Raw genomic sequence first — 57,671 nt, 5'->3', positions numbered from 1 at the left:
AAGGGGAACGGTTTCTATGTGACTTGGGCGATCAGTGGTTGAATCCGATATTAATAGATACGAAGAGTCCCGATTATACCAACGAAAAAGTAGATGGTTTCTTTCCTGCTGCAAGGATCCAGGTTCAGTCTCATCCATCAGGTACCGAAATCCACTATCATCGACCGAATGGAAAAGTATCGAAACAGGTTTTTCAGACGGAACGAATAGAAATGGATACTTTTCTTAAGGCAGCGGAGCATTCTCAACATTTGATAAAGAACCATCCATTACTGGAGTGCAGGATCCCGTACAAATCTGAAATTGCTCATTGGGAATTTTATAACTGGGAGAGTTTTCTGAGTACGACAGAAGGTCTTATGAAGGATTCAAAGCTTGAGACGGTGGAAGAATGGGCTGAAAGAATCCATGGGAAAACGGGATACAACAAAGCGATTCTAATTGACATATTAGAGTATTACAGAAGCATTCATGGATGATGCAGAAGGTCGATACTAGGTTGCGGATGAGTATTCTCAGGGAGGAGTTTTTCAATGAAAGCGAATCATCATAAGTTTAATGTGTTTATTGAAGTTGCACGGAAGTTAAATGGTATTGGCATTACTCCACTGCTGATGGGCTCGGTCGGATTGGAAGTGGTCACCGACAGAAGTTGGGACGCACAGGACCTCGACATACATGTGCCCGGTGATAAGAGGGGATGGGAAGTGCCGGCTGAAACATCCATACATAACTGGAATGAGATTGTAGAGATCATGAATTCAATGGGCTATACCCTCATAGATTTGCATGAACATGAATTCTCGAAAGATGGGTTGTCAGTTGAGTTTGGCATCATTGACACGTTACCGGCATTCGCAGGTATAAAAATAGAAGACCTGAAAATGCATCAAAATGGAGATGTGCGCTACTATTTGCTGAATCCTCAACAATATTTGCACGTTTATGAGGCGTCCTCTAAGGACAGCTATCGGGCAGATCAGAATAATCATAAGGATTTGAGCAAGATGGAATATTTGAATGATTTGGTATCGGCGGCAAATATCAAAAGAAAGTGAGAGATTAAATATCTGCGTCAGACCCCTGCTTAACATGAAAGGAGTTTATATGAGCAAATACAAAATCATTCTATTCGATTTAGATGGAACACTTTCTGACCCAAAAGAAGGGATTACTAAATCGGTTCAATACGCAATGGAGAATTTAGGCGTAGAGGTTCCTGAGATTCATGAGCTCGAATGTTTTATTGGGCCGCCACTACAAGTGTCATTTGCTGAACATTACGATTTTGACGAGCTTAAAACACAAAGAGCCATTGATTTTTACAGAGAGCGGTTCAAGGAGAAGGGAATGTTTGAAAACAAGCTCTATCCAAATATTCCATCACTATTGAAAACGTTAAAAGAAAATGGATTTACGTTGGTGGTTGCAACATCAAAGCCTACTGTGTTTGCTGAACAGATCCTAAAGTATTTTACTATTGACCAATTTTTTGACCTTATTGCAGGAAGCAACCTCGATGGAACAAGAACGTCAAAAGCTGAAATCATTCAATACATCCTAGATGTTTATCATGAATATGAAGCTGGCAACTTTATTATGATAGGAGACCGGAAGCACGATATGATTGGGGCACATCATACCGGCATTGACTCTATCGGGGTGACGTATGGATATGGTTCATTTGAAGAAATAAGTCAGTCTAAACCTACTTATATGGTCAGTAATGTCGACGAAATAAAAGATGTCTTAGTGGGATGTCGGGTGAAGCTGTAGATCAGGTAGCTGATCTACAGCTTTTTTATGATGCTCATTATTTCAATTATATTGAATCTTTGTTGATTATCTAAATTAAGTGAAGGTATACACATCTTCAGAAACGATACCTGTTTTTGGCATGTGTAAAGAGCTGAAGATAGAAAATAATAGGCCCTATTGCCCCTTTTTGTTTCATTCTTCTAAATTAACAAAAAATATACATTCCATTAATATTTTCCCATTATGATAGGCATGTCAGTTATCGATGAATTTTATCGAAATGTGGAAAACGATTATGGGGGGCTTAATGATGAGGAAATGCTTAAAGAGGGTACTACCTGTTGTACTGTCCATTGCAGTCGCGGGTACCATGTTTTCACCAAACTTTGCAGAAGCACTGGGTGATTTTGATTTGGAGTCTCCAGTGGTTCAGACACCGATCAATGAATACCGTGCAGACCTTGCACCAGGTGTGATGGAGAAGCATTACAGCTTTGAAGGCAGTGATGGGAAGAAGATTGAGAGTTTTGTAGTGGATGTGGATGTTCAGAACCCCAGCGTGTCTATTGAAGCGGGAACACCGAATGACGGGGAGGAGTTCGGACTTCAACCTGTCAGGCAGCAGGCAAGTGCCGCAGATGGAGAAAACCATAAAGTGGTGGCTGCTGTGAACGCAGACTTTTATAATATGGCGACAGGAGAACCGACAGGGATTGTGTTCAAGGATGGAATCGGGATCAAAGATCAACTTCGGCAAGGGTGGGGTTTCTTTGGAATGAAAAAGTCCGGGGAAGCAGTGATCGGAAGTACGGCCGAGTATGATGGAGTCAAGGATGAATTGCAAGAAGCCCTTGGCGGGAATGCGATTCTCGTAAAGAACAGCCAAATCTATCAAACTCCCCAAACCGGAGCGGATAAAGAGCCTCGAACGGCTGTCGGGATAAAAGCTGATGGAGATGTGTTTTTTGCAGTGATAGACGGCAGGCAGGAGCCTTATTCAAGCGGAATCTCCATGCCTGATTTAGCTCAGTTGATGATCGATTTAGGGGCTGTGACGGCACTCAATCTGGATGGTGGCGGATCCTCTACGTATACAACCCGCACACTTGGAGGGGATGTTCTCGAGGTCGATAATATGCCTTCCGACCGTGGAGAGAGAAGCGTGGCCAACTCATGGCTTGTTGTATCAAAAGAGCCTTCAGATCATGCCTTTCACTCTGCATATGTCTATCCTTATGATCAGTCCTTCACACCGGGGTCTACTATTACCTTCAGTGCAAAAGGCAGGGATAAGGCCATGGCTTCGGCACCTCTTCCAGACTCTGGACTGACATGGGAATTATCCGATTCGTCATTCGGTACGATTAATGAAAATGGAGTGTTTCAATCCAATGGTAAAACAGGTCTATTTCACGTGGTGTTGAACCATCAAGGTGAAGAAGTCGGCAAAAGTATCATTGAGGTCGCTACACCTGACAAGATTGCCTTTTCTTCACCGGAGCTGACTGTTGCCAGAAACAGTGAGATTCCATTGGGACTTATCACAACGTTTGAAAAGCGGGTTGTCGATTGGAAGCTCGATGACGTAGAGTTTGAAATTCCCGAAGGACTTGGCACGATTGATGACGAAGGTGTCCTTCATACAAATGACCAAAGTGTGAACGGCATAATCAAGGCAAAGCTTAAAAATACGGATCTTACAGCACAGTTAAAAATTTCTGTCGGCACGCTTCCAAAAGTGTTATTTGACTTCGAAGACGACTTAGGCACTTGGAAGACAGCTACAGCGAATCGCGGAGAAGTAGGGACTCTGAGTCTGTCAAACTATCCGGATCCGGTTCGATTTGGGGATCAGTCATTAAAGCTTGATTTTGATTTCACAAATGCACAAACTGGAACGACCCTTGGAGTATATGCAGGGCCGGGAGTGAATACGGAGATTGAAGGGGATCCACAGAGCATCGGAATGTGGGTATATGGAACACCTGAAGCACAAGGGTACTGGCTAAGAATGTTGATTGTGGATGGGAACAATAAGAATCAATCGATCAATCTGACCGGTGAGAAGCCGGGGGTTGACTGGATCGGCTGGAAATACATCGAAGCCGATATTCCCTCCACTTTTACAGGACCATTTAAAGTATCCGGGACACAGGCTTTCAGGATGATGTCGACGAAATCGGGCATCACAGGCCCCATGACAAAAGGATCTCTTTATATTGATAATATCCGTGCGGTTTACGGAGAAAAAGTGGATGACTTATATCCACCTGTCATTGAATCCGTTAATGCAGAAGAGAAAGAATATACAACCAGCTCAGTGAATCTGAAAGCAGACGTGCATGAGTACGAAGACGATCCATTCAAGACAGGAATTGATTGGGAAAAGATCAAATGGTTCGTGGATGGAGAGGAGTATTCCAAGCGTGCGGGACATTTCTCTTATGATATGGATGGCTCAGTTTCCCTGAGCGGATTACAGTGGGCGGATGGTACACATGAATTCACCTTGATGGTCCCTGATAAATTTGGGAACCAGGCCGTTAAAACAGGCTATTTTACAGTGAATACAGGATCTGCAAAGATCGAAATCATCCCAAAACAGGAGAAGGCATTCTTAGGGGATCAATTTGAACTCCCTGTTAAAGTGTCCAATCCAGCTGAAATCTCTGAATCTACTATGAAACTACAAGTGGGTAAAACGTTTCAATTTGAGGATGTTACATTCTCTCCCGGCTTTACCGGAAGTACATCAAATTATGACAGTGAAACGGGAATCCTTGCTTTACATCTAGTGAATAGTGGTGAAGAAGGTCCAACAGCAGAAGCTGCGAACATTCTATTAAGGATTCCTGAATCGACAGATGAGGGAAGCAAACTGAATGTTGAGATGATCAAGGGAGAAGTAACGTATGCTCAACCTCAAGAAGAAACATTCATCTCAACCTATTCCATGAAACCTTTGAGTGTTGAAGTAGAGGCAGTGCTAAACGTCGAAGCAGATCCCATTTTAATAGGGAAGCCTGCAGCACTTAAGGTGATGGATCAAGAAGGTCAGCCTGTCAGTGGTGCGGAGGTTTTCGCGTCCATAGATGGAAACGAGGAGCCTTTTTCACTTGGGAAAACAGATGGTGAGGGTTCACTCGTTGTGAATTCCATTACAGATGACATCAAGAAAATCACACTATACTCGGTGAAAGACGGGAGATATTCCTTCAAGGTTGACACACAAACGTATCCAGCTTTAGTGGAAGCAGAAGAAATGAAGAATGTTATTTCTCCAACCACGAATGATCCTTATAAGTCTAAAACGTTTACCTGGATGTCCAGTCCACTAGGAAAAGATAAAACGCCTATCATTCAATATGCAAGAAAGAAGGATTATGACAAGAAAGGCGATAAGAGCCTTCTAATCGCAAAGGGATCATGGAGTAATGAGGTCTTCACTGGAGAGTTGGATATTACCAAAAATGGTATCGTTCGAGTCAATCAGGTTACAGTGGAGAAGCTAAAGCAGGACACGACGTATGTATACCGAATTGGAAATGGCGAGACTTGGAGTGAAATGAAGGAATTCACTACTTTGAAGAGAAGCGATCAATTCGAGTTTGCGGTATTGGGTGACACGCAATCACCATCTGACTTGAGCCTGTTCGATCAGATCCTTTCTGATCTAAATGATCAGGAGCCTGCATTTATGATTCATGTCGGAGACCTCATCGATGAATCATCTAAATTCAATCAATGGGATGATGTTTTGGGAGTAATGAGTCAGTATGATCAGATCCGCACGACCAATCTTGTTGCGGCTCTGGGGAACCATGAATACATGGGAGACACTGATGCCAGTATAGCAAAAGCGATTCTTGGCTCACCTGAAAATGGTCCGGATGCAGACAAAGGCGGTACGTATTCCGTTGATTATCACAACATGCATATCAGTGTGCTGGGCTTTACAAGTGACAGCAAAGTGCTTGATCAACAATTGGAATGGCTGAAACAAGATATGGAGAGCTCGGATAAACCTTGGAAAATTCTTGTGACTCATAAGCCTCCATACTATACGAATCCGTTTGGAGGCAATGAAATCATGAAGGAGAAGCTGCCTCCGGTTGCCGATGAACTTGGAATCGACATTGTCTTCTCCGGTCACGATCATGCTTATGGCAGGACGAAGAAGCTGAAAGAAGGCAAAGAGGATGAAAATGGAACGGTTTACATAGTAGCCGGCACCACTGGTAAAAAACACTATGATGCAGTGGCAGATGAGAAATTCGAATACGTCAATATGGAAAACATCGCCGTGTATATGAGTGCGAAGGTGGATAAGGATACGATCACGTTTACTACCCGTACATCCGATGGTGATGTGATTGATGAATTTTCGGTTGTGAATGAGGAGTACTAATCGTTAGAAAGCAGGAGACGAGGCGTCAAGCATCCTAAAACAGGGTGCTTGACGCCTTTGTGTTGCATTTTGATGTACATGGAACAATGAATGGCGGGTACCATTAAAGAGTATATACATCCAAAAAAATAGCTTACCAGTCAGACTGGTAAGCCGCTACAAATAAGGAATTTTTCAAATTACTTCAGGGGTCCTGCTTAAACCACTATCTTCAAGATGAAGAATATATGCTTAGTATACTATTGAATTCACTTGAGTAAAGGGGATATGCCTAGATGAATATTTTTTTCTCTTACTATGTAGAAACGCCATTACGTCCCCCAAAAGAATAAGGTATGCTTAGGTTGGAAATGATCACGAACACCCATTTAATCTTTCAGTGGAGGCAGGAAATGATGATCAGAAAACGGAAGACAGATGAAGAACTTCCAATGGAATTGCTCCTCTTGGCAGATCCTTCAGAGGAGATTGTAAAGGAATACGTTTCAAGGGGGGAATGCTTTGTAGCAGAGCTTGAACAAAAGATTGTTGGAGTATACGTATTACTTCCAACAAGGCCCGAAACCATTGAACTAGTGAATGTGGCGGTTGCGGAAGAGATGAATGGCAGAGGGATTGGAAAACAGCTGGTGATGGATGCTGTAAAGATTGCCCAAGAGAAAGGCTACAAAACCATCGATGTTGGGACAGGGAACTCAAGCGTTGGCCAGTTGGCCCTCTATCAAAAGTGTGGATTCAGGGTTGTCGGGGTGGATGTGGACTTCTTTGTCCGGCACTATCCTGAACCCATTTTTGAGAATGGGATTCAGTGCAGGGATATGATCCGGTTGTCGCAGGATTTGTCGTGATACCAAGAGCCCCGCTTCCTATATAGGAAGCGGGGCTCTGTTAGCTCATTTAGCCAAAAAACGTTCTACACCCTTCACTGCATAATCGTGATCTAGCTCCGGAGTTAATCCGGCTACCGTCACGCTTCCAATGACACCTGCACCTTCAAGGCGAATGGGGAGGGAGCCACCGATCGCTTGATATTCCGAAGGGGACAGTAATGAGTGCTCGTCGTGTTGAAGCCCGCTTTCCTCAAAGCGTGCAGCGATGAATTGAGTACTGTGATTATAGTGATCTACTACTCTCTTTTTCCTATGAAGCCAGTACACATTTTCTTCTGAAGTCCCGTCCATTAGATGGGTGAATAATGGGACACGGTTCCGCTCTAAGTGTACGGCGATGTTGACCCCATTTTCTTTAGCCAGGTTGACAAGCTCAATACCGAGCTGAAGGGCATCTTCATTTGAAAAAGAAGTAAACGTCAAAGAATCCTCTACTTGAAGTAATTGTCGTGTGTTCATTATGCATTCTCCTTTAAAATAGTTTTTGTTTTACATCCAGGCGGTAATTGATGACGGATAGTATCAGGGCTACGACGACCATGAGACCGCCGATCCAGGCCGTATCCAGGTAATCCAGGTAGTCGATGGCGAATCCCCCTAAGGCAGATCCTCCCGCAATCCCGATATTGAATCCTGAAATATTCAGTGCCGAGGCGAGATCTTTTGCACTCGGGACAAGCTTTTCAGCCAGTGAGACGATATAGGATTGGACGCCCGGTGACATCATGAAGGCGAACAGTCCGAGCAGTACAACGGAAAGATAGCTCAACATCGTATTTGGAAGCAGGACGATCTGCAATTGTAAAGCGATGAGTTGAAACAGAAACACCCACCTGAGTGCCTTGACAGGATGCTGGTTCGTGATTTTTCCACCGATGATATTACCCACTGCCGTGGCTGCCCCGTAAAGAAGCAGCATCCAAAAGATGTGGTCAGGGGAAATGCTGCTCACCTTTTCCAAAATCGGTGCTAAATAGGTGAACAAGGCGAACGTTCCGCCAAACCCAAAGGATGTCATGAGAAGAGCCAGAATGATTCTCGGATTGCCGATCAGTCTGCCGATATCTCGTACGGTCAGTTTTTCTTCTTTTCTTTCCGGCTTGTCGATGGACAGCCCATTTGCGATTAACGCAATGATCCCTAAGACGGCTACGGCAAGGAATGTCGCTCGCCAGCCAAGGTTCTGACCGATCAATGTGCCGAATGGAACACCCAGGATCGTCGCAACGGTCAAGCCCGTGAACATGAACGAAATCGCCTGGGCCTGCTTGTCTTTCGGGACGATTTCCGCTGCGACGGTGGCCGCGATGGCAAAGAAGACCCCGTGTGCAACCGCCGTAATGATGCGTGAAAGGAGCAGCAGGCTGTACGTATCGGCAAAAGCCGATAATGCGTTTCCTGCAATAAAGATGACTAACAGGCTCAGAAGCAAACCCTTCTTCGGCAGCCTGTTGGTCAATGCCGTGACAATCGGTGTCCCGATGGCAATGGCAGCCGCATAACCAGAGACGAGGGTTCCAGCTTTAGTGACCGATATGGAAAGATCCGAAGCCACCGTCTGAAGCAACCCGACAATGACAAATTCAGTCGTACCGATGGCAAATGCACTGATTGCCAATGCTATTAGGGCAATCATGCTTTTGGGTGTGATTGATTTCATGATGATAACCTCCTTAATTCTTTTCCAGCTGTTCCGTGATCCTTCTGCTGCATTCCTTCAAATCCCTGCTGATGGTTTTGTCCAATTTCTTGGACAACCGGGAGACAGGTCCCGAGATGGCTACGCTTGCCATGACACGTCCATTTACATAGATGGGCGCTGCAATGCACCGTACGCCGATTTCCGTTTCTTCATCATCGACGGCATAGCCCTGTTCCTTGATGGCTTTCAAGTGATACAGGAACAGCTGCCGGTCATCGAAGGTATGGATCGTTGTCTTGGCATATTGAAGATATCTTAAGAATGACTCCTGGGTATCGGGCTCCATAAAGGCAAGAATCGCTTTCCCTAGGGCGCTTCCGTGGGCTGGATCCCGGTCTCCTATTGTAGAATGGATCCTCATCGAGTGAGTCCCGTCCACAATCTGCGTTGTCACCACATCCGTCCCGTCTATGATCCCGATATACATCGTTTCCCCGAGCTTCTTACTCAGTTCATACATGGCCGGCACCGATACCCAGTCGACGACCGGATCATGTGCTTGTTTTGGTTTGGACGATTTCTCGGTAAGCGAGTAACCATGAATCCCCTTTTGGATATAATCCATCTTCTCCAGCGTGTACAGCAGACGGAATGTCGTTGTTTTATTCCACTCAAAATGCTCCATGACGTCTGTAAGGGTCATTTCTCCCTTCGTCATCAGAACATCGATAATCTGTAATCCCTTCTTTAAGGTTGAAACTTCGTATTGGCTCATATGCAGGTCTCCTTTGCACAATGTATATAGTAATAGTGTGGGACGTTTGCTTCAAATTATGAAGGGGAGTTTCTATATTTGAAACAATTGTATCTAAAAGTATTAATCAATTAGTTCATTGAAGTGATTTTCACATAGTAGACCAAGTTCGGTCTGGTTTCAATTTAATAATTTTTAGTATAGTGTATAATTAATTTATATAAGTCTGAGAGAGGTTAGGAATAAATTATGAGTAATGGGATCAATGCAAAAGATGTTGCCAAACTTGCAGGTGTATCACAATCATCCGTCTCGAGGGTCTTTTTCGGAGGGGCTTCTGTTTCGGAGAAAACGCGTAAGAAAGTGTTGGCGGCAGCCGAGGAGTTAGGGTATATTCCCAATGAGTTTGCACGGAGTTTGATTACGAATAAAACCAGAATTATCGGCTTGGTCATGAAGGGGGTCAATAACCCATTCTATCCACAGGTCTTAAAGGAGTTCACTACTCACTTTAAAGGATTAGGCTACAGCATTTTATTCGTTCATACCAATAACGATGAAATCCAAAAAGAAGATGTGGATATGCTGTTGCATTATAACGTGGCAGGTGTCATTATTACGGATGCGACTCTTTCCCTTAAAGTGACAGAGGATTTTAAAAAGAATCACATTCCCCTTGTATTGTTTAACCGTAAAGCGGATCAACAGAAGTTCTTTTCAATTAGTACAAATAATTTGGATGCGAGCCGCCGAATTGCCGAATACTTGATTCAGAAGGAATGTAGGGACATGGCATATATCTCTGGATCACGAAATACTTCAACAAGTATAGAAAGGGAAAAAGGATTTACAGAAGTGTTGGAAAAACATCACATACGTTTTAGAAGGTTTGAGTCTGACTATTCCTATGAAGGTGGCTATGAAACGGCAAAAGAGATGATTGGAAACGGATCCATCCCGTCTGCTTTTTTTGTCGCAAACGATATTATGGCCTTAGGTGTGTTAGATGCGCTAAGGGAGAATGGAATTGCAGTCCCGACCGTAACCAAGGTTGTAGGCTTTGATAATATAAACATGGCAGCATGGCCAATCTACAATCTAACGACTTGGGAGCAGCCTGTCTCTCAAATGGTCCAAGAGACGGTGAATTATGTTATTTCTGAAATCAATGAATATACCGGCCGTAGCGGTAACATCGAGATTGAAGGGAAATTAATTGAAAGAAAAACAACATGAGGGGTCTTGACAAGAGCTTTTTTTTAGAATATTCTTTACTTATTATTTTTTGCATACGTATTCATTTTTGGATGCGTTTTGTTTTTGAATGAATTTGCATACGTATGCAGAGTATTTTGAAAGCGTATACACATTATAAAGGAGGATTTTATCATGGTATTGGTCATTAAAGAGGGTAAATCAAAAGAGGAAGTTTCAAAGAACGATTCAGAAGTGTCAAAAATTGTAGGTGACGCCATTAAAGATATCGAAGTCCGCGGTGACGATGCAGTGCGTGAGTATTCTGAGAAGTTTGACAAGTGGTCTCCAGAGTCATTCCGTTTAACGGAGGAGCAGATTAAGGAGATTGTTGCCAAGGTTCCTGAACATACAATTGAAGATATAAAATTTGCTCAAAAGAATATAAAGGAGTTTGCTGAGGTGCAATTAAGTTCACTTCATGATGTGGAAGTAGAAAATATTCCAGGTGTCACGTTAGGTCATAAGAATATCCCGGTCAGCAGTGTAGGATGTTATATCCCGGGTGGACGCTATCCGATGGTGGCATCTGCTCATATGAGTGTCTTAACCGCTAAGGTCGCTGGTGTGAAACGGGTTATTGCCTGTACGCCTCCAATAAATGGGGAAGTGCCGAATGCTACAGTAGCTGCAATGTATTTAGCGGGGGCAGATGAAATCTACTTACTCGGAGGTATCCAAGCAATGGCAGCCATGGCAATCGGTACTGAGACCATTCAACCGGTTGATATGATCGTTGGACCAGGAAACGCCTTTGTTGCTGAAGCAAAACGCCAATTATTTGGACGCGTAGGTATTGATCTATTTGCAGGTCCAACCGAAACATTGGTAGTGGCAGACGAAACGGCAGATGCAGAAATGATAGCAACAGATCTTCTGGGTCAAGGTGAGCACGGTCCTACATCACCTGGTGCACTGATTTCTACTTCTGAAAAACTTGCCCATGAAACGATTGAGGAGATAGAAAGGCAACTCAAAGTACTGCCGACTGCTGACGTAGCCAGGGTTTCCTGGGAGGACTACGGAAGGATAATCGTAGTTGACAGCCTTGAGGAGGCAGTGGTGGAAGCAGATAAATTGGCATTTGAACATGTGGAAATCCTGACGGAAAATCCTGATTACTTTTTAGAGAATATGACGAATTATGGGTGTCTCTTCTTAGGACCGGAAACAAATGTGGCATATGGCGATAAAGTGATTGGAACGAATCACACTCTCCCGACGAAGGGTGCAGCACGTTATACAGGCGGTCTATGGGTAGGGAAGTTCATTAAAACCGTTACCTATCAAAAGGTCACTCCTGAAGCGACTGCTCATATTGGGGAATATGCAGCTCGCTTATGTCAGTTGGAAAACTTTGCGGGACATGCCGAACAAGCATTGCTGCGTGTCCGTCGTTACGGAAACAAATAGTCATTCAAATACGAGGGGGGACCTGATGCCATGGTCTTAGGGTTTATTGGTCTGTTAGGTGGATTGGGTCTATTAATCTATCTGACTATGAGGGGTATGAATTTACTGATCGTAGCACCGATATCTGCATTGTTTGTCACCTTATTAAATGGCTTGCCGCTATTTCCGCAGCTTGCGGATGAGGGTGCTGCGAACTTTTTAACAAACTACATGTCTGGATTTTCTGGCTTTATTGCTTCATGGTATTTAATGTTCTTGACGGGTGCCATTTTCGGTAAGGTGATGGAAGACAGTGGGGCAGCCGAGAGTATTTCCAAATGGATTGTCGGTAAGATCGGGATGAAACGTGCTGCATTAGCCATTGTGATCGCTTGTGCGGTATTGACGTATGGGGGAGTAAGTTTGTTTGTCGTAGCTTTTTCCGTTTATCCGATGGCAGTCAGCTTATTTAAAGAAGCGAATCTCCCCAGACGCTTCATTCCGGCAGCACTTGCATTTGGATCGACCACGTTCACAATGACATCTGCAGGCTCACCGGAAATTCAGAACTGGATACCGATCGAGTTCTTGGGTACTAATGCCTATGCAGGCTGGGAAGTCAGCTTGATTGTGGCAATATTTATGATGGTCTTCGGTTATTGGTGGTTAAAGAAAGCCATCCAAAATGCAGTCAATAATGGGGAAGAATTTATTCAAAGGGACTCAGACCATTTCGAAGTCCGTTCACACTTGCCAAATCCATTGGTAAGCATGATTCCCTTACTAGTGGTTTTAGGTGTATCGTTTATTTTCCATGACTCTTTGAAACAGTCAGCATTGATCATTGCCTTAACAGGGGGTATCATCGCTACTTACTTGATTAACCGCAAATATTTTTCAAATGTTGGAAAAGCGATTTCGGAAGGGACAATTGGAGCTATTATAGCCATTGCAAATACTTCAGCCGTTGTCGGTTTTGGGGGTGTAGTAAAAGCTACACCAGCTTTTCAAGAAGCGGTTTCCTTTATGACGGATATTCCCGGCAGCCCATTGATTGGTGGGGTGTTGGCTGTTGCGGTAATTGCAGGGTTAACTGGTTCAGCTTCTGGCGGACAGGCCATTGCATTACCGTTATTGGCACCCCATTACCTGGACTTAGGGGTTGATCCCGAAGCATTACACAGGGTTGTTTCGATTGCTTCAGGATCGCTGGATTCACTTCCATCCGGTGGATACGTTGTTACGACCATCCGTTCCATTGCCGGTGAAACTCATAAAGATGCCTATCCAATGTTCGGGGCATTAACCGTGATCGTACCTACGATTGGAACGATCTTAGCTGTTATTCTATTTTCAATAGGCTTATAGATGTATGCTTGTCACCACCCAACATGCGTTTCGTTTGTTGGGTGTTTTTTATACTATTCTATTAGAGGTGAGTAAAATGGAGAAATTATCTATTATCGGCTGTGGTACTATGGGGCACTCTATCGCTTTATCGGCTGCATGGGCAGGGATGGAAGTGAATGAAACGGGTACCGATGAGGGAGAGTTAGAACGAGCTGATAGAGAGTTGGGAAATAAAATACAGGTGATGAGGGAAAATGGATTGATTGATAAGAAAGAAGCTGGGGAAATTCGTTCACGGATTGAACTCATGACCTCTTTGCATGAGGCTACAGAGTCCTCGACTTTTATCATAGAGGCGATTCCGGAAGTGATTGGAATGAAGCAAACATTATATGCAGAGCTTGAGCAGGTAATTGGGGATGATGTGGTCATTGCCAGTAATACCTCTGGTTTTACCCCGACATTATTAGCTGAAAAAGCCCTTCATCCCGAACGTTTTATTGTCACCCACTTCTGGAATCCCGCGCATTTGATTCCGCTGGTTGAAGTGGTGAAGGGACAAAAAACAAGTCTGGAAACGATCGAACGCTCGATGACTCTTTTGAAAAGGATGAAGAAACAACCCATTCTGCTTCAAAAAGAAATCCCGGGATTTATAGGGAATCGTCTTCAGTATGCTTTGTTTCGTGAAGCGCAGTCCTTACTGGATGAAGGTGTGGCGACCAAGGAGGATATCGATGCTTCCGTCACTTATAGTATTGGGAGGCGGCTTCCGATTACCGGACCGTTAATGACGGCCGATATGGGGGGACTTGATGTTTTTTCATCCATCTCCAATTATTTATTTGAAGATTTGAGCACGAAACATAAATCTGGGAGGGTACTGGAGAGTCTGGTTCAGGAAGGGAAATTGGGAGATAAGAGTGGAGAAGGATTCTATGCCTGGGATGAAGAAACGTCCCGAAGATTGAATAAAGAACGGGAACAGACATTGATTCACTTCATGAAACTTGACCGGGAAAGGAGAAAATAATATGACATACTTTTCTGAAATGAAACATAAGACCGTTATGGTGACGGGTGGAAGCAAAGGGATCGGTAAAGATATCGCGCTTTCCTTCGCGAAACTTGGGGCTAACGTCATCATTATTGGACGGGGGAAACAAGCTTTAGAAATGGTACTTGAGGAACTTAAGGAGTTTGGAGGAAACAATGAAGCAATTTCCGCTGACGTGAATGATAGTAAGAGAGTACGGGAGATTGTTAATGGAGTTGTGCGTAAGTTTGGCACAGTGGATATATTAGTGAACAATGCCGGTACCAACATACCAAAGCCTGCCATTGACGTAACAGAAGAGGATTGGGACCGAACGCTCGATACAAATTTAAAGTCAGCTTTTTTCTTAAGCCAGGCAGTCGGCAAACAGCTGATTGAACATGGGAAAAAGGGAAGGATCATTAACATTGCCTCTCAGATGGCGTTTGTCGGCTATCTGGATAGAGCGGCCTATTGTGCCAGTAAAGGGGGATTGGTTCAATTAACGAAGGCCTTGGCTGTAGAATGGGCAAAGTATGGGATTAATGTAAATGCAGTAGCCCCTACGTTTGTAGAAACAGATTTTACCTCCAGCATGTTTGAAGACATAGACTTCAAAAAAGACGTGGAAAGTCGGATCCTTTTAGGGAAACTTCCAAAACCAACCGATATTTCTGGAGCCGTCCTATATTTAGCATCGGAGCTCTCTAACTTTGTTACAGGTGAGACGATTAAGGTAGATGGTGGCTGGACTGCGATTTGAATTCAGTTCCAACACTGCTTCATAACGTTAAAAGTAGCTTAATTCCTTTAGTAATAAGGGATTAAGCTACTTTTTTCATTTAGATATATTAAAGATAATTAGTATGATAAAATAGTATCTGATGCCCTTGATCTAAGGAATCAATAAAATTTTGCCAGTACTCTTTCGACTCTCCAAATATGCATGAGCCTTTGCACCTTCGCTTAAAGAGAAGACTGTGGGTTCAGAAATTTTCAATTTTCCTTCCTGAATCCATCCAAACAACTCATGTGAACGGGTCACCCGTTCTTCGTGAGTCGTCAAGACATTCCACAGGTCTCCGCCAGTCAGGGTTTTGGATGTATCCATCAGCATCCGGGGATCAACCGAAACAGGGTCGCCTCCCGCCATACCAAAGAATACGACCGTCCCTCCGATGCGAGTTGATTCGAAACTGTCCATTAACGTCGAACCGACTGATTCGTATACGACGTCTACGCCTTTACCATCCGTCACATCCTGCACATTCTGCTTCCAGTCTTCACTATATAAAAACATATGGTCGGCTCCAACCGAAAACGCCGCCTGCCTCTTTTCTTCGGAAGACGTTAACCCAATGACGGTGCCTCCCAGTATCTTGATGAGTTGAACAAGCAGCTGACCGACTCCGCCTGCTGCAGCATGGACTAAAACAGTATCCCCGTTTTTAATGCAATAGCTGTCTTTCGTTAAGTAATGGGCAGTCAAGCCTTGTAATAGAAGGGAGGCAGCTGTCTCAAACGAAATATCGTCTGGTAGTGGTATAGCTTTCTCTTTAGGCACGGCCACAAGTTCAGCGTTTGCATACGGTACATCGGCAAAAGCGATGCGGTCGCCAACGTCTATGCCTTTCACATTGGTTCCTACTCTTTTGACGATACCTGCCCCTTCATATCCGCATATGTAAGGAGGGTTTCCCGCTAAGTGATAATTTCCTTTTCTTCTATATACATCGGCAAAATTCAGGCCGATTGCCTTCATTTCAACTAAAACGTCATCCGGTCCGAGTTCCGGCGCATCGATTTCTTGGTAATGCAGGACATCGGGGCCCCCGAACTTTTCAAACACAAGTGCTTTCATCATCTACTCTCCTCTATAACATCATTCCTTTTTTAGTGTACCCACTTCCCAGCCGTTTGACTAGGAAAGAGCTTACCGTTCATAGGTACTTCCTGGTGCCTATGCCACTTCAAAGTGCGTTCTTCCCAAAAAGTTAGCCATCCCTCATAATTCAGTTTAGCTTTTCAAACAGTACCTGCCGGATTCAGCGGAAGGGGTTTGAAAAGTATATAGGCACTTGGAGGTCCCTAGGTTACAAAAAAGTACCTACATGACTTTAAAGTGCGTACTTCTCAATAATCATTGTACCCATTATCATGATGTGTACAGGGAAACGAAAGGCGCCTTCGTTTCTTCATTCATTAACATGATACAACCAATTAAGGAGGAAGTTTCGTTATGAGTACAACTTCAGCTACTATAAATCAGTCAAAAACGAAAGGCGGCACGCCGGCGTTACTTGCCCTTGCCATCAGTGCCTTTGGAATAGGGACGACAGAGTTTGTTCCCGTTGGATTATTATCATCGATTGCCGATGATTTATCGATATCGATCACACTCGCAGGATTATTGATTTCAGGTTACGCCATTGGAGTGGCCATCGGAGCACCGGTGTTGACGGCATTGACCAGTAAGATGAGCAGAAAATCTCTGCTTATGTCCTTGATGCTCGTATTCATTGTAGGAAACTCGGTTGCGGCGATGTCCACAAGCTTTGGACTATTGTTAGTTGCACGTTTTATCACAGCATTTTCACACGGGATATTCTTCTCGATCGGATCAACGATTGCGGCCGATCTAGTGCCTGCACATAAGCGGGCCAGTGCGATTGCCTTTATGTTCACTGGATTGACAGTTGCGACAGTTACAGGAGTACCACTTGGAACATTCATCGGACAGGCATTCGGATGGAGAGCCACATTCTGGGGAGTTGCTCTTCTTGGTATTGTAGGAATCATTGCCAGCTCCATCCTTGTACCGAAAAACTTGAAAGAAGCACCACCTGCCAAGTTCAGTGAACAATTGAAGATTCTAACAAACGGCAAATTAGTATTAGCCTTTGCCATTACAGCCCTTGGGTATGGCGGAACGTTCGTCGCGTTCACGTATTTAACACCATTATTAGAAGACGTAACAGGATTCAGTGCGAAATGGGTAAGTATCATCCTTCTCGTATACGGAATTGCCGTTGCCATCGGAAATGTCGTCGGTGGGAAAGCATCAAATAACAATCCGTTAAAAGCGTTATTCTGGATGTTTGTTTTGCAAGCCATCATTCTGGTAGCTCTTACCTTCGCAGCACCATTTAAAGTGGCAGGTCTGATCGCAATCTTCCTAATGGGATTATTCGCTTTCATGAACGTGCCAGGGCTGCAGGTCCTTGTTGTGAACCTGGCTGAAAAATATGTTCCTTCAGCGGTCAATGTGGCATCAGCCTTGAATATCGCGGCATTTAATGTCGGGATTGCCATCGGTTCCTTTGTCGGAGGAATGATTGTGGATGGAATCGGTTTGATCCATACACCTTGGATCGGTGCCATCATGGTGGCAGGAGCGGTTCTGTTAACGGCTTGGCTACGAGGCATCGAAAGAAAGTCAGCCTAGAATGGTTGAAATATGGAAGGAACGAGTGGCTCAACGGCAGAAACGCTTTGCAATTGAAAAGGGAATTGTCATAACCATCATGACTGGGGCGGCACTTTTCGCCGCCTCCCGTCAGATGAAGAAAGGGAGAGGGAAAGATGAATCCATTTGCACATCACAAAGCTTATAACCGCATGTACAAAGAGGGAGAATTGACGCTGGGCCTTCACATCCCCCTTGAAAATTATCAGTTCGACACCCCGACGATGGAGAAGCAGGTGGAACTTGCCCAATTGTCAGAGAAACTTGGTTTCACGAGCCTGTGGTTAAGAGATGTTCTCCTCGAGGATCCGAACTTCGGAGATCCTGCCGTCGGCCAGATCTATGATATGATGATTTACTTGACCTACCTTGCCGGACAGACCAAGGATATTGCCCTTGGAACGGCTGCTGCGGTACTGCCGCTTCGTCATCCGCTTCGGCTGGCAAAGGAGATCGCCACGATTGATCAGCTGTTCCCGGGCAGGGTGCTTCTTGGAGTATCATCCGGCGATCGCCGGGCAGACTTTTCCGCACTCGGAGCTTCCCACCCGGAGCGGGGAGAGTCGTTCGTGGAAGCTTATCATTATCTGCAGGAAGCTCTGTACAAGGAGTTCCCTCATATAGAGTCGTCCAGAGGAAACATCCGTGGTGCTAACCTTGTACCAAAACCGACAACGCGCATACCGACCTTCATCACAGGGTATGCCCAACAGGACATGAAATGGTTTGCCGAACATGGAGATGGCTGGATGTACTATCCACGCAGTCCCCACGATCAGGAAGTGACGATACAGCGCTGGAGAAGCCTGGTAGAAGAGTACCATCCCGGAGTCTTCAAGCCGTTCAGCCAGCCGATGCATCTGGATCTTGCAGAGGATCCGAATGAAATCCCAAGTCCGATCAGACTTGGATTCCGAATCGGCCGGAACTATCTGATTGAATTATTGAATATCTACAAACAGGCCGGAGTGAATCATCTCTTCTTTGCCTTGTTTGACAGTCAGAGACCGGCTGATGAAGTGATCCAGGAGCTGGGGGAAGAAGTGGTTCCTTATTTTCCGGCGGTTCAGGAATAAAAAACTTAAAGCACTTGGGCATTTGAATTTGCCTGAGTGCTTTTTTTTGTAGAGGGGAGATTGAAGGTTATCCGACAGTGGCTTGTAAATTTTGAACCGGGCTCATAAATAGTGACTCAAGATGAAAAAAGAAAATAGCGGAACAGATATTATTAACACGGATCATCCATTGATATCCCAGGAACGTCTCTTCTATTCGGAAGAGAATGTGTGGGTACTTTTAAAAGAAATATCAATGATATGAGACGTATAGAAAGTAAAGAAGAGTCGAATTCAAGGGACGTTTTAAAAATACGAAATATTCCTTTTTTAATGCTATAATATATTTGGATAAAAAAGGGGGTTACTGTGATGGGGGAAACTTACGATTTAATTGTTTATGGTCTAAAGGGGGAGGATTTTGATGGTAACTCAAAAATGGGTGTGGATACTTGCCGTTATTCTCATCATTCTCACCGGATGCGGGGTATCAGATCAGGCTGCACAGCCTACTGATGGAGCGGATTCTGAACTGAATGCTGATGTGGTGGATATGCACGGTGGAATCACAGGGCTGGATAATATGGAAAACTATTTTCAGCAGGTAGAAAAGGGTGAAAAAGGAGATTTAAGAGTCATCCACTATACGATAGAAGGGGATCCCATTGTAACGGATTTATCTTACGACGGGAACCATATTGAGGTGAAAAATGACTTTACGAGAGATCAATATGGAAATGGCGGAGTGGATACCTTTCAATGCCGAAAAATGAACCGGGAAGAGAATCCTACTAATCTATCTTATTATCTTACAGATTGTGATGGAGTACAGGGGAAAGTGTGGGATATTCTCACTGCTTCGTATGATGTACAACGCCAGGATGTTTTTGAAGTGGACTTAAGGTACGGTAAAGAAGGAGAAAAACAAACAATCAAACTGAAGGATGAGGATAAGCAAGAGGTATATAAGCAGTTGGTGTTGGCGAATTATTTAAACGCTAAGCCTACGAGTGATGAATGCCCTAAAGGAAAACAGGCGGACAATTACTTCATGCAAGTGAAGATCAATGGAGGCAATCAAACCCTTAACTGGAATGCTTGCGGTTCTCATGAAAGTTCCAAGCCGTTCACTGTTATTGCAGAGTACATCATCCATGCATCCAAACATCCTTCAAAAAACAATGAAAATGTCATTTATGGTTATGTCATGGAAGTTGAAGAGAATCAGTTATTGATTGGAGAGGATTTGACTGCCACCGACTACGAGTCGTTGAAGAATGTAAAACGGGAAGAATTAGCGAATTTTGTTATGACCTTCTTATATGTAGAAACTGAAAATGCCCCAGATTTTTCTGAGGGAGATAAAATTGTCGTTGAAGTGGACGAAGTGTTAGAAGAAGGCTCTCTTGGAAGAGTGAGCGCTAGTGATATTAAAAAGATAAATGAATAGGAAAAGTCCCATATGGTTGACAGGCAGGGCTTGTCCCGGATTGTGGGAGACCTTTTTAAAAGTATATAAAGAGGGGTGTAGGGATGAAGAAATGGGAAAGGAAATTACTGCATACAATTCGTGGAGTATTTGAAGTTTTTATCAAAGGACAGGGAGATCCCCTATGTGTCACACACCATTATTCCGAGTTCAATCATACTGGCGACTATTTCGCGGAGGCGTTCACAGGAACCAACCAGGTCTTTCTAGTCAACTTGCGGGAAGCAGGGGGCTCTGACAAAGCGAATGAATCGTATCAGCTGAGTATGCTGGAAACCATCTTTGATCTGGAGGCGGTACGGGAAGGGTTAGGATTTCGTCAATGGGGATTTGCCGGTCATTCTACTGGAGGGATGTTGGGGGTCCTCTACGGAATTCACTTCTCAAAAAGTCTGGACTTCAATGTGATTGTCGGGGCGGCTGCGAGAGAGTATATGACCTTTTCGGAAGACTGCATCTACAACAAAGCGCACCCTGATTTTGACAGGATGCAGGAGCTGATTGAAGCGTTGAAGCAACCGGATTTATCCCTTGAAAAGCGGAAAGAGCTTTCAGTTGAAAGAACAAAATTGTCATTACATAAACCCGAGAAATATCATGAGCTTTTTAACCTTGATATACATAAAGGGATGTCTGCTGCACGCATGAACTTTTTTATACGTGAACTACAAGTGTATGATATCACAAGAAAATTGGAGTTTATTTCAGTCCCCGCGTTAGTCATGTGTGGGAGGCATGATGTCCAATGTCCATTAAAGTACTCGATTGAAATGGCTGAAGGTATACCGGATTCCAGACTGATCATCTTTGAGAAGAGTAACCACTACCCGTTCCTTGAAGAGGCAGAGCGGTTTACGGAGGAGTACGAGTTGTTTTTGAGGAATATGAAATAGAGGAGATAGATATATAATATCCATCCATGAAAAGAGAATAAGAGAAATTAACCCTGAGCAAGAATATCCCCTATTAAAGTCGTTCAACTTCAATAGGGGAAGGGGAATTTATTTTTCTAAATCAATGATAATAGGTTGGAGTTCCATTTTAGTATGGCCTTTCCCGGACCCTAGACTGGCAATTTCCACGGGTTTGATGATGAGTTTAGTTGCACCTTCTTGAATGGTACCGAATGCTGTCGTGCCTTCCAGTGTTTTTCCATTATCCGATGAAAAGCCTCCGCCCCCCGTTCCATCCAGGTAGACATGGCCCAGGTCGTCCGTCACTTTGAATACTGGGGATACTTCCTGCCACTCTTCGAGAAGTGTGTCTGATACTTCCTGGTCATAGGCGATCACCGTAGAAACATCAGTAAGCTCGACGGATTTTAACGTAAAGGTAATATCGTTCGTCTTAACAGTTTCGTTTACAAGCCTGACATTTCCCTCCAGTCTTTTCAACGAAAAGGCGAAGGACCAATCTCCATCGACCTTTACATCATTAGAAGTACTGTATAGTGTCTTTGGTTCCCATGTGATTTCCACCTTATCAGGATACCCGCCGCCTTTGAAACTCGGGGTAATCGTCGACAAACCAACATATCGGTTATCGCTGATCTTCGTGATTTCACTGCTTCCGCCGCTTCCGTTCGAACCTGCGATGTCGAACCAATGCCCTCCGCTGTGAATGTCTTCCCCAAAGTCTTTATCCGTTTCAATCGCATAGGAGACCGTTATATTCGTTCCGTCATACACGGCATTATCGATCATGACGGTCACCCCGTTACTCGTCTCAACCAGACCGATATCAGTGGAGAACTCACCAAACTCTTTGTAGGTCTCATTACTGAAATACTGAATGACATTGTCCATAAAAGGGATCTGTGTTGCGAACGAAGGGTATGCATAGCCTGCAGCAGTGGAAATTCCGATCAGCATAACGGATGCCACCGCGATATTCCTCCATACGTGCTTTTTTTTGCGTTTCTGCAGTACATACTGTTTGACACGCTTTTTTTCCAACTCTGTCACTTCTTCGAACTCAAGAGAATCGATATCTAATTCCATCCAGTCCTTCATGCTCATACGAGTCGCTCCTTTAATTTCACATTAGTCGCTAATTTTTTCTTTCCGCGGTATAAACGGTTATCCACCGCCGCTTTCGAAAGGTTTAATTGATCTGCAATTTCCATATTGGTTAACTCCAGAAAGTACTTCATCATGAAGATGTCCCGGTCCAGCTCCTCTAGCTGGCTGATTGCCGCTAATAATTCGTTTTTTTCTTCCACGCGTAATATGGATATATCGGTACCAGGAGTGCTTGATTTTGCAAGGAGGGATTCGTCCTGCTGTTCACGGGCATTCCGTTTTTCAGCCTGGCGGTAACGGTCGATAGCCTTGTATTTAGCGATCATCCCAATCCATTTTTTGAAATCTTCTTTCCCGCCTTTAAATTGAGGGGCATTCTGCCAGACTGTGAGGAATACGTCATTGATGCATTCATCCACATCAAGTCTGTTGCTGTTGTGCAAAATCTTTTTGGCAATGGTTTTCACGAGTGGCATGTAGTCATCGATAATGTACTCTAATGCGTCCTCTTTTTTCTTTTTTAACCTGATGATGAAATTGGTCGGTGAACTTTTCATTTACTTCGCTCCTTATATGGTTGAAAGGCCTATTCATTATGTACAACGAATGGATGGAGGAGTTATTCTCATGAAAGAGGGGATTTTTTTTGTGATGGATAGTACCAGTATACAATTAAAGTTGGTGAGCGAGATGAATTTGTGGCGGGTTTGTATAATTATGGGAATTAACGCGATTATTAATGAAAATGGCGCAATCAAGGCCTCTTTTGACGCAATTATTAAAAATAATGACGCAATAAATTGAATCTAGACGCAATTATAGTGAGAAATGACGCGATCACGACAAGATGGGGATAAAATGCCCCCTAAAATACTTAACAAAAGGATATTGATAAAAAACGGCCGCTCCAGCTGTCGATTTCACTTTAAAAGTGCATGAATTCCACAAAAAAGAACCTGCCATCCGACAGGTTCACAACAAAGCTCATTATTCCTCATACCTCAACTCCAACGTAATCTGCGTCGTCGTATAAAAGTACATTTCCTTCACTTTCAACTGAAAGTCCTTATCATTCAGCTTAACCGTTTTATTTTCAATGATCTTTTTGATAAGCTCCTTATTACCGTAGACCGTTTCGAGATCCTTGGTCAACAGGCTCCGCAAATCCTCGCTCAAACGGTCCTCTGTTTCGTGTATACTGAGTAATTCCACTTTTGTTTTCGTATTGTTGATGATCTTCACTTTGACTTCCTGGATGGTGAGTCCTTCTTCGTTTTCGTTGTTTAATTGTTTGTATTCTTCTTGAAGATAGGATAGGGTGTTTTTCAGTTTGCTAATGTCATGTTTCTGTTCTTCTATCTTCTGTGCTTGCTTCTCATGCATGGTTCCGAACATGAATAAGAAGATCATCCAGCTGAGGATTCCTCCTACAACCATTCCTGCAAAGAAACGCTGCCAGGAAGGGAGCCGGTAAAACGGTGGGATTCTCATGATGGCATATGCTCCTGTGTGAGCCATGAAATGATCATGGCAGCGGTATTGGCTCCTCCTAAAGCGGAAAGAATCAATAGGAATTGTTTGAAGAGTTCTTTCGTTTCTCCATTCAGAAAGCCTTTTTCAAAGCTGTATACCGTATCGAAAGTGCCGCCGATCGCTGCGATGATGGCCCAGATGCGCAGGAAATCGGAAAGTCGTCTCATTTCAATGAATAAAGGCTGCCCCATGGCGAAAGAGGCAAGCCCGCCTAGAAGGGAGCCCCCCAGCAGTACCCCCATAGCAATAAAGAAGCTTTTGAATAATTCCGGAAAGAAAGCTTCTGCCATTTCATCATCTCCATCTATTACGTGTCTTTACGATAACTATATGGGATTCGGGGACAAGATATGAGGGAGAACATATTTTCTTTTTTTCGGTTTCTTTCCTATAATAAAAGTATATTGAGAAAAAGGTTGTGCATAACATGTCATTTGTTCATTTACAAGTAGCGAGTGCCTATAGTCTCTTGTCTAGCACGATATCGATAAATGGACTTGTACATAAAGCGAAGGAATCGGGGTATAGAGCGCTAGCTTTAACCGATAAAAATATGATGTATGCCGCCATCCCTTTTTATAAGGCGTGTTTAAAAGAAGGTATCAAGCCGATCATCGGGCTTACCGCAGATATTGCCTCAGAGGAAGGTTCCTATCCTTTGGTCCTCCTTGTGAAAAATCAAATGGGCTATCAGAATCTATTGAAAATCTCGAGTGCCATCGGAGCGAAGTCGAAGGACGGGCTTCCGTTGAAGTGGCTCGCATCTTATAGTGAGGGTCTGATTGCCATTACTCCGGGGGTCTTGGGGGAGATTGAAACCTGCCTATTGAATGATGAAAGGGAAAAAGCGAAAGAAAGCATCCGGACCTATCAACAAATGTTCGGGAGGGACTCCTTTTATTTAAGCATTCAAAAGCACGGGATCCCGTCTGAGGATACTCTTATCCCTCTCCTTGAGCAGGTAGCTGTAGAGACGGGGACAGAAATGGTCGCCACCAATGATGTGCAGTACCTCGATCAGGAAGATCATTTCGCCCACGAGTGCATGGAAGCGATCCGTGACGGAGTGAAGCTCTCTGACGATGACCGGTACGTATTGGGTTCACAGGAGTATTACTTCAAGTCCAAAGAGCAGATGGTGGATCTATTTTCTGATCATGTCACGGAACTCGAGAATACGATGAAGATTGCGGATCAGTGCCATCTGACCATCCCCTTCCATCAACAGCTCCTCCCAAAATACCCTCTGCCTGAAGGGGTGTCCGCCCTGCAGGAATTGACCCATCTATGTGAAAAGGGATTAAGTGAGAGGGTAGATACGGTTTCGGATGAGTACATAGAGCGATTGGATTATGAGCTTGAAGTCATCGGCAGGATGGGATTCAGCGATTACTTCCTGATTGTCTGGGATTTTATGAAGTTTGCTAAAGAAAGAAATATCCTGACAGGACCTGGGAGGGGATCGGCAGCCGGTTCCTTGGTATCTTACGCATTGAGGATTACAGATGTGGATCCGATCGAGCATCATTTGCTGTTTGAACGATTTTTAAATCCTGAGCGGGTGTCCATGCCGGATATTGATATCGATTTTCCCGATCACCGACGTGACGAAGTGATCGAATATGTGGAAGGGAAGTATGGAAGCCTACACGTTGCCCAGATCATTACGTTCGGGACCTTTGCAGCGAAGGCAGCACTGCGTGATACAGGTCGTGTATTCGGCTTGAATATGAAGGAGCAGGAGCAAGTATCCAAGCTAGTCCCGAATCAGTTGGGGATCACGCTGCAGGAAGCTTATGAAAAGTCCAAGGGATTCCGCGAATTTGTGACGGGGTCTGATCATTATAAGAAATTATTTCAGACGGCTCTTAAACTTGAAGGACTTCCAAGACATACGTCGACCCATGCGGCGGGAGTCGTGATGAGTGAAGCTCCGTTAGTACAGTGGGTACCGATCCAGGGCAGTGCATCCGGCATCCATCTGACTCAATTCTCTATGGACATACTGGAAGAAATCGGGTTGCTGAAAATGGATTTCCTTGGACTCCGTAATCTGAGTATATTAGAAAGAATTGTGAAGAACGTCCAAATGGGAACCAATAAGTCATTTTCCATTGAGTCTATACCCATGAATGATCCTAAAACCTTTGAATTATTAAGTAAAGGGCTGACCAATGGGATTTTTCAGCTTGAATCAGAAGGAATGCGAAATGTTTTAAAAAGACTGAAGCCTAATTCATTTGAGGATATTGTGGCCGTTAACGCGTTGTACCGTCCGGGGCCGATGGAAAACATCCCGACGTATATCAAACGGAAGCACGGCGTGGAAAAGGTGGAATATCCTTTGCCCGACTTAAAGCCGATTCTTGAAATGACTTATGGCGTCATTGTATATCAGGAACAAATCATGCAAATTGCTTCTAAAATGGCCGGTTTCTCACTAGGGGAAGCAGATTTGCTCAGAAGAGCGGTTTCGAAGAAGAAAAAGGATGTACTCGATCAGGAGCGGGAGCATTTTGTTTCCGGGTCGATCCGGAAAGGCTATACAGAAGAAGTGGCACATACGATCTATGACCTGATCGTGAGATTCGCAGATTATGGTTTCAACCGGTCACATGCCGTTGCGTATAGCATGATCGCCTATCAACTGGCGTATTTAAAAGCGCATTATCCAGCTTTTTTCATCTCTTCCCTCTTAACGTCTGTAGTAGGGAATGAGACGAAGGTGGCTCAATATATTAGGGAAGCAAAGCTTTATGAACTTGAGATTTTACCCCCGTCCATTAATACGAGTCAGTTTGTTTTCACAGTAGAAGGTAAGAATCGTATCCGTTATAGTCTGGGGGCCATTAAGGGAATAGGGGCAGCAGCCCTGAAGGAAATCATTCGTGCAAGAAAAGAAAAGCCATTTCAGGATCTGTTTGATTTTTGCATGAGGGTTTCTTCCAAAACGATTAACCGTAAAATCCTTGAAAACCTGGTATTGGCAGGGGCGTTCGATGAATTTGAAGTGGATCGGGCCACTCTCCTTGCGAGCCTGGATGTAGCGGCTCAGCATGCAGAGCTTGTCAATCCCGAAAATGATCTTGATTTATTTCATGAAGAAGAAGCATTCCTCTTGAAACCGAAATACGTGGAAGTGGAGGATATGACGATTGATACCATGCTTCAATTCGAGAAGCAGGTACTGGGGCTCTACTTATCCAATCATCCCGTTTCTTCCCATCGTCCCCTGTTTGACCAGCTTGGCTTGCAGCAGATAGCCGATCTTCAGAAGGCTTCGAAAATCACAATCGGCGGTTATATTATGGGAGTGAAATCCATCCGGACGAAAAAAGGGGAAGTAATGGCATTCCTTGAAATCGGTGATGAAAGTGGCGAGATCGAGGCTGTGGTGTTCCCAAATGTTTATCGTCATAATATGACGCTTTTGAAAGAAGGGAACATCCTTCTGTTTGGAGGTAACGTGGAAGATCGCAACGATAAGCTTCAGTTCATTGTGAATCACCTTGAAACTACGGAAGAGGCAGAAAGAAAAGTGAACGAAAGGGATCAGAAGCTTTATTTGAAAATTGCCAAGGGTCAGGATGAAGACGCGTGTATGCACCACATTCACCAAACCATTAATCGCTTTAAAGGGAAGAACCCGGTGATCGTTTATTATGAACGGGATAAAAAGAGCATTCAGCTTCCAGACAATTTACGCGTGATCCCGTCTGAAGAGGCCATAAGTGAATTGCATCAAATTCTCGGTAAAGCAAATGTGATATTGCAATAACATACTTTACTAAACACAATATTTATATTATTGTTTAATAGAAAAAGGTGGTCTGACCACCTCTGAACTTATCATTTTTACTATATATATTTACATTTAGAAGATTCGTGTAAGCATGGATCGATCCATAGCATGTAAAGAATCAGAAGGAGTGAGTCAATTTGTCATTACGTGAAGAAGCGCTGCATATGCATCGAGTGAATAAAGGGAAATTAGAATCAAAGTCCAAGGTGGAAGTCCGAAATGCGGATGACCTGAGCCTGGCTTACTCACCTGGGGTAGCCGAACCTTGTAAGGTTATTTATGACAAGCCTGAAACGGTTTACGATTATACGATGAAAGGGAATATGGTGGCCGTTGTTTCAGATGGTACAGCTGTTTTAGGGCTGGGTAATATCGGACCGGAAGCTGCCCTGCCCGTTATGGAAGGAAAAGCGGTTCTATTCAAAAGCTTTGCGGGTGTAGATGCGTTCCCTATCTGTTTGAACACGACGGATGTGGACAAGATTGTAGAAACGGTGAAACTTCTTGAGCCTACATTTGGCGGAGTGAATTTAGAGGACATTGCGGCTCCTAATTGCTTTGAAATCGAAGAACGTTTGAAGAAAGAAACAAATATTCCAGTGTTTCACGATGATCAGCATGGTACGGCCATTGTAACCGTGGCAGGCCTTGTGAACGCTCTTAAGATTGTCGGGAAGAAGATGTCAGAAATCAGAGTAGTGGCAAATGGGGCCGGTGCTGCCGGCATGGCGATCATTAAGCTTCTTTATCGCTATGGAGTGAGAGATATCATCATGTGTGATTCCAAGGGAGCGATTTACGAAGGTCGTCCTGAAGGAATGAACGCCATTAAGGACGAAGTGGCCAAGTTTACCAATAAGGACCACATCAAAGGCGGACTGTCGGAAGTATTAAAAGATGCAGACGTATTTATCGGTGTATCTGTTGCAGGGGCGTTAACGGAAGAAATGGTTTCTTCCATGAAGAAGGATCCAATCATTTTTGCCATGGCCAATCCTGTTCCGGAAATTATGCCTGCCCTTGCAAAAGCGGCTGGAGCAAAAGTGGTGGGTACCGGTCGATCCGATTTTCCTAACCAAGTGAATAATGTTCTGGCATTCCCGGGAATTTTCCGCGGGGCTCTGGATGTACGCGCCACTCACATCAATGAAAAAATGAAGCAGGCCGCTGTTGAAGCGATTGCATCTTTAATCAGTGAAGATGAATTGAATGAAGACTATGTCATTCCTGCTCCGTTCGATAAGCGTGTAGCACCTGCCGTTGCGGCTGCGGTCGCAAAGGCAGCCATGGAGACGGGAGTAGCCCGTCTGAAGGTGGATCCTGAAGAAATTCGTAAAAAGACGGAAGATCTAGCGGTTATCGGGAAGAGTGAATGATGACGGAAGTGAACTCTCTCCATACTCACGCAAAGGTATATATTGGAATTGTTCACCAACTACGGGAAATGATATCGAAGGATGGCCTACAGCCAGGAGATAAAATCCCTTCTGAAAGAGAACTGTCGGAACGATTGAACGTTGGGCGTTCTTCAGTAAGGGAAGCATTAAGAGCCTTGGAATTGTTGGGGCTGATTGAAACGAAAAGGGGCGAAGGCACCTTTTTAAGGGACTTTCGGGATCATCATCTGATCGATCTTCTGGGCATGTTCATCCTGCAGGATCACAAGGCTCAGGAGGATATACTCTATACGAAGATGATGATTGAAAAAGAAGCGCTGAAAGGTTTATTTCTAGAAGAAAAGCAGATGGCTGCACTTCTGGAAACTGCTTCAAGGGCTGAAAACCTGGATGATGTGTTCAGGGACATCGTAATGATGAGCGCCAATCATTTGGCTCAGCGGATCTGGAATATCTTAAATGACTTTGAATCATTGATTTGTGGAGATATCAAGATAACGGATCAAATGAGGGAAGAGATTACCTCAATGCTTCACGGAATAGAAAGACAAGATAAAGAGACTGTGCAAGAGACGTATAAAAGGGTCAGGGAAATTGTCGATAAAGATGCGACAATTTCCAACATCTTTTTTTAAACCTTTCCATTAAACTGATAGTCAAGCAGTTTTATATCGTGCATTTACTACTAGAAACGAAAGCGGCAGCCGGTTCTGGGAAAATGATTTTCAGCATTTGTTATCTTCATTTTCCCTTCAGAAGAAAGACAAGCTACTGTAATTAGTTAAGGAGGTTTCACCTTGCTTAAGGAACTTTTTAATAAATCCAAAAAGAAAAAATATGCAACGATCCCTTCCGAAGCGGCTAAACAAGACGTTCCGGAAGGCATCATGACCAAATGTCCTGATTGCAAAAAAATCATGTACACGAAAGAACTTCAAAAAAACCTAAAGGTTTGCATTCATTGCGGATATCATCATGGGATGAGCTCTCCAGAGAGAGTCGATAGTTTTATAGATGAAGGTACGTTCAAAGAGTTAGATCATGAACTTACTTCCGGTAATCCTTTGAACTTTCCTGATTATGAGGGGAAAGTGGAAAAAGACCGAAAGAAGACAGGTATGAATGAAGCGGTTTTAACTGGTTCAGGTAAGGTGAACGGGATCGAAGTGGTCACGGCCATTATGGATTCACGTTTCAGAATGGGGAGTATGGGCTCTGTGGTCGGTGAGAAAATTACTAGGGCCATTGAAGAAGCCGACAAACGAAAAGTCCCATTCATTATCTTTACGGCATCCGGGGGCGCTAGGATGCAGGAAGGTGTCCTTTCCCTGATGCAGATGGCCAAGACCAGTGTGGCCCTTAATCGTTTGAGTGAAAACGGGGGACTCTTCATCTCGATTATGACTCACCCAACGACAGGCGGGGTATCCGCAAGTTTCGCGTCCGTAGGGGACTATAACTTTGCTGAGCCCGGAGCACTTATCGGCTTCGCAGGCAGAAGGATCATTGAACAGACAATCAGGGAGGACTTACCGGAAGACTTCCAAACATCGGAATTTTTATTGAAGCATGGTCAACTTGACGGAGTCATCTCGAGACTTGAGTTAAAAGAGAAAATCGGGACAGTACTTGATATACATCAGTGGGACGGTGATCTGCCATGGTAAATGAGATGGAATTTGAAAAGCCTGTAGTTGAGCTCAAGAAAAAAATAGCGGAGCTTAAGGAATTCACTCAGAATTCGGACGTCGATTTATCCAAGGAAATCGAGAAACTGGAGAGTAGGCTCACGAAGCTTGAAAACGATATCTACGAAAACATGAAGCCGTGGGAAAGAGTGCAAGTTGCCCGTCATCCTAATCGTCCAACCACTCTGGATTATATAAAGTATTTATTCACGGACTTTATCGAAATGCACGGTGACCGCCTGTATGGGGATGATGAAGCCATTGTCTCAGGCGTAGGGAAATTTCATGATGTCCCTGTGACCATCATCGGCCACCAAAGAGGGAAAGATACGAAAGAAAATATCCGCCGGAACTTTGGGATGCCCCATCCGGAAGGGTACCGAAAAGCCTTGCGATTGATGAAGCAAGCGGACAAGTTCAATCGTCCGATCATTTGCTTCATTGACACTAAGGGTGCCTATCCCGGTAAAGCGGCAGAGGAAAGAGGCCAAAGTGAAGCCATTGCAAGGAACCTTGTGGAAATGGCAGGCTTGACCGTTCCCGTGATCTGTATGGTCATCGGGGAAGGTGGAAGTGGGGGTGCCCTGGCACTGGGAGTCGGTAACCATATTCACATGCTTGAAAACTCCACTTATTCCGTGATTTCACCTGAAGGGGCTGCAGCCATTCTGTGGAAGGATTCCACACAAGCGAAACGTGCAGCTGAATCCATGAAAATCACGGCACCGGATCTGAAGGAGCTTGGAATCATTGATGAAATCGTCACGGAAGTTAAAGGCGGTGCTCATAAAGATGTCGAAGAGCAAGCACAATATATCAATGAAGTATTAAAGGCATCCTTGAAAGAACTAATCCCAATGAAGAAAGAAGAATTGATCCAGCATCGCTATGAAAAATTTAAAGCGATGGGTGAATATTCAGTTTTAAATGATTTAATTGGGGTAAAATCATAATGAACTATGGACTGACAAATAGGAATAACCTTTTGTCAGTCTTTTTCATTAATTTTCCTTTGATATAAAGATTTGTGACGATATTTTGAAGGTTTTAACAATTAAAACGCTTCCATTTAATAGATTATTTCGTCTTTTGCATTTCGATAGCGTAACTTGTTGAGAACCTTGAATCTTCATGTTATTTTAGAAATAATCCATAGTCTATTGGTCCATAATAATGTAATGAATGCAAGAGGATAGATTGTACCATTTTCCTTTCTCAGATATATGTGAAACCATTAACAAGTTGTACCATTCATTTACATATAAAGGCATATTTCTTAATGAGGTGATCGTAATGAAAAAGATTGGCGTGTTAACAAGTGGTGGGGATTCACCAGGTATGAATGCAGCCGTTCGTGCGGTTGTACGTAAAGCCATTTTCCTTGATATAGAAGTGTACGGAATTTATCAGGGTTATAATGGATTGATTAACGGGAACATCAAGAAGCTTGAACTTGGTTCGGTTGGTGACATTATTCATCGTGGCGGTACCATGCTCTATACAGCCCGCTGTGAAGAATTCAAAACAAAAGAAGGTCAGCAAAAAGGCATACAGCAATTAGAGAAGCATGGAATTGAAGGCCTCGTTGTCATTGGTGGAGATGGATCTTACCAGGGAGCAAAAGCCTTAACGGAATGGGGATATCCATGTGTCGGTGTACCGGGGACGATCGATAACGATATTCCGGGAACCGAATATACAATCGGATTCGATACAGCCCTTAATACGGTCATTGATGCGATTGATAAGATTCGCGATACGGCAACCTCACATGAAAGAACATTCATCATCGAAGTCATGGGTCGCAATGCAGGAGATCTTGCTTTGTGGTCAGGTCTTGCAGGCGGGGCTGAAACCATCCTGATCCCTGAAGAAAAATTCGATCTTGATGATGTAGTGACCCGCTTGAAAAAAGGCCAGGAGCGCGGGAAGAAGCACAGTGTGATCATCGTGGCAGAAGGTGTCATGTCTGCAAATGAATTTGCTAATCGTTTCACTGAAGCAACAGGAATGGATACCCGGGTCTCTGTATTGGGTCATATTCAACGTGGCGGAACACCAACTGCATCAGACCGTGTGCTTGCAAGCCGTCTAGGTGCACGAGCAGTCGAGCTGTTGATCGAAGGAAAAGGCGGAAGAGCAGTAGGGATTGAGAAGAATCAACTAGTTGATTACGATATTATTGAAGCACTTGCAAAGCCGCATCAAATCGATTTGGACATGTACAGACTTTCCAAAGAGCTTTCAATCTAAATTGTTGTAAGATTTCAGGAGGTAAAGAAAATGAGAAAAACGAAAATAGTATGTACCATTGGTCCTGCAAGTGAGAGTGTAGAAAAGTTATCTCAACTAATCGAAGCCGGAATGAACGTTTCCCGCTTAAACTTTTCACACGGTGACCACGATGAGCATGGACAGCGTATTAAAAACATCAGAGCAGCTGCTGAAAAAGCAGGTAAGACAGTCGGAATCCTTCTGGACACAAAAGGCCCGGAAATCCGCACAAATAATATGGAAGACGGTGCCATCGAATTAATGCAAGGTTCAAACGTTATCGTTTCCATGAAAGAAGTACTGGGAACAACTGAGAAATTCTCCGTTACATACGAAGGATTGATCGATGATGTGCATGTTGGTTCTAAAATCCTTCTTGACGACGGTTTGATCGGTTTGGAAGTAACGGAAATCGATAAAGCCAACGGCGAAATTCACACATATGTTGCCAACAGTGGGACACTTAAGAACAAAAAAGGTGTAAACGTACCCGGTGTATCGGTGAACTTACCGGGGATTACCGAAAAAGACGCAAGTGATATCGTATTCGGTATCGGTCAAGGCGTTGACTTCATTGCGGCATCATTTGTCCGTCGTGCTTCTGACGTATTGGAAATCCGTCAATTATTGGAAGAACACAACGCTTCTCATATTCAAATCATCCCTAAGATCGAGAATCAAGAGGGTGTAGATAATATCAATGAAATCCTTGAAGTCTCAGACGGTTTGATGGTGGCCCGTGGAGATCTTGGTGTGGAAATCCCTGCTGAAGAAGTACCATTGGTTCAGAAGATGTTGATCAAGAAATGTAACTCACTTGGTAAGCCTGTCATCACGGCAACTCAAATGCTTGATTCCATGCAGCGCAACCCAAGACCTACAAGAGCGGAAGCAAGTGACGTTGCCAATGCAATCTTCGATGGTACAGATGCAATCATGCTTTCAGGTGAAACAGCTGCAGGTACCTATCCTGTAGAAGCTGTTCAAACGATGCATAACATTGCTTCAAGAGCAGAAACGGCACTGGATTTCAATGAGATCCTATCGGCACGCAGCAAAGACAGTGAGCATAATATGACGGATGCCATCGGTCAATCTGTAGCTCACACGGCCCTTAACCTTGATGTAAATGCTATCGTGGCTCCAACAGAAAGCGGACATACAGCACGCATGATTTCTAAGTACCGTCCTAAAGCTCCAATCGTGGCAGTAACGGGGACAGATTCCGTATCACGCCGATTGGCACTTGTCTGGGGTGTTTACCCAACAGTCGGACGTAAAGTGACGACTACGGACGAAATGCTTGATATGGCAGTAGAAGAAAGCGTCAATTCAGGTATGACGAAGCATGGAGATCGTATTATCATCACAGCAGGTGTTCCGATCGGTGAATCAGGAACAACAAATCTGATGAAAATCCATGTGGTAGGCGATATCGTGGCAAAAGGCCAAGGAATCGGCCGTAAATCTGCTTACGGTAAAGCGGTTGTAGCTACTTCTGCAGCAGAAGCTGTTAAGAACACTCAACCGGGGAATGTGCTTGTTACAATCGGAACAGATAAAGAAATGATGCCAGCCCTGGAAAAATGCTCGGCTCTTATCGTAGAAGAGGGCGGTTTAACAAGTCATGCAGCAGTAGTAGGGATTAATTTAGGAATCCCTGTCGTTGTTGGTGTAGACAATGCCACTTCTATATTCACAAATGGCCAGGAAATCACAGTAGATGCTACCCGCGGGGTCATCTATAACGGACACGCCAGCGTACTATAAGAAATGAATGAAAGCCGGAGTCTTATGTGGACTCCGGCTTTTTTTAAATAGGCTATCCTGGCGAAAGTTCCCCAACAAAGACCAAAAATGCCGCAACAACCCCCAAACTATAATCTGTTGCCGAGCCAATAGCTTAAACTTACTCTTCCTCTAAGACAACCTTCACATAATACCAAGAAATACTTAATATGTTATAATAGAAAGCAATAAGTATTAAATGTATGGAGGAATCCCTCATGAGATATATATTGTTATTGTTAATTATTGTGCCCGCATTGGAAATTGGGTTGCTGGTTCTTTCCGGACAAGCGTTTGGCTTGATCCCGACTGTTTTACTGATCATTACGACAGGGATTCTGGGAGCTTATTTAGCGAAGAAGCAAGGAATGGAAACGCTTCGGAAAGCGCAGCAGGATATGCAGTACGGTCAGTTGCCTGGTGACGCGATCATAGATGGTTTATGCATCCTGGTTGGAGGGGTCGTTCTGCTGACGCCTGGTTTTATTACTGATGCGATCGGGTTCCTGCTTTTGCTTCCACCCACACGTAAAATGTTTAAACCGTTTATTTATAAGCTATTCAAACGTTGGATCAATAATGGAAATGTGATTATTTACAGATAATAAAAAAGCACTGCTCACCGGGAGTAACGGGTTTTCTTCTGAAGTACAAAACAGAATAAAGTAATGCAAATAAGCAGGCTGATTCGCATATGAATCAGCTTGCTTATTTTTGTTGGTTTATTGGGTTTTCACGTTCAAATTAGCACCCCGATTCGCATATGTTTTAGAAAGACGACAATAACTATTATCTGGTTGCGCTTTGGTATGCTGATTTACTTGTTAAAAGACTTACCAATTTTGGCCAAAAAGGATTAGTCGACGGCTATAATGAAGAAGGAATTTCTAAGTATGTTGTAGAAATGATTTAGAATATAGATATGAATAGGTAAGGTGAGAAAGTGATAACTTTTTTAGGTACACCAACATTAGAAACGGATCGATTAGTTTTAAGAAGAATTGAACTTACAGATGCTCAAAGTGTTTTTGACCATTGGCTTTCAGATGATCGAGTAATGGATAATCTTATAAAAGGGGCACACAAGTCTGTCTCGGAAACAATTGAGAGGGTAACCGAGATCGTAAGTAAATATGAATCTCTAGAATTCTGTTATTGGGGTATTGAACTGAAAGAAAGTGGTAAATTGATTGGAGCAATTGATCTTTTCAATTTTGATAAAACAACTGAGAATTGTGAGGTAGGTTATTCAATTGGTTATCAATGGTGGAACAAAGGGTATGGAACTGAAGCATTGAAAACGGTCATTGAATTTGGATTTAGACATATGAAAATCCACAAAATTTCAGCAGCACATAATACTGACAACCCAGCCTCTGGAAAGATTATGCGCAAAGTTGGAATGGAACAAGAAGGAACTATTAAACATATGATTCGCAATGCCAAGAATCATTATAAGGATTGTGCTGTCTATGGGCTTCTTCAAGAAGATTATCTTAATATGTTGAGTGATGAGTAGTTTCACATATATTATTATGTAGCGATTGCGGAATAAAGCTCTGTCCAATTGAAATCAAAAATAGGAAAAAGCACTGCGATTTGCAGTGCTTTTTCCTATTTTACCCCCATTATAAACTTCCACGTATCTTCAAAAACACCGGCTCTCTTTAGAGTGGATAGAATGACCAGCACCACGGGACCAACGATCAATCCAAGAAACCCGATGAGCTTAAAGCCGACAAAGAGAGCAATCAGGGTGGCGAGTGGATCGAGTCCTATGCTTGATGACAGTACTTTCGGCTCCATGATTTGACGCTGTACCACGACAACCAGATAGAGCACGGATAAACCGATGCCTAATCCGACGTTTCCTGTTATGAATTCATAGATGATCCAGGGAACGAAAACCGCTCCTGTGCCGAGGTAGGGCAAGATATCAACGAGACCTGTGACGAGTGCAATGGTGATGGCGTAATCCACTCTCAGGATGATCAAACCGATTAACACGATGATCGCCGTGATCGATATGAGGGTGAACTGAGCCCTGATAAATCCGAATAGCGCCTTTTTCAGATCAATAAATACTTTTCTGCCGCTGCTCATGGCTTTACCGGGAATGACTTTCTCTGCTTTAGCCGATAATGTATACCAGTCCTTACTGATAAAGAATGTCGCTAAAGCTGCAAAAATCAGGACGGATGCCGCATTTGGGATCCATGAAATCAACTGAGGCAATTTGGTGAAAAAGTTTTGCAGGAAGTCCCCTGCTGATGTAGCGATTTTTGTTCCGGCATTCTGAACATTTTCTAATATGGTGTCCTGTTGCCCGGCTTCAAGATTCTTGAATAAACCTGAGAGCTGGTTGTATAGTGGAATGACTTGACCTACTATGATATCCTCGGCATATTTGACCAAGGTTTCCACATGCTTAGGAAGCACCTCAGCTAAATAGTTCGCACCGGAAACGATCTCCGCAATAAGCAGGGTGATAAGACCAACAAAGATGGCAACAATCAATATGAGAGATAAAGCAACAGCCCATATCCTCGGCAGCCATCTTTCAAGCCAATTCACCAGAGGATTGATAAGTAGTGCGATGGCAATGGCAATGATAAACGGATAAGCAAGTTTCCATATGTAATAGAATGAAATCAATGAGAGTATAACGATAGCTACAACGATCAAGAACCGTATCGTTCGATAAACATATTCTACATTCAAAGGCTTCCCTCCTACCCGACTTTCTACTTCTATTTTAAATGAGACAGGAAATGAAAGGAAGTTTAATTTAAAGAGGTTTCTCATTTTTATATAGAAAGTTGATATGGTAGGATAATGATTGGATTTAGGATAGGAAGGAAGAGTATTCACATGTCCCAGCCATTTATGTTTTTGCTGCTCTTATTGGGGATAGGCTTCATTGCCAAGAACCAATCCATTATTATAGCCGTAGCATTTTTAATTATTCTTAAGTTGGCGGGCCTCGATGAAAAGGTGTTTGCCACCATTCAGTCCAAGGGTATTAACTGGGGGGTCACAATCATCACCATTGCTGTATTGGCACCAATCGCTACAGGTGAAATCGGCTTTAAAGATCTATATGATTCATTGAAGTCACCCTATGCGTGGATTGCCCTTGCTTCAGGAATGGCGGTCGCCTTAATTGCGAAGAGTGGATTGACACTGTTGGAAGATGATCCCCATATTACGACAGCTCTAGTTCTCGGAACTGTCCTTGCGGTGGCGTTTTTTGAAGGAGTAGCTGTCGGACCGCTGATCGGTGCAGGAATTGCATACCTTGCGATGAAATTATATGAGTTCTTTTAATTCGTGCCGGGTGAAGCGCACCTAACCCGGCTTCAATGGAGGCAGGGAATCGAAATAGCTTCCTAACACGGAATTTCTGAATCTGATTATACATTTTCCCCATCTAATTATTTCTCTAAAGCAAGTCCAACAAAGTCTGTAAATGCTTGTACTCTCTCACTTTATGACAATAATCTTGCATGGTTTATTTTTCTAGAAAAATAATTTTTATAGAAATTAGTGCGTTTTCATTCACAAAAGTCAGATAATTGTTTATAATAGGAAATGTAAGCGCATCCCAAGCTCGATGAAGTAGTTTTTCACTACCGTAGAGCCGGGAATCATTTTTTGTATAGGAATTGAGCAAACGCTCAACATTTTATTTATGTTCTTTTTAAACAAGCCTACTGACTTAATTGATAGTCTTGTAGGGTTTTATGCTCATATGAAAATGGGTAAAGAGAAATACTTAACAAAAGGAGAGGTTATTATGACAGCAACTCGCGGATTAGAAGGAGTTGTAGCAACGACATCGTCCATCAGTTCGATCATTGACGATACTCTTACATATGTTGGCTACAACATCGATGATTTAGCAAACAATGCCAGCTTTGAAGAGGTTATCTACTTATTATGGCATCTGAAACTGCCTACTTCATCAGAGCTTCAGGAATTTACAGAGCTGTTAGCAGATAACGCTGAATTGCCTAAAGAGGTCATCGAGCACTTCAAGATGTATAACATCAAGGAAGTCCATCCTATGGCTGCTTTACGTTCTGCTGTATCTTTACTTGGATTATATGATGAGAAAGCAGATGTAATGGACGAGAAGGAAAACTATTTAAAAGCTGTTCGTCTTCAAGCCAAGATCCCTACGATCGTAACGAGCTTTTCACGGATCCGCAATGGACAAGAGCCTATTGCACCTCGCAAGGATTTAGGTTTCGCTGCTAATTTCCTATATATGCTGACAGGTAAAGATCCAGAGCCGGTTGAGATCGAGGCTTTCAATAAAGCACTTGTTCTTCATGCGGATCACGAGTTAAACGCTTCCACATTCACTGCACGTGTTTGTGTCGCTACTCTTTCTGATGTATATTCAGGCGTCACTGCTGCCATCGGTGCTTTAAAAGGACCTCTGCACGGTGGGGCGAACGAGCAGGTAATGAAGATGCTTACTGAAATCGGATCGGTTGATAAAGCAGAATCATATATTCTGGACAAATTAGAGAAAAAAGAAAAAATCATGGGCTTCGGTCACCGCGTTTACCGTCAGGGAGACCCTCGTGCGAAGCATCTTAAAGAAATGTCCAAAAAATTAACTGAATTAACGGGACAAAGTGAATACTACGAAATGTCCGTTAAGGTAGAAGACGTATTTACGTCAAATAAAGGCTTGCCGCCAAATGTTGATTTCTACTCAGCATCTGTCTACCACAGCCTGGGTATCGATCATGATCTATTCACTCCGATCTTTGCTGTAAGCCGTGTATCCGGCTGGTTGGCACACATTCTGGAACAATATTCAAACAACCGCCTGATCCGTCCTCGTGCTGATTATGTAGGGCCTGGTAAGCAGGAATATGTTCCGGTTGAACAAAGAGGTTAATCATCAATATTTACAAATAGTAAAAATATTGGTGTAATAATAAGAGAAGGGGAATGACTCAACATGGGTAACTTATGGGTCATCCCCTTTGATAATGAAAAAATGGAGGTTACATAATGACACAAGGTGAAAAAATTACAAACCAGAACGGCCAACTTAATGTGCCTAACAATCCAATCGTTCCATTCATTGAAGGTGACGGAACGGGTCCTGATATTTGGGCGGCAGCTCAACGCGTTTTAGATGCTTCTGTTGAAAAAGCATATAAAGGCGAACGCAAAATCTCATGGAAAGAAGTATATGCCGGAGAAAAAGCATTCAACAAAACGGGTGAATGGCTTCCAAACGATACACTTGAAGCGATCCGTGAGTATTTCATCGCCATCAAAGGTCCTCTTACGACTCCTGTCGGCGGCGGAATCCGTTCATTGAACGTTGCGCTTCGCCAGGAATTAGATCTGTTCACTTGCCTGCGTCCGGTACGCTACTTCGAAGGTGTTCCATCACCGGTTAAGCGTCCTGAAGACACTGACATGGTCATCTTCCGTGAAAACACTGAAGATATCTATGCAGGTATCGAATACGCTAAAGGTTCTGATGAAGTCAAGAAATTAATCAGCTTCCTTCAAGATGAAATGGGTGTTAATAAAATCCGTTTCCCTGAAACTTCCGGTATCGGCATCAAGCCTGTATCTGAAGAAGGTACAAGCCGTCTTGTTCGTGCAGCGATCAATTACGCGATCACAGAAGGCCGTAAATCAGTAACGCTGGTTCACAAAGGGAACATCATGAAGTTCACTGAAGGAGCTTTCAAAAACTGGGGTTACGAGCTTGCTGAGAAAGAGTTCGGCGATAAAGTATTCACTTGGGCTCAATATGACAAGATCAAGGAAGCTGACGGCCTGGAAGCGGCTAACAAAGCTCAATCTGAAGCTGAAGCAGCAGGTAAGATCATCGTGAAGGATTCAATCGCGGATATCTTCCTACAACAAATCCTTACTCGTCCAGCTGAGTTTGATGTAGTGGCAACAATGAACTTAAACGGAGATTACATCTCTGATGCTCTTGCTGCTCAAGTTGGTGGAATCGGTATTGCTCCTGGAGCAAACATCAACTACGAAACAGGACATGCAATCTTTGAGGCGACTCATGGAACGGCTCCTAAATATGCAGGTATGGATAAAGTAAATCCATCTTCTGTTATCCTTTCAGGCGTGCTAATGCTTGAACACCTTGGTTGGACAGAAGCTGCTAACCTGATCACAAAATCAATGGAAAAAACAATCGCTTCTAAAGTGGTAACGTACGACTTTGCCCGTCTGATGGATGGAGCAACAGAAGTGAAATGTTCTGAGTTCGGTTCTGCTTTAATCGAGAACATGGAGTAAGTTTAATTTGAAATAGGGTGGGGTGCTTCGTACTGGAGCACTCCTTCCTTTACATAATGACACGAATAGGAGGAATTATGATGGCAATTAAACGTAGAAAAGTATCTGTTATCGGTGGGGGATTCACAGGGGCGACCACAGCATTGATGCTCGCTCAGAAAGAGCTTGGAGATGTTGTACTGGTTGATATTCCTCAAAATGAAGACCCAACGAAAGGGAAAGCGCTGGATATGCTGGAAGCAAGCCCCGTACAGGGATTTGATTCAAACATCATCGGTACTTCCAATTACGAGGATACAAAGGATTCTGATATCGTTGTAATCACTGCAGGGATTGCCCGTAAACCAGGAATGAGCCGCGATGATCTGGTTCAAACCAATCAAAAGGTCATGAAATCGGTCACGCAGCAAATCGTTAAGTATTCTCCAGATTGCTACATCATCGTTCTGACAAATCCGGTGGATGCTATGACGTATACAGTATTCAAAGAGTCAGGGTTCCCTAAAGAGCGCGTAATCGGACAATCAGGCGTTCTGGATACAGCCCGTTTCCGTACGTTTGTCGCTCAAGAGTTAAACCTTTCCGTAAAAGATATTACAGGATTCGTTCTTGGTGGTCACGGGGATGACATGGTTCCTCTTATTCGTTACTCATACGCTGGAGGAATCCCTCTGGAAACGCTGATCCCTAAAGACCGTTTGGACGCAATCGTCGAGCGCACCCGTAAAGGTGGAGGAGAGATTGTTGGTCTTCTAGGTAACGGAAGTGCCTACTATGCTCCTGCTGCTTCTCTTGTTCAAATGGTAGAAGCGATCCTTAAGGATCAACGCCGCGTCATTCCAGCAATCGCTTACCTGGAAGGTGAGTATGGTTTCGAAGGCATCTACCTGGGTGTACCAACCATCCTTGGTGGAAACGGTCTGGAAAAGATCATTGAACTTGAACTAACCGAAGAAGAAAAAGCGGCACTATCCAACTCAGCAGACGCTGTTAAAAACGTTATGTCATCATTGGCTTAATACACAATCAATTCAAAACTGGCTTCCATGGAGGAGGCCAGTTTTTTTGATAATAGAAGTGACCGTGAAAACCCATGTTGTATGATTCACAACATGGGTTTTTTATTCAACAAAAGGGGCCACTTATTGGAATAAGGGGATTGCTCAATAGTATAGTATTTGAAATAATTGGTATAGTCAGATGGTTATTCATTAAATAGAGAGTGTGATATCGAGGTGAAATTATATGCCTAAAATTGACAATATGTTAGCCATTCTATGGATGCTTCGTTCAGGTGAAAAAATTACTGCAAAACAAATTTCAGAAAAGTTAGAGATGAATATAAGGACGGTGTATCGTTATATTGATGCCATTTCTACAAGTGGCGTACCGATTGTTTCAGAACCAGGACATAACGGTGGATACTCTTTATTGAATCATTTTATTGAGGCTCCGCTTTTTTTTGATGTTGAGGAGCAAACTTCACTCTTTCACGCGGCTGTTTTTGCAGAAGAAGCCGGATATTATGGAGGGGAAACACTCGATAGGGCCATTTCAAAACTAAGTAACTACTCGAACCAAGAGCAGGAAACAAAGGTAAACCAACATGTAACGAGTCTTGAAGTCATAAGTGGATTACGTTCAGCTTCTATTGAACCCTTCTTGAAGGAGTTGGAGCAGGCTATAGCTAACGGGTATTCAGTCAACATTCTTTATCATAAAAAAGGTGAAAAGCCATTACACGATCGATTGGTCGATCCGTACAGAATGATCTATTGGAATCATAAGTGGTATGTGATTGGATTTTGCCATCTTCGAAATGATATCCGCAGTTTTAGAATCGATCGAATGGAAAGTCTAACGCTAACCGAAAATACGTTTAACCGGCCAGAACATTTTTCGGCACGTGACTTTTTTATTAAAAACCTTCTTCCAACTATGGAAGATAAAAAAGGGATTACGTCTTTGGTTCTTCATGGGGATAAAAGTGCATTGGATGGTATCTGCCAACACTGGTTTTTAGGACATTATTTACAAGAACGCACTTCCAATCAAGCGGTGTTTCTTCTTGAAAAAGATGTGATCCATACATATGCACCTTATTTACTTTTACCGTACAATACATCGATTAAAGTGATTGAGCCAGTCAGTCTTAAGAAAAGACTGATTGAAGTTCTGTCGGAATTAATAGAATTTCATCAAGTATGAGAACTTCCCTGACGCTAGCTGTCAGGGAAGTTTTATTATAATGGCTATATCAATGGTGATGGGAGTGTGATTGGATGCAAACACAAAAAGCTTTTCTTTATGTATTTGATACAATGTCGGACTGGGAATATGGGTATTTAATGGCTGAACTAAACTCGGGAAGGTATTTCAAAAAAGATGCAGCACCTTTAAAAGTCATGACAGTAGGAGCTACTAAAGAAATGATTACGACGATGGGAGGACTGAGCATAAAGCCAGATATGTCCCTTGATGAATGGACTCTCCAGAGTAAAGATCTTTTAATTTTACCGGGAGGGACTACTTGGAGCGAAGAAATTCATCAACCCATCTTGGAAAGAGTTGGCCAAGCTTTAAAGCTCGGCATGATTGTGGCTGCTATTTGTGGTGCAATTGAGGCCCTTGCCAATATAGGATACTTAGATACTAGAAAGCATACCAGTAATAACTTGGAATATACTAAAATGGTATGTCCTCACTATAAAGGAGAAACATTCTATGAGTCGGGACCTGCGGTAGCTGATGAGAATTTAGTTACTGCATCAGGAATAGCTCCTCTGGAATTTGCAATGGAGGTACTGAAAAAAATAGGTGTATTTACACCAGATGCATTACATGCATGGTATAACCTAAATAAGACTCATAAACCTGAATACTTCTTCCAGTTAATGAATTCAATAAAGAAATGAAGTAACTCTATTTAGATTTGGTAGGAAGGGAATTGTTTAAATTGACTAGAATATGTATGTAACAACAACTCATAACTAATAAAAGGTGGATTCGAAATGGATAAAAGAGTTCAATTCGATTTTGAGATCGAATTTACTAATGGCGGTGGTTTACAAGGGCAGGAATTCAGGCTTGATATTGATGGAGATGACATTACTGACGAAGAGTTAGCAAAGTATATTGTAGAGGATATGAGATTGCTAATGGTTGGTGAAGTTAGAATATTAAACAAAAAAATAATTAATGAAAAACATAAACGAAGACCTGCTAATGAGTGGTCTGAGCTATAATCTCAAGCAAAATACAGGCGAGATTCATACGTTGATTTTTTGAACTTTGGAAAGAGCAATTATTAAAAAGGGTGCACAATTTTAGATTGAACTGCAAACATATTCAACAAACGGCTGCATGTAGAAAGGGAAATGCATTTTACATGATGAAAAATCCACTGTTTTTATTTAAAGGATATTGAAGTTCTAAATTAATCATATATTCAATATTAAAATAAGGGAGGGATTTTCATGAAAATTGAAGGAGTCTGGCTTCCGATTATAACCCCTTTTCACAATGGGAAGGTCGATATAGAATCATATTCAAAATTAGTTGATTACTATGTAAACCAGGGGATTTCAGGATTAATCCCATTAGCTACAACTGGTGAAAGTCCTGCGATTGAGGAAGATGAATTTGAAATGGTGCTTGATAAAACACTTGAAGTAGTCAACGGACGCATTCCTGTTTTCGTCGGTCATGGAGGGAATTACACCAAAAAGGTAATCAAACAACTAAAAGTAGTAGAAAAATATAAAGTAGATGGCATATTGTCTGTTTCCCCATATTACAACCTGCCGAGCCAAGAAGGGATTTACCATCATTTTCTACAAATCTCAGAAGCAACGGATTTAAATATAATGATTTATAACGTTCCTTATCGGACAGGACGCAACATGGATAATGAAACCGTTTATAAATTAGCAAAATGTCAAAATATTATTGGAATAAAAGATTCTGGCGGTAACTTGAAACAATCCCTAGAATTATTGATGAATCCAATAGAAGGATTTTCCAATCTTACAGGTGAAGATGTTTCTTATTACCATCACTTGACTTTAGGTGGTCCAGGTGGAATTTTAGCCTCTTCACATTTGGCGACAAGGGACTTCTTGGATATCTTTAAATTGATCCAAGAAAATAATCATAATGCCGCGTTAAAAGTATGGAAAAAGATATACCCGATTACGACTCTTCTGTTTCAGGAGACAAATCCAGCACCTTTGAAGTATATTCTTTATAAAAAAGGATTGATACAATCTCCTGAAACCCGATTACCGGTTACGGGGACGACAAAAGAATTGAATAAGAAATTAGATACATTGATTTCTTCCTCATAAAAATTATAAATAAGTGGTGGGATACATTAATGAACCCTAATTAGTGTTCAACAATCGGTGACTTTAATGGAATAAACAAAAGGGAACTTCTGAAAATGGAAGTTCCCTTAATTTTCTTTAAAAATCAACAATATTATTTAATATAACCTAGAATTAAACAAGGTAAATTGTTATCTGGAAGATTAAGAATATTTAGGATAGGGAGGCTGTGACACAATGGGTAAGCTGACTGTAAAAGAACTCAACTCAAAGGGTGAAATATTAAAAGCATTTTCAGTAATGAGCCAATTACGAACCCATTTAGATGAAAATACGTATCTAGAATTAGTTCTTGAAGCTAAAGATATTGATAGGTACAGGTTAGTTGCATTAGTTGATGGAGATGAGATAGTAGCCGTCGCTGGTTTTAAGCCAATGACTACACTTTATTATGGAAGATTTGTGTGGGTTTGTGATCTAGTTACAAATCAAAATTATCGCTCAAAGGGGTACGGTGAAAAATTGCTATCTTGGGTAAATGACTGGGGAAAAGAGAATGATTTTGAAAGTGTAGCGTTGTCATCAGGATTAAATCGTACAGATGCCCACCGTTTTTACGTTGATAAAATGGACTATGAGAAAGTAAGTTATGTATTTAAAAAATCATTTAAGTAATTGGCGAAATTGGTTTGGTGCTCTTCCCTCTAGAAGTTTAGACAGCAAGTAATATCGCGGAAACAAGTCTTGCACAAACGGGGGGATAACTGAAGATCTAAACTCCGCTCCCTCTCTAACACTTTTTTCTATCAAATTATTTATAAGCAATTTATCTACACCTTACTAGCGATCACCAAACTCATTGAACAGAGCATAATCGCAGCATCAGTAACTAAATAGTAAACGAAAAGACTCTTCTTAAAAATAACCACCCCACGCGTAAAAACTCTTTGTATGGAAACCCTATAAATGTTAAAATAGTAATAGACAGATAATAAAAACAATTTTTATTATTTAAAATTGTAATCGTTTACATATGCGGAGGTGCTTCTTATGTTATTAGGGAAAAAGAGAAAACTGGGAAGAAAAATCGAGGAAATGACGATTGGAGAAAAGCTGACCCTTACAGAAAAAATAGAAGATAACGAACTGCTTCTCTACCTTGGGCTCACAAACGATGCCAATCCATTATACATCCAGCATGATTATGCTTCTCAGACGCCATTCAAAAAGCCGATCGTTCCATCAATCATGTTAACGGGCATCATCACTTCAGCCGTTTCGAAATATCTGCCGGGTCCAGGCTCTCATATCGTAGAGCAAAACATTGAATTCCCTAAGCCGGTCTATCATTACGCAACAGTACAATTCCTGTTTGAAGTGACGGAAGTGGATCCCCACACTCATTTGGTAACGATCGAAGTATCAGCTACCAATGAAGAAGATGAGAAGGTCATAAACGGGATAATCAAGGTTTGTCCGCCTCACCGCTTAGAGAAAATGAATAGCCATGCATTAGAAAACTTCTAAACAACTTAAGGAGGCTGAGACAAAAGTGTTTTAGCCTAAGTAAAACCCGAACCAACCTGCTTCCCAGTAGGCAGATTGGTTCGGGTTTATTATTTATATTCATCCATTTGTTTTAAGCTGTTTCCAGCGGTTGATTGGAGTGCAAGACGAAGACTCCTGCGGGAAATGTAGCTTATGTGAGACCCCGCAGGCTTGCCGAGGAGGCACACGGGCTACCCGCGGAAAGCGTAGTCTTGCACGGAAATCATTAGCGGTGTTAAGAACCCACACTTCTACTGTTCGTCCTCGAATCGTGGTTTTTTAGTTTTGTCCTAGCTCTTTTTATTATTCAAAAAATGATAAAGAAAGCGCGTGAAGTGCATCATATAATAGAAAAGAACAAACTCTGGACTGTTTAGTAACCTACGGCAAGAAAACTAAAAAGTGTTAAATCTCTTTAAATGATGGTAAGCCCCGAGATTTATATTATAATGAAAGTACAATTACATAATTACGTTGGATGTTGGGGTTAATTTTCTTTTGTATGGAGGCACTATAAATGAGCAAAAAAATCTTGGTAGTCGATGATGAACAATCTATTGCAACACTCTTAAAGTACAATCTTGAGCAATCCGGTTATGCCGTTACAACGGCACATGATGGTGAAGAAGGCAGGGATAAAGCGATTGAGCAATCCCCTGACTTGATTATTCTTGACCTCATGCTTCCTTCCATGGATGGAATCGAAGTGTGTAAAGAGCTGAGACAAAGGAAGATTAATATCCCCATTCTTATGTTAACGGCTAAGGATGACGAATTTGATAAAGTTCTTGGGTTGGAGCTTGGGGCAGACGACTATATGACCAAGCCGTTCAGTCCACGCGAAGTGGTTGCCAGGGTCAAGGCGATCCTCAGACGCAGCCAGGCCATTCAGCAAGCGGCAGAACCTGCCCAGGAACCGACCGATTACAAGGAAGTCGGGGAATTAAAGGTGTATCCTGAACAATATGAGGCGTATTTCCAAGGGGAATTACTGGAATTGACACCCAAGGAATTCGAACTTCTATTATACTTGACGGACAATAAAGGCAGAGTATTGACGAGAGATCAACTGCTGAGTGCGGTATGGAACTATGATTTCGCAGGGGATACGAGAATTGTGGATGTGCATATCAGCCATCTGCGGGAAAAAATTGAATCCAATACGAAGAAGCCCACCTATATCAAGACCATTCGGGGTCTGGGATATAAATTGGAGGAGCCTAAAAATCGATGACCAAGTTTAGAACAAAACTTCTTTTTGCTCTAATCACACTGATCATCGCTGTATTAATAGGGCTTGGTTTACTTCTAGGTCAAATCTTCAAGAATTTCTATCTGGATACATTTAACTCCCGTATTCAGAAAGAAGCAAGGTTATTGGCTAATTCCATTGAGGAAAACGGGACACCGAAAGAAATCAATCCGGACATGATCAAAGAATTGAGTGACATATTGGATGTCAGGATTACCATCCTAGATAAATCAGGGAGTGTAGTCCATGATACGGAAACATCGGAATCACTGGTTGGTCCTCAGCAAAAGAGGATCATCAATGAAATCCAGGAGAACTGGGATGTAAAGCAAAAGCATAGAAAACTTGTGACTTCGGGTGTAGAGTACAGGTATTATTGGTACCCCCTTAAGGGGGAGAATAAGCAATTAAATGGACTGCTTATCATGAGTACCGAGGTAGAAGCCTTCGAGAAAGGGATACAGCAAATTTGGTTTGTGCTATCCATTTCCCTGGGTCTCGCGTTAATTCTCATTATCATATTGGGATCGAGAATTACGGTAAGGTATACAAAGCCCATTGAATCGGCAACGAATGTGGCAATGGAGCTCGCCAAAGGGAATTATCGGGCAAGGACATACGAAGACCGCCTGGATGAAACGACTATGTTAAGTACCTCCATTAACATTCTCGCCCGTAATCTGCAGGAAATGGTGAATTCACAGGAAATGCAGCAGGATCGCTTGACGACGCTGATTGAAAACATGGGAAGTGCCCTTTTGTTGATTGATCATCGGGGATTTGTTGTATTGACGAACAAGACGTTCAGGGATTTCTTTAATCTGAAAGAAAGTCAGTTGAAAAAAGTCAGATACCATGAGGTCATTCACTATCAGGAAGTCAATAAGCTTGTGGAAGAAATCTTCATGACTGAGGAACGGTTAAGAAAGCAGATCCTTCTTCCTCATAAAATAGAGCGCAAGCATTATGAAGTATATGGGGCGCCAATCATCGGTCATAACGATGAGTGGAAAGGGATTGTCGTGGTCTTCCATGACATCACGGAACTCAAAAAACTTGAGCAAATGAGAAAAGACTTTGTGGCGAATGTTTCTCATGAGTTGAAAACGCCGATCACCTCCATCAAAGGTTTCTCGGAAACGTTATTGGATGGGGCGATGAATGATCCGGATACGTTAAAATCTTTCTTGGATATCATCCTGATGGAAAGCGACCGCCTTCAATCTCTTATACAAGACCTGTTGGAATTGTCCAAGATTGAAAAACAGGGATTCGAGCTTACCCTGCAAGAGGTCGAGGTTGCTGCCCTCATTGAAGACGTGATTCCGATTCTGAAAGAAAAAGCGAAATCAAAAGACATTTCTCTTCAAACCTCCTTTGATTCAAGGGGGATTGCGGAAGTGGACTCCTATCGATTAAAGCAAGTTTTTATTAACTTGATCAGCAATGCCATTGTTTACACTCCTAAAGGCGGAGATGTCCTGATTTCAGTGATGGAAGATAAAGAAAGAGTTCATGTTAGCGTCAAGGATAATGGCATGGGAATCAGTAAAGAAGAACTTCCACGTATTTTTGAACGTTTTTACCGCGTGGACAAAGCAAGAAGCCGTAATTCTGGCGGAACCGGCTTAGGTTTAGCCATTGTGAAGCATATTATTGAAGCCCATGAAGGAAGTATTGAAGTGGACAGTGAAGTGAATGAAGGCACGACGTTCACAGTCTCCTTATATAAACAGGCTCCAAACTATTCGTTTGGGGAAGATAGGAGAAATTCTTAGTAAGTTTACAATTATTTTACATTGGATTTACAATAGGTTTAAATCCTGTTAATAAAAGGGTGTTACGATACTAAGTGAAACCCCTTCATCCAAGGTGTTAAGAAAAGGCGAGAACTAACCCCGTTCTCGTCTTTTCGCTTTTAATTTTGAAAGCGTTACCTTCAAAGTCGGTGCTTGTGTAGGTCGAAACTTTACGTGCCGGCTTTATGCATCCACTTTTCCCTCAAGCTATTACTTTCTTTCAATAGTAAACCACCTTTATTTGTCATCTTCTCTTAATGTTCTTGAAACCTTTTTGTAGTAAGTCCGTATATCTTAGTAGGCACTTAATAAGATATAGAGATAGAAAAGGGAGGGTGCATATGACTTTAAAACGAATTTACATGGTGACAGGGATGGTTGTGGCAGCGATCATTTTGATCGTTGTGTTATTGACTTCCTGGTATACCGTTGATGAATCGGAACAGGCGCTTGTATTGACCTTTGGAGAAGCGGGAGAGCCGGTTGTTGAGCCTGGGCTGCATTTCAAAATGCCGTGGCCAATGCAAACCGTTGAAGTCCTATCGAAAGAAACCTTCAGTCTTCAATTCGGCTATGAAGAAAAGGACGGGAAGATAAAAGATTTCCCTAAAGAAACGAAGATGATCACCGGAGATGAATATATCGTTCTCGCCGATCTCGTGGTTCAATGGAAAATCACGGATCCTGAAAGTTACTTATTTAACTCTGACAACCCGAAAGAAATCCTTTACGATGCCACCTCATCTTCATTAAGAAGCATTATAGGAAGCTCTTTGATAGATGATGCGTTAACGTCGGGGAAAGCTGAAATCGAGGCAGACGTGAGGGATTTATTAACCACCCTCATTGATGATTACGATATTGGTATTTCCATACTCGCAGTCAAATTACAGGATGTGGAGCTGCCGAATGCAGAGGTTCGCTCAGCCTTTACAGCGGTGACGGACGCAAGGGAAACGATGAACACGAAAATCAATGAAGCAAAGAAATACCGGAACCAACGGTCAAATGAAGCCCAAGGTGAAAAAGATGCGATCATGTCAAGGGCAAAAGGGGATAAGATTGCACGTGTGGAACAGGCCCGCGGGGATGTAGCCGTATTTGATAAGCTATATAACGAATACAAATCGAATCCTGAGATCACAAGGAAGCGTCTTGTGCTTGAAACACTGGAGAATGTCCTGCCGAATGCGGAAATCTACATTATGAAGGATAGTGGAGAAACGTTAAAGTACTTCCCGATACGACAGCTTGAAAATCAAAACGCCCCGGTGAAGCAGGAAGGGAGTGAAGAGAATGAGTAATCAAAACGTCTTCGACATCAATCAGAAAAAGAAAGAACCCATCGAATGGAAGCGTTATACAAAATTAGGAATATTCCTAGTCATTCTCGCTGCCGTCCTTCTCCTGCTGTTTACCAGTCTCTTCATTGTCAAAGAAGGAGAGTATAAAGTGGTCCGTCAATTCGGGGAAGTAGTGAGAATAGACAAAGAACCCGGTTTGAAATATAAGATCCCGTTCATTCAGTCTGTCACGACCCTTCCTAAGCATCAAATGACATATGATGTAACGGAAGCCGAGATCAATACGAAAGATAAAAAACGGATGCTTATCGACAACTATGCCGTATGGCGCATCGAAGACCCTCTAAAAATGATCAAAAATGCAAGAACAGTGATCAATGCAGAAACGAAAATGGAAGAGTTCATCTACTCTGTCGTCAGGTCAGAGCTTGGTCAGCTGGAGTATGATGAGATCATCAATGATGAAAAGTCTTCCCGTGGGAGCTTAAATGACCGAGTGACCGCAAAGGTGAATGAGCTGCTGGAGCGGGATGGATATGGCATTGTCGTTCAGGATGTTCGCATGAAGCGTACAGACTTACCGGAAGCAAATGAAAATTCTGTTTATACACGCATGATTTCAGAACGTGAATCAAAGGCTCAGGAATACCTCTCCATGGGGGATGCTGAGAAACAAAGGATCACGGCTGAAACAGATCGTGAAGTGAAAGAGCTGCTGGCAAAAGCAGGGGCAGACGCCAATGTCATCAGGGCAGAAGGAGAATCGGAAGCGGCACAGATTTACAACAAATCGTTCTCCAAGGATCCCGACTTCTATGACCTATATAAAACGTTGGAGACTTATAAGAAAACAGTGGATGATAAAACGGTCATCATTTTACCATCCGACTCCCCATATGCAAGGCTGTTGATGGGGTATACGGAGTAAATAAGAAACTCTTGAAGATAGGGGTAATCCCATTCTTCAAGAGTTTTTTGAACTTAGGCCGATTTTCCAAAAGGTTGTTGATAGGATCGCATTGTCCTTTTAATGATTATAAGGTCCCCATTTTTCCTTTCATTCCCCAACATGATAGAATAAACATATAGAAACAGAAGCCTTTACAGGAGGTACTTACATGTCCAAAAAATTAGTATTGATTGACGGCAATAGCATTGCTTACCGTGCATTCTTTGCACTGCCTTTGTTGAATAACGATAAGGGTGTACTTACAAATGCAGTGTATGGATTTACCACCATGCTGCAAAAAATATTGGAAGACGAAAAACCATCACATATTTTAGTCGCGTTCGATGCCGGAAAAACGACCTTCAGACATAAGACATTCACGGAATACAAAGGCGGCAGACAAAAGACGCCACCGGAATTGTCAGAGCAGTTCCCATATATCCGCGAGCTGTTGGATGCTTACGGAATTAAACGCTATGAAAAAGAAAACTATGAAGCGGATGATATTATCGGAACGCTCTCTCTACAGGCGGAATCTGACGGGTTTGAGGTAAAAGTGTATTCCGGGGATAAGGACTTGACACAGTTAAGCTCCAAGACTACGACGGTTTGTATTACGAGAAAGGGCATAACGGATATCGAAGTGTACACCCCGGAGCATATAAAAGAAAAGTGGGAAATCACACCTGATCGCATCATCGATATGAAGGGCCTGATGGGGGATAGCTCAGATAATATTCCAGGCGTGCCGGGTGTAGGTGAGAAAACGGCGATCAAGCTCTTAAAAGAATTTGATTCCCTTGAAAAGCTGCTTGACTCCATCGATCAGGTCAGTGGGAAAAAGTTAAAAGAAAAGCTCGAAGAAAATAAAGAACAAGCGATCATGAGTAAAGAGCTGGCGACCATCCTCAGAGAAGCCCCGATCGAAATTGGAGTGGACGAGTTGAATTATGATGGAATGGATGAAGGGAAACTGAAGGAAGTTTACCGGGATCTAGGATTCAACTCTTTACTTGAGAAAATGGGTGAAACCGTTCAGGATGAGCCACAGGAACTCGATGATATCTCCTTTGAAATAGTCGAAACCATCAAAGAAGAACATCTTACAAACGAGAGCTCATTATACATCGAAATGCTAGAGGAGAATTATCACCTCGGAGAAGTAATCGGGATGAGCCTGCACAATGAGAAAGGCACGATTTTCTTTACACTTGAAACCGCATTGAATTCAGAAGCCTTTAAGGATTGGGCTGAAAATGAAAGCGCAGCGAAATATGTTTACAATTCGAAGGAAACCGTGGTTGCTTTAAAAAGACAAGGAATCGATATGAAAGGGATTGAGTTCGATCTCCTGTTAGCGTCCTATATTATTAATCCTTCCGAATCCAGTGAAGACTTCGCTTCCATCTCAAAAGGACACGGTCAGCCTTCGATCGAATCGGATGAAGCGGTTTATGGAAAAGGTGCGAAGCAGAAAATTCCTTCTACTGACATTCTATCAGAGCATCTTGCACGAAAAGCATTCATTCTTCATGAGTTAAAGAACACTTGCATGGAAGAGTTGAAAGAAAATGATCTCTATGAATTATTTACCGAGTTAGAATTACCACTTGCTCTTATTTTGGCCGAGATGGAATTCACTGGCGTCAAAGTGGACCAGGAGCGTTTGCTCGCCATGAAGGATGAATTAGCTCACCGCTTGGAAGAATTAGAAAAGAATATCCATGAACAAGCCGGCGAAAGCTTTAACATCAATTCTCCGAAGCAGCTTGGTGTGATCCTTTTTGAAAAACTGGGATTACCGGTCGTGAAGAAAACAAAAACCGGTTATTCCACTTCTGCTGACGTACTTGAAAAACTTCAGTCCAAGCATGAAATCATTGATCATATCCTGCATTACCGTCAGTTAGGGAAGTTGCAATCCACTTATCTAGAAGGGTTATTGAAGGTTGTCCATAAAGATTCGAGTAAGATTCATACACGATTCAACCAGGCCCTTACACAAACAGGCCGGTTAAGCTCGACAGACCCTAACCTGCAAAATATCCCGATCAGGCTTGAGGAAGGGAGAAAGATCCGCCAGGCGTTCATTCCTTCTGAAAAAGGCTGGGTGATGTTCGCTGCTGACTATTCTCAAATTGAGCTCCGTGTACTTGCTCATATTGCCAAGGATGAAAAATTAGTGGAAGCCTTCAGGAACGATATGGACATCCATACGAAAACAGCGATGGACGTCTTCGGGGTGGCGAAGGACGAGGTCACATCCAATATGAGAAGACATGCGAAAGCCGTTAACTTCGGAATCGTCTATGGAATCAGTGACTACGGTCTTTCTCAAAGCTTGGATATCACACGTAAAGAAGCAGGGGAATTCATTAAGAAGTATTTAGAAAGCTTCCCTGGGGTAAAAGAATACATGGATGACATCGTTCAGGATGCAAAGCAGAAAGGGTATGTCACGACCCTCTTGAATCGACGACGTTACCTCCCTGAAATCACGAGCCGTAATTTCAATCTGAGAAGCTTCGCTGAACGTACAGCGATGAACACGCCGATTCAAGGAAGTGCAGCGGATATCATCAAGAAGGCGATGATTGATATGGCAGCGCGATTAAAAGAAGAAAATCTTCAATCCCGATTATTGTTACAGGTACATGATGAATTGATCTTTGAAGCACCTGAAGAAGAAATTGAAGTATTGAAGAAGATCGTTCCTGAAGTGATGGAAAATGCAATGGAGCTGGAGGTTCCGTTAAAGGTCGATTACTCATACGGCCAAACGTGGTACGACGCGAAATAGTAGAGTTTTTAGAAGGAGGTGGCGGCATAGTGCCTGAGCTGCCTGAAGTAGAAACGGTCAGAAAGACGCTTGAGCTTCTTGTGATTGGAAAGAAGATCAGGGACGTGTCGGTTTTTTGGCCTAAAATGATTAAAAACCCGGACGAATCCAAAGAATTCGTTCATAGCCTGAAGGGGCAGGAAATTCTTGAAATGAGAAGAAGAGGGAAATTCCTAATCTTTTATTTAAACGACGTTGCCCTTGTTTCTCACTTGAGAATGGAGGGGAAGTATAACTTGTCCGATAGTGGGGATCCCATTGAAAAGCACACCCACGTCATCTTTCATTTTACGGATAACACGGAACTCCGATACCGTGATGTCCGGAAGTTCGGAACGATGCACCTATTCAGGAAAGGGGAGGAATTGCTCCATCTTCCCCTCCTGCAGCTGGGACCGGAGCCATTCCAAACCGAATTTACAACAGGCTACTTAACAGAGAAGTTGAGCAAGACAGAAAGAATTGTAAAAGCCACATTATTAGATCAGACGGTTCTTGTGGGACTGGGGAACATCTATGTAGATGAAGCATTATTCCGTGCGGGTATACATCCCGACCGGAAGTCGAAATCCCTATCACAGGAAGAAATTGAGCGGCTCCACCAGGAAATCATCCGAACATTGGAAGAAGCGGTTGAAATGGGTGGAAGTACGATTCGATCCTACGTAAATTCCCAAGGACAAATGGGGATGTTCCAACAGAACCTCTACGTATATAGTCGGAAAGAAGAACCTTGCCGTAAATGTGGTACCCCCATTGAGAAGAAGGTTTCAGCAGGGAGGGGGACACACTATTGTCCCGATTGCCAACGTTAGAGTGAACAATTAACATCTGATAAGCCCTTACCATATAGTATTGTAATGATTTTTGGGAGGGCTATTAGATGAGTGAAACAATCTCCTTATTACTGCTGGCGTTTGCTGTAAGTCTAGATAGTTTTAGCACCGGTTTAACCTACGGATTACGAAAAGTGAAGATCCCTACAAAATCAATCAGCATCATATCCATTTGTTCGGCAAGCTCTTTATTGGTAGCCATGTTGCTTGGTCAAACCATCGGGGCCATCATCACACCGGTTTGGGCCGGCAGAATCGGCGGCCTGATTCTGGTTGTAATAGGAGCGGCCGTACTGTACCAGTTCTTCAGACCGGAAAAAGAAACGGTATTATCCCAAGAAAAGACGTTGATTAACTTTGAGATTAAATCCATAGGATTGGTGATCCAAATTTTAAGAAGGCCGTTAACGGCAGACTTTGATAGATCGGGTACGATAACAGGAATCGAGGCATTCATGCTTGGAATCGCCCTATCTCTCGATGCATTCGGTGCCGGAATTGGTGCCGCGTTATTAAGTTTCTCGCCATTATTACTTACGTTGGCAATCCTGGTGATGAGCTTCACGTTCTTATTCTCAGGATTGAAGCTTGGAGAATTCTTCTCTCATTTACGGTGGATTCACCGAGTATCATTTATTCCAGGGGTTCTCCTGATCCTTATAGGGATCCTGCGGTTTTAGTGGCTGAGGTAGAAAGGAATTCGATAATGGCAACCATAATAGGATTGACAGGTGGCATTGCAAGCGGTAAAAGTACAGTGTCCACTATGTTAAATGAAAAAGGATATACGATAATAGACGCCGATCTTGCCGCCCGTATGGTGGTTGAGGTTGATCAGCCTGCTTATCTAGCGATTGTGGAAGAATTCGGTGAACACATACTGCACGATCACGATTCAACCATCAATCGGGAAAAACTCGGTCAAATCATCTTTAACTCAGAAGAAAAACGAAAAAAGCTGAATGGCATCGTGCATCCTGCCGTCAGAAGCATGATGCTTGCACATAAGGATGAAGCTATTGCAGCTGGTGAAAACACCATTTTCATGGATATCCCGCTTTTATTCGAAAGCGATTTGACGTGGATGGTTGATCGCACGCTCGTGGTATACGTCAACGAAGAAACCCAACGATCCCGTCTGATGGAACGCAATCACTTTACACGGGAAGAAGCACAAGCACGCATCGCTTCCCAATCCCCCTTAAAGGACAAAGCAAACCTTGCCGACGCAGTCATCGACAACAACGGATCCCTGCATGAGACCAAGGAACAGCTTGAAACCCTTCTCGTGGATTGGAATCTAAAACCATAAAAAAAGACTAATGGGCCGACAAGGAATTCCTTGCCGGCTTTATTATTTGGTCCACTATTGAACTAATGCTTATGACAATCTATATTTGATTTATTGGTTTGCGTTTGGGACAAACTCTAAAGGTATCTATAGAAGTTTTATTATGTTTGTCCGTCAAAATGTATAGTTAGTAAATATGTATCAGCACAGAGTGGATTGCAGCGGAAG

At 42.9% G+C, this 57,671-nt stretch carries 52 protein-coding genes (1 of these 52 running past the window's edge); 43 read left to right on the top strand and 9 right to left on the bottom strand.

Annotation, left to right across the window (positions count from 1 at the left end; all coding sequences use genetic code 11):
- The 5 genes from TV75_RS13425 to TV75_RS13405 form a co-directional block, all read left to right on the top strand.
- Positions 1–479, top strand: partial view of a hypothetical protein gene (locus tag TV75_RS13425; RefSeq protein ID WP_044339304.1) — the 3' portion only. It extends 283 nt beyond the left edge of the window; 479 of the gene's 762 nt are visible here — the last part of the coding sequence; the start codon falls outside the window, past its left edge; the stop codon is at positions 477–479.
- A gap of 54 nt (positions 480–533) precedes the next feature.
- Positions 534–1,058 (top strand): hypothetical protein, encoded by a 525-nt coding sequence (locus TV75_RS13420; RefSeq protein WP_044339303.1) that lies wholly within the window; start codon positions 534–536, stop codon positions 1,056–1,058.
- Positions 1,059–1,107: 49 nt separating this feature from the next.
- Positions 1,108–1,776, top strand: coding sequence for an HAD family hydrolase (locus TV75_RS13415; protein ID WP_044339302.1), 669 nt, complete (start codon positions 1,108–1,110; stop codon positions 1,774–1,776).
- A 292-nt stretch (positions 1,777–2,068) separates the two neighbouring features.
- Complete coding sequence (locus tag TV75_RS13410; protein ID WP_253275539.1) at positions 2,069–6,166, top strand: phosphodiester glycosidase family protein; 4,098 nt, start codon at positions 2,069–2,071, stop codon at positions 6,164–6,166.
- 392 nt (positions 6,167–6,558) lie between these two features.
- On the top strand, positions 6,559–7,014 hold the full coding sequence (locus tag TV75_RS13405) for a GNAT family N-acetyltransferase (RefSeq protein ID WP_044339300.1): 456 nt from the start codon (positions 6,559–6,561) through the stop codon (positions 7,012–7,014).
- A 45-nt stretch (positions 7,015–7,059) separates the two neighbouring features.
- Here the strand turns inward: TV75_RS13405 and TV75_RS13400 are convergent, their stop codons facing one another.
- Genes TV75_RS13400 through TV75_RS13390 form a run of 3 tightly spaced genes read right to left on the bottom strand, consistent with a single transcriptional unit; the run spans position 7,060 to position 9,473 of the window.
- Positions 7,060–7,515 carry a heme-binding protein gene (locus tag TV75_RS13400; protein WP_044339299.1) on the bottom strand — a complete coding sequence of 152 codons (456 nt, stop codon included), beginning with the start codon at positions 7,513–7,515 and terminating at the stop codon, positions 7,060–7,062.
- Positions 7,516–7,528: 13 nt separating this feature from the next.
- A complete protein-coding gene (locus TV75_RS13395; protein ID WP_044339298.1) occupies positions 7,529–8,716 on the bottom strand; it encodes an MFS transporter in 1,188 nt (395 codons plus the stop codon).
- A 13-nt stretch (positions 8,717–8,729) separates the two neighbouring features.
- Complete coding sequence (locus tag TV75_RS13390) at positions 8,730–9,473, bottom strand: IclR family transcriptional regulator (RefSeq protein ID WP_044339297.1); 744 nt, start codon at positions 9,471–9,473, stop codon at positions 8,730–8,732.
- A gap of 228 nt (positions 9,474–9,701) precedes the next feature.
- Between TV75_RS13390 and TV75_RS13385 the strand changes: the two genes are divergently transcribed.
- From TV75_RS13385 to TV75_RS13365, 5 genes are all read left to right on the top strand, one after another.
- Positions 9,702–10,688: a LacI family DNA-binding transcriptional regulator gene (locus TV75_RS13385; RefSeq protein WP_052504562.1), complete on the top strand. Its 987-nt coding sequence runs from the start codon at positions 9,702–9,704 to the stop codon at positions 10,686–10,688.
- A 153-nt stretch (positions 10,689–10,841) separates the two neighbouring features.
- Complete coding sequence (gene hisD, locus TV75_RS13380; RefSeq protein WP_044339295.1) at positions 10,842–12,119, top strand: histidinol dehydrogenase; 1,278 nt, start codon at positions 10,842–10,844, stop codon at positions 12,117–12,119.
- A 30-nt stretch (positions 12,120–12,149) separates the two neighbouring features.
- Positions 12,150–13,466, top strand: coding sequence for a GntP family permease (locus TV75_RS13375; protein ID WP_044339294.1), 1,317 nt, complete (start codon positions 12,150–12,152; stop codon positions 13,464–13,466).
- Positions 13,467–13,542: 76 nt separating this feature from the next.
- Positions 13,543–14,481: a 3-hydroxyacyl-CoA dehydrogenase family protein gene (locus TV75_RS13370; protein WP_044339293.1), complete on the top strand. Its 939-nt coding sequence runs from the start codon at positions 13,543–13,545 to the stop codon at positions 14,479–14,481.
- 1 nt (position 14,482) lies between these two features.
- Positions 14,483–15,247 (top strand): SDR family NAD(P)-dependent oxidoreductase, encoded by a 765-nt coding sequence (locus TV75_RS13365; RefSeq protein ID WP_044339292.1) that lies wholly within the window; start codon positions 14,483–14,485, stop codon positions 15,245–15,247.
- 132 nt (positions 15,248–15,379) lie between these two features.
- On the opposite strand, the gene TV75_RS13360 is transcribed toward TV75_RS13365, so the two are convergent.
- Positions 15,380–16,345 carry a quinone oxidoreductase family protein gene (locus TV75_RS13360; RefSeq protein WP_156142451.1) on the bottom strand — a complete coding sequence of 322 codons (966 nt, stop codon included), beginning with the start codon at positions 16,343–16,345 and terminating at the stop codon, positions 15,380–15,382.
- Between the two features lie 378 nt (positions 16,346–16,723).
- On the opposite strand from TV75_RS13360, the gene TV75_RS13355 reads away from it, so the two are divergent.
- The 5 genes from TV75_RS13355 (at position 16,724) to TV75_RS13340 (ending at position 21,387) form a co-directional block, all read left to right on the top strand.
- Entirely contained in the window at positions 16,724–17,929 is a 1,206-nt protein-coding gene (locus TV75_RS13355) for an MFS transporter (RefSeq protein WP_044339290.1), read from the top strand.
- 1 nt (position 17,930) lies between these two features.
- Positions 17,931–18,098: a hypothetical protein gene (locus TV75_RS22140; RefSeq protein ID WP_172655766.1), complete on the top strand. Its 168-nt coding sequence runs from the start codon at positions 17,931–17,933 to the stop codon at positions 18,096–18,098.
- Positions 18,067–19,026, top strand: coding sequence for an LLM class oxidoreductase (locus TV75_RS13350; RefSeq protein WP_044339289.1), 960 nt, complete (start codon positions 18,067–18,069; stop codon positions 19,024–19,026). Before TV75_RS22140 ends, TV75_RS13350 begins: the two co-directional genes overlap by 32 nt.
- Positions 19,027–19,429: 403 nt before the next feature.
- Positions 19,430–20,455, top strand: a complete 1,026-nt coding sequence (locus TV75_RS21195) for a DUF4362 domain-containing protein (RefSeq protein ID WP_052504561.1) — start codon at positions 19,430–19,432, stop codon at positions 20,453–20,455.
- Positions 20,456–20,538: 83 nt separating this feature from the next.
- Positions 20,539–21,387, top strand: coding sequence for an alpha/beta fold hydrolase (locus tag TV75_RS13340; protein ID WP_044339288.1), 849 nt, complete (start codon positions 20,539–20,541; stop codon positions 21,385–21,387).
- A gap of 108 nt (positions 21,388–21,495) precedes the next feature.
- Here TV75_RS13340 and TV75_RS13335 read toward each other — a convergent pair whose 3' ends face one another.
- Positions 21,496–22,512, bottom strand: a complete 1,017-nt coding sequence (locus tag TV75_RS13335; RefSeq protein WP_044339287.1) for a DUF4179 domain-containing protein — start codon at positions 22,510–22,512, stop codon at positions 21,496–21,498.
- Positions 22,509–23,072, bottom strand: a complete 564-nt coding sequence (locus TV75_RS13330; RefSeq protein WP_044339286.1) for a sigma-70 family RNA polymerase sigma factor — start codon at positions 23,070–23,072, stop codon at positions 22,509–22,511. Before TV75_RS13330 ends, TV75_RS13335 begins: the two co-directional genes overlap by 4 nt.
- A gap of 70 nt (positions 23,073–23,142) precedes the next feature.
- Here TV75_RS13330 and TV75_RS21880 point away from each other — a divergent pair, with 70 nt between their 5' ends.
- Complete coding sequence (locus TV75_RS21880; protein WP_156142435.1) at positions 23,143–23,319, top strand: hypothetical protein; 177 nt, start codon at positions 23,143–23,145, stop codon at positions 23,317–23,319.
- A 183-nt stretch (positions 23,320–23,502) separates the two neighbouring features.
- Here TV75_RS21880 and ytrI read toward each other — a convergent pair whose 3' ends face one another.
- Entirely contained in the window at positions 23,503–24,006 is a 504-nt protein-coding gene (gene ytrI, locus TV75_RS13325; RefSeq protein WP_044339285.1) for a sporulation membrane protein YtrI, read from the bottom strand.
- Positions 24,003–24,338, bottom strand: a complete 336-nt coding sequence (locus TV75_RS13320; RefSeq protein ID WP_044339284.1) for a YtrH family sporulation protein — start codon at positions 24,336–24,338, stop codon at positions 24,003–24,005. Before TV75_RS13320 ends, ytrI begins: the two co-directional genes overlap by 4 nt.
- A 137-nt stretch (positions 24,339–24,475) precedes the next feature.
- Here TV75_RS13320 and dnaE point away from each other — a divergent pair, with 137 nt between their 5' ends.
- From dnaE to TV75_RS13275, 9 genes are all read left to right on the top strand, one after another.
- On the top strand, positions 24,476–27,826 hold the full coding sequence (gene dnaE, locus TV75_RS13315; protein WP_044339283.1) for a DNA polymerase III subunit alpha: 3,351 nt from the start codon (positions 24,476–24,478) through the stop codon (positions 27,824–27,826).
- 161 nt (positions 27,827–27,987) lie between these two features.
- On the top strand, positions 27,988–29,226 hold the full coding sequence (locus TV75_RS13310; protein WP_044339282.1) for an NAD(P)-dependent malic enzyme: 1,239 nt from the start codon (positions 27,988–27,990) through the stop codon (positions 29,224–29,226).
- Positions 29,223–29,882, top strand: coding sequence for a FadR/GntR family transcriptional regulator (locus TV75_RS22555; protein WP_172655765.1), 660 nt, complete (start codon positions 29,223–29,225; stop codon positions 29,880–29,882). Before TV75_RS13310 ends, TV75_RS22555 begins: the two co-directional genes overlap by 4 nt.
- 162 nt (positions 29,883–30,044) lie before the next feature.
- The gene (gene accD, locus TV75_RS13300) at positions 30,045–30,914 is read left to right on the top strand and encodes an acetyl-CoA carboxylase, carboxyltransferase subunit beta (RefSeq protein WP_044339281.1); all 870 of its coding nucleotides are present in this window, start codon (positions 30,045–30,047) and stop codon (positions 30,912–30,914) included.
- Positions 30,908–31,888, top strand: a complete 981-nt coding sequence (gene accA / locus TV75_RS13295) for an acetyl-CoA carboxylase carboxyl transferase subunit alpha (protein ID WP_044339280.1) — start codon at positions 30,908–30,910, stop codon at positions 31,886–31,888. The genes accD and accA overlap by 7 nt, the downstream gene beginning before the upstream one ends.
- A 340-nt stretch (positions 31,889–32,228) precedes the next feature.
- Positions 32,229–33,188 carry a 6-phosphofructokinase gene (pfkA, locus tag TV75_RS13290; protein ID WP_044339458.1) on the top strand — a complete coding sequence of 320 codons (960 nt, stop codon included), beginning with the start codon at positions 32,229–32,231 and terminating at the stop codon, positions 33,186–33,188.
- Positions 33,189–33,218: 30 nt separating this feature from the next.
- Positions 33,219–34,979, top strand: coding sequence for a pyruvate kinase (gene pyk, locus TV75_RS13285; RefSeq protein WP_044339279.1), 1,761 nt, complete (start codon positions 33,219–33,221; stop codon positions 34,977–34,979).
- Positions 34,980–35,215: 236 nt separating this feature from the next.
- A complete protein-coding gene (locus tag TV75_RS13280) occupies positions 35,216–35,602 on the top strand; it encodes an FxsA family protein (RefSeq protein WP_044339278.1) in 387 nt (128 codons plus the stop codon).
- Positions 35,603–35,940: 338 nt separating this feature from the next.
- Complete coding sequence (locus tag TV75_RS13275) at positions 35,941–36,516, top strand: GNAT family N-acetyltransferase (protein ID WP_044339277.1); 576 nt, start codon at positions 35,941–35,943, stop codon at positions 36,514–36,516.
- A 95-nt stretch (positions 36,517–36,611) separates the two neighbouring features.
- Here the strand turns inward: TV75_RS13275 and ytvI are convergent, their stop codons facing one another.
- Positions 36,612–37,718 carry a sporulation integral membrane protein YtvI gene (gene ytvI / locus TV75_RS13270; protein ID WP_044339276.1) on the bottom strand — a complete coding sequence of 369 codons (1,107 nt, stop codon included), beginning with the start codon at positions 37,716–37,718 and terminating at the stop codon, positions 36,612–36,614.
- 150 nt (positions 37,719–37,868) lie between these two features.
- Between ytvI and TV75_RS13265 the strand changes: the two genes are divergently transcribed.
- From TV75_RS13265 to coaE, 18 genes are all read left to right on the top strand, one after another.
- Positions 37,869–38,324, top strand: coding sequence for a DUF441 domain-containing protein (locus tag TV75_RS13265; RefSeq protein WP_044339275.1), 456 nt, complete (start codon positions 37,869–37,871; stop codon positions 38,322–38,324).
- Between the two features lie 469 nt (positions 38,325–38,793).
- Positions 38,794–39,912 (top strand): citrate synthase, encoded by a 1,119-nt coding sequence (citZ, locus tag TV75_RS13260; RefSeq protein ID WP_044339274.1) that lies wholly within the window; start codon positions 38,794–38,796, stop codon positions 39,910–39,912.
- Positions 39,913–40,028: 116 nt separating this feature from the next.
- Positions 40,029–41,300, top strand: coding sequence for an NADP-dependent isocitrate dehydrogenase (icd, locus tag TV75_RS13255; RefSeq protein ID WP_044339273.1), 1,272 nt, complete (start codon positions 40,029–40,031; stop codon positions 41,298–41,300).
- Between the two features lie 80 nt (positions 41,301–41,380).
- Positions 41,381–42,319 (top strand): malate dehydrogenase, encoded by a 939-nt coding sequence (mdh, locus tag TV75_RS13250; RefSeq protein WP_044339272.1) that lies wholly within the window; start codon positions 41,381–41,383, stop codon positions 42,317–42,319.
- 226 nt (positions 42,320–42,545) lie between these two features.
- Positions 42,546–43,508: a helix-turn-helix transcriptional regulator gene (locus TV75_RS13245; RefSeq protein WP_044339271.1), complete on the top strand. Its 963-nt coding sequence runs from the start codon at positions 42,546–42,548 to the stop codon at positions 43,506–43,508.
- Between the two features lie 74 nt (positions 43,509–43,582).
- The gene (locus TV75_RS13240; protein WP_044339270.1) at positions 43,583–44,215 is read left to right on the top strand and encodes a type 1 glutamine amidotransferase family protein; all 633 of its coding nucleotides are present in this window, start codon (positions 43,583–43,585) and stop codon (positions 44,213–44,215) included.
- Positions 44,216–44,311: 96 nt separating this feature from the next.
- Positions 44,312–44,545, top strand: a complete 234-nt coding sequence (locus tag TV75_RS13235; protein WP_044339269.1) for a hypothetical protein — start codon at positions 44,312–44,314, stop codon at positions 44,543–44,545.
- Positions 44,546–44,776: 231 nt separating this feature from the next.
- The gene (gene dapA / locus TV75_RS13230) at positions 44,777–45,646 is read left to right on the top strand and encodes a 4-hydroxy-tetrahydrodipicolinate synthase (protein ID WP_044339268.1); all 870 of its coding nucleotides are present in this window, start codon (positions 44,777–44,779) and stop codon (positions 45,644–45,646) included.
- A 216-nt stretch (positions 45,647–45,862) separates the two neighbouring features.
- Positions 45,863–46,300: a GNAT family N-acetyltransferase gene (locus tag TV75_RS13225; protein ID WP_044339267.1), complete on the top strand. Its 438-nt coding sequence runs from the start codon at positions 45,863–45,865 to the stop codon at positions 46,298–46,300.
- 375 nt (positions 46,301–46,675) lie between these two features.
- Positions 46,676–47,152 (top strand): MaoC family dehydratase, encoded by a 477-nt coding sequence (locus TV75_RS13220; RefSeq protein ID WP_044339266.1) that lies wholly within the window; start codon positions 46,676–46,678, stop codon positions 47,150–47,152.
- A 538-nt stretch (positions 47,153–47,690) separates the two neighbouring features.
- Entirely contained in the window at positions 47,691–48,407 is a 717-nt protein-coding gene (locus tag TV75_RS13215; RefSeq protein WP_044339265.1) for a response regulator transcription factor, read from the top strand.
- Positions 48,404–50,203, top strand: a complete 1,800-nt coding sequence (gene pnpS / locus TV75_RS13210; RefSeq protein ID WP_044339264.1) for a two-component system histidine kinase PnpS — start codon at positions 48,404–48,406, stop codon at positions 50,201–50,203. Before TV75_RS13215 ends, pnpS begins: the two co-directional genes overlap by 4 nt.
- Before the next feature lie 362 nt (positions 50,204–50,565).
- Positions 50,566–51,528: an FtsH protease activity modulator HflK gene (gene hflK / locus TV75_RS13205; protein WP_044339263.1), complete on the top strand. Its 963-nt coding sequence runs from the start codon at positions 50,566–50,568 to the stop codon at positions 51,526–51,528.
- Positions 51,521–52,456 carry a protease modulator HflC gene (gene hflC, locus TV75_RS13200; RefSeq protein ID WP_044339262.1) on the top strand — a complete coding sequence of 312 codons (936 nt, stop codon included), beginning with the start codon at positions 51,521–51,523 and terminating at the stop codon, positions 52,454–52,456. Before hflK ends, hflC begins: the two co-directional genes overlap by 8 nt.
- 190 nt (positions 52,457–52,646) lie before the next feature.
- Positions 52,647–55,277, top strand: a complete 2,631-nt coding sequence (gene polA, locus TV75_RS13195) for a DNA polymerase I (protein WP_044339261.1) — start codon at positions 52,647–52,649, stop codon at positions 55,275–55,277.
- Between the two features lie 29 nt (positions 55,278–55,306).
- Entirely contained in the window at positions 55,307–56,131 is an 825-nt protein-coding gene (gene mutM, locus TV75_RS13190) for a DNA-formamidopyrimidine glycosylase (protein ID WP_044339260.1), read from the top strand.
- A gap of 68 nt (positions 56,132–56,199) precedes the next feature.
- A complete protein-coding gene (gene ytaF / locus TV75_RS13185) occupies positions 56,200–56,832 on the top strand; it encodes a sporulation membrane protein YtaF (protein ID WP_044339259.1) in 633 nt (210 codons plus the stop codon).
- Between the two features lie 26 nt (positions 56,833–56,858).
- Positions 56,859–57,464: a dephospho-CoA kinase gene (gene coaE / locus TV75_RS13180; RefSeq protein WP_044339258.1), complete on the top strand. Its 606-nt coding sequence runs from the start codon at positions 56,859–56,861 to the stop codon at positions 57,462–57,464.
- Positions 57,465–57,671 lie beyond the last annotated feature (207 nt).

The organism is Rossellomorea aquimaris (assembly GCF_000935355.1).
Lineage (GTDB): Bacteria > Bacillota > Bacilli > Bacillales > Bacillaceae_B > Rossellomorea > Rossellomorea aquimaris_B.
The sequence above is the reverse complement of the archived record's forward strand: the minus strand, read 5'-3'. Positions and strand labels throughout refer to the sequence as shown.

Bases quoted from the DNA above. Each gene is read 5' to 3' on its own strand.
- TV75_RS13420 (WP_044339303.1), top strand. From the start codon at position 534: ATGAAAGCGAATCATCATAAGTTTAATGTGTTTATTGAAGTTGCACGG.
- TV75_RS13415 (WP_044339302.1), top strand. From the start codon at position 1,108: ATGAGCAAATACAAAATCATTCTATTCGATTTAGATGGAACACTTTCT.
- TV75_RS13410 (WP_253275539.1), top strand. From the start codon at position 2,069: ATGAGGAAATGCTTAAAGAGGGTACTACCTGTTGTACTGTCCATTGCA.
- TV75_RS13405 (WP_044339300.1), top strand. From the start codon at position 6,559: ATGATGATCAGAAAACGGAAGACAGATGAAGAACTTCCAATGGAATTG.
- TV75_RS13400 (WP_044339299.1), bottom strand. From the start codon at position 7,515: ATGAACACACGACAATTACTTCAAGTAGAGGATTCTTTGACGTTTACT.
- TV75_RS13395 (WP_044339298.1), bottom strand. From the start codon at position 8,716: ATGAAATCAATCACACCCAAAAGCATGATTGCCCTAATAGCATTGGCA.
- TV75_RS13390 (WP_044339297.1), bottom strand. From the start codon at position 9,473: ATGAGCCAATACGAAGTTTCAACCTTAAAGAAGGGATTACAGATTATC.
- TV75_RS13385 (WP_052504562.1), top strand. From the start codon at position 9,702: ATGAGTAATGGGATCAATGCAAAAGATGTTGCCAAACTTGCAGGTGTA.
- hisD (WP_044339295.1), top strand. From the start codon at position 10,842: ATGGTATTGGTCATTAAAGAGGGTAAATCAAAAGAGGAAGTTTCAAAG.
- TV75_RS13375 (WP_044339294.1), top strand. From the start codon at position 12,150: ATGGTCTTAGGGTTTATTGGTCTGTTAGGTGGATTGGGTCTATTAATC.
- TV75_RS13370 (WP_044339293.1), top strand. From the start codon at position 13,543: ATGGAGAAATTATCTATTATCGGCTGTGGTACTATGGGGCACTCTATC.
- TV75_RS13365 (WP_044339292.1), top strand. From the start codon at position 14,483: ATGACATACTTTTCTGAAATGAAACATAAGACCGTTATGGTGACGGGT.
- TV75_RS13360 (WP_156142451.1), bottom strand. From the start codon at position 16,345: ATGAAAGCACTTGTGTTTGAAAAGTTCGGGGGCCCCGATGTCCTGCAT.
- TV75_RS13355 (WP_044339290.1), top strand. From the start codon at position 16,724: ATGAGTACAACTTCAGCTACTATAAATCAGTCAAAAACGAAAGGCGGC.
- TV75_RS22140 (WP_172655766.1), top strand. From the start codon at position 17,931: ATGGTTGAAATATGGAAGGAACGAGTGGCTCAACGGCAGAAACGCTTT.
- TV75_RS13350 (WP_044339289.1), top strand. From the start codon at position 18,067: ATGAATCCATTTGCACATCACAAAGCTTATAACCGCATGTACAAAGAG.
- TV75_RS21195 (WP_052504561.1), top strand. From the start codon at position 19,430: ATGGTAACTCAAAAATGGGTGTGGATACTTGCCGTTATTCTCATCATT.
- TV75_RS13340 (WP_044339288.1), top strand. From the start codon at position 20,539: ATGAAGAAATGGGAAAGGAAATTACTGCATACAATTCGTGGAGTATTT.
- TV75_RS13335 (WP_044339287.1), bottom strand. From the start codon at position 22,512: ATGAGCATGAAGGACTGGATGGAATTAGATATCGATTCTCTTGAGTTC.
- TV75_RS13330 (WP_044339286.1), bottom strand. From the start codon at position 23,072: ATGAAAAGTTCACCGACCAATTTCATCATCAGGTTAAAAAAGAAAAAA.
- TV75_RS21880 (WP_156142435.1), top strand. From the start codon at position 23,143: ATGAAAGAGGGGATTTTTTTTGTGATGGATAGTACCAGTATACAATTA.
- ytrI (WP_044339285.1), bottom strand. From the start codon at position 24,006: ATGAGAATCCCACCGTTTTACCGGCTCCCTTCCTGGCAGCGTTTCTTT.
- TV75_RS13320 (WP_044339284.1), bottom strand. From the start codon at position 24,338: ATGGCAGAAGCTTTCTTTCCGGAATTATTCAAAAGCTTCTTTATTGCT.
- dnaE (WP_044339283.1), top strand. From the start codon at position 24,476: ATGTCATTTGTTCATTTACAAGTAGCGAGTGCCTATAGTCTCTTGTCT.
- TV75_RS22555 (WP_172655765.1), top strand. From the start codon at position 29,223: ATGATGACGGAAGTGAACTCTCTCCATACTCACGCAAAGGTATATATT.
- accA (WP_044339280.1), top strand. From the start codon at position 30,908: ATGGTAAATGAGATGGAATTTGAAAAGCCTGTAGTTGAGCTCAAGAAA.
- pfkA (WP_044339458.1), top strand. From the start codon at position 32,229: ATGAAAAAGATTGGCGTGTTAACAAGTGGTGGGGATTCACCAGGTATG.
- pyk (WP_044339279.1), top strand. From the start codon at position 33,219: ATGAGAAAAACGAAAATAGTATGTACCATTGGTCCTGCAAGTGAGAGT.
- TV75_RS13280 (WP_044339278.1), top strand. From the start codon at position 35,216: ATGAGATATATATTGTTATTGTTAATTATTGTGCCCGCATTGGAAATT.
- TV75_RS13265 (WP_044339275.1), top strand. From the start codon at position 37,869: ATGTCCCAGCCATTTATGTTTTTGCTGCTCTTATTGGGGATAGGCTTC.
- citZ (WP_044339274.1), top strand. From the start codon at position 38,794: ATGACAGCAACTCGCGGATTAGAAGGAGTTGTAGCAACGACATCGTCC.
- icd (WP_044339273.1), top strand. From the start codon at position 40,029: ATGACACAAGGTGAAAAAATTACAAACCAGAACGGCCAACTTAATGTG.
- mdh (WP_044339272.1), top strand. From the start codon at position 41,381: ATGGCAATTAAACGTAGAAAAGTATCTGTTATCGGTGGGGGATTCACA.
- TV75_RS13245 (WP_044339271.1), top strand. From the start codon at position 42,546: ATGCCTAAAATTGACAATATGTTAGCCATTCTATGGATGCTTCGTTCA.
- TV75_RS13240 (WP_044339270.1), top strand. From the start codon at position 43,583: ATGCAAACACAAAAAGCTTTTCTTTATGTATTTGATACAATGTCGGAC.
- TV75_RS13235 (WP_044339269.1), top strand. From the start codon at position 44,312: ATGGATAAAAGAGTTCAATTCGATTTTGAGATCGAATTTACTAATGGC.
- dapA (WP_044339268.1), top strand. From the start codon at position 44,777: ATGAAAATTGAAGGAGTCTGGCTTCCGATTATAACCCCTTTTCACAAT.
- TV75_RS13225 (WP_044339267.1), top strand. From the start codon at position 45,863: ATGGGTAAGCTGACTGTAAAAGAACTCAACTCAAAGGGTGAAATATTA.
- TV75_RS13220 (WP_044339266.1), top strand. From the start codon at position 46,676: ATGTTATTAGGGAAAAAGAGAAAACTGGGAAGAAAAATCGAGGAAATG.
- TV75_RS13215 (WP_044339265.1), top strand. From the start codon at position 47,691: ATGAGCAAAAAAATCTTGGTAGTCGATGATGAACAATCTATTGCAACA.
- pnpS (WP_044339264.1), top strand. From the start codon at position 48,404: ATGACCAAGTTTAGAACAAAACTTCTTTTTGCTCTAATCACACTGATC.
- hflK (WP_044339263.1), top strand. From the start codon at position 50,566: ATGACTTTAAAACGAATTTACATGGTGACAGGGATGGTTGTGGCAGCG.
- hflC (WP_044339262.1), top strand. From the start codon at position 51,521: ATGAGTAATCAAAACGTCTTCGACATCAATCAGAAAAAGAAAGAACCC.
- polA (WP_044339261.1), top strand. From the start codon at position 52,647: ATGTCCAAAAAATTAGTATTGATTGACGGCAATAGCATTGCTTACCGT.
- ytaF (WP_044339259.1), top strand. From the start codon at position 56,200: ATGAGTGAAACAATCTCCTTATTACTGCTGGCGTTTGCTGTAAGTCTA.
- coaE (WP_044339258.1), top strand. From the start codon at position 56,859: ATGGCAACCATAATAGGATTGACAGGTGGCATTGCAAGCGGTAAAAGT.